Genomic DNA, 55,885 nt, shown 5'->3' on the forward strand with positions numbered 1-55,885 from the left:
GACCTTCGACGCGCCGGCGATCAGCCAGACGGCGGCGAGGCCGAGCCGGGCCGCGACGCCGAGCCAGGGGCGGACGACGGGCCAGCGGCCGGCCCGGGTTGGGGGTGCTGTCACGCTCATTTGTCGTCTCATCTCCGCCGGAAGTTCCGCGTTCAGCCGGCCAGGGCGTCGCCGACCGCCTCGACCAGCTCGTCGCGGGCCCGGGCGACCCGGGACCGGATGGTGCCCACCGGCACCCCCTCGATCGCGGCGGCCTCCGCGTACGACAGGCCGAGCAGCTGCGTGAGCACGAACGCGGCACGCCGTTCGGCGCTCAACCGACGGACCAGATCGGTGGCGCCGAACTGCCCGGCCGGGTCCGGATGCGGCCGGTCGGTGTACGCGTTCGCCGTCAACCGCTCGTCGAGCCGGCGACGGCGCACCACGGTCCGCAGATGGTCGGCGCAGGCCCGCCGGGCGATGCCGAGCAGCCAGGTGCGGGCCGTGGAGCGACCCTCGAACGCCGGCAGCGCCCGGAACGCCCGCAGGTAGGTCTCCTGGGTCAGATCGTCGGCGCTGTCGGTGTCGACCAGGGCCGCGGCGAAGCGCCAGACCTCGGCCTGGGTCAGCCGGACGAAGGCGGCCTGAGCGGCGGGATCACCGTCACGGGCGGTCAACGCCCACTCGGTCGCCGGATCCCGGACGGCGTCACCGGTCGGCTCGGCCGGACCGGAGGCGCCTGTGTCACGCGGGACAGGGATCACGACAACCCAGGTTACGCGGCGCCCGGCGGAGCGTCAGGGTCCTTCGGCCCTTGGATGGTCTGCGCCACGTCGGGAACTTTTCCCCGCGCCGCGCCGACTACCTGCTCATGACACGCGACCAGGTACGCGCGGCGCTGGCGGCTGGGCGCAGGTGAGCGGTTCACCCGCCTCGGGTCGCCGAGAGCCACGCCGGTCGGCGACCATGGCCGGCATGACTGTCGCCCCCCGCCGTTGGATCACCCGGCTGGCCGCAGCCGCCGGTCTCCTGGTCACCGTCGTCGCCCTGTTGATCGCGCCGGCCACCCCCGCCAGCGCCCACGCGGTGCTGTCGAGCAGCAGCCCGGCAGCCTCCGCGGTGGTGCCGAGCGGGCCGTCCGAGGTGGTCCTCACGTTCACCGAGTCGGTCCGCAAGGTCCCCGACAAGGTGAGGGTGATCGCGCCGGACGGCTCCCGGGCCGACCGGGGTGAGCCGTCGTTCGACGGGGCCGTGGTGACCATCCCGGTGGACCCGTCCGGCGAGCGCGGCACCTACCTGGTCACCTTCCGGGTGATCTCCGCCGACAGTCACCCGGTCTCCGGCGCCTTCACCTACTCGGTGGGCGCGCCCTCGACCCCGCCTGTCGACGCCGGCAACGACAGCCGCGCCAACCCGGTGGTCGTCAACGCGGTGAAGGTCGCCCGTTTCCTCGGCTACGCCGGCCTGGTGCTGCTGGTCGGGCCGGTGCTGGTGCTCGCCGCGCTGTGGCCGCGGCGGCTTCCCCGGCGGGGGCCGAGCCGGCTGGCCTGGACCGGCCTCGGATTGGTGGCCCTGGCCACCATCGCCGACCTGTGGTTGCAGGTGCCCTACACCGCCGGTGGTGGCATCTTCGCGGTGACCGGCGAGGGGTTCGGCAGCGTGTTCGGCAGTGCCTTCGGCGCCGCCCACCTGGTCCGGCTCGGCCTGCTGGCGGCCTCGGCGTTCCTGCTCCGGCCGATGCTGGCCCGCCCGGCCGGCCGCGCGGACGCGATCATCCTGGCCGTGCTGGGCGGGGCCGCGCTGCTGACCTGGCCGCTGGCCGGGCACCCGGCGGCGTCCCCGGCGCCTGCGGTGTCGGTGGTCGTCGACGCGGTCCACCTCGGCAGCATGGCGGTCTGGCTGGGCGGTCTGCTGATGCTCGGCGGTTTCCTGCTGCGCCAGGCCGACGAGCGGGAGCTGGGCGCGATCCTGCCGATCTGGTCCCGGTGGGCGGCGCTCGCCGTCTCGGCGCTGCTGCTGGCCGGCACCGTCCAGGCGTTGATCGAGGTGGCCACCCTCGACGCCCTGGTCAGCACCACCTACGGACGACTGCTGCTGGCCAAGATCGGCCTGTTCGCGATCGTCATCGCCGTGGCCGCGTACTCCCGGCAGATGGTGCGTCGACGCGTCGCCGCGCAGCGGCCGGTGCCGGTGCGCCGGGCGGTCTGGGTGGAGCTGGCCGTCACCGCGGTGGTGCTGGGCCTGTCCGCGACGTTGGTGCAGACCACACCCGCGCGGACCGCCGTTGCGGAGCCCGCCGGCACCCAGGCCGAGCTGTTCACCACCACCCTGTCCAGCCCGCTGTACTCCCTGCGGGTCGAACTGGACCCGCAGCAGCGGGGCAACAACTCGATCCACCTGTACGCGTACGCCCCGGACAACCAGTCGCAGCCGCTGCCGGTGGCGGAGTGGAAGGCCACCGCGGCGCTGCCATCGGCCGGGATCGAGCCGATCGACGTCCCGCTGCTGCCGCTTGTCGACAACCACGCGTACGGCGACGTCAGCCTGCCGGCCGCCGGCGACTGGCAGCTGAAGATCACTGTCCGGACTACCGACATCGACCAGGCCACGGTGACCGCCACCGTGCCCATCCGTTAGAGAGGCTCCCGAAACCCATGACCCGACTCCGGCGTACCGCAACCGCCGCTGCCGCCCTGGCGTTCACCGCCGTCGCTGTCCTCGGCTTCGCCGGGGCCGCCTCCGCCCACGTCACCGTGAACCCGAAGGAGGCCACCCAGGGCGGCTACGCCCGGCTGGCGTTCCGGGTGCCCAACGAGAGCGACACCGCGTCGACCACCAAGCTGGAGGTGGTGCTGCCGGAGAACGCCCCGGTCGGCTCGGTGTCGACGCAGCCGGTGCCCGGGTGGACGGTGGCCGTGGAGAAGCGCAAGGTGGATCCGCCCATCGAGGTGCACGGCAGCCAGATCACCGAGGCGGTCTCCAAGATCACCTGGACGGCTGCGGGGGACGCCGCGGTCAAGCCGGGCCAGTTCCAGGAGTTCGGGGTCTCGATGGGTCCGCTGCCCAAGGTCGAGTCGATGGTCTTCAAGACCCTCCAGACGTACTCCGACGGCAACGTGTCGCGGTGGATCGACGAGCCGCAGCCGGGCGGCGCGGAGCCGGAGAAGCCGGCGCCGGTGCTCACCCTGACGGCCGCCGCGCCGTCGGCGTCGGCCGCGCCGGCCGCCGCCGTGGCCTCCCGCGACGACGATGACGACGACGAGGGCGACGGCCTGACGGTCGGCCTCGCGATCGCCGGTCTCGTCGCCGGTCTGGCCGGTCTGGCGCTGGGTGGGCTGGCGTTCGCCCGGACCCGCCGGGATCCGGCCGCCAGGTCCTGACCCACCGCGCAACCGCTGGCCCGCCGGACATCCGGCGGGCCAGCCTGCTTTTCGTGGCCGGAACCGGTCGTGCCGTGGATATCCCCTGATCAGACGGTCGACGTCGGTAAGGTCGGCCGGGTATCTGGCTACGGAGGGGGACGGTGCGAATGCGTTTCGTGCGGGCGATCGCCGGAGTGCTGCTGTTGGTCGTCGGGATTCCGGCGCTGTTCGCCGGTGGGGCGCTCTGGCTGGTGACCCGGCACGCCGACCCTGGTGGGGCCTTCGCCGCCCGCTTCGAGACGGTCCGCACACCCGGGCACGCCGTCGTCGTCGGCGACCTCGACCGGCTGCTGCGGCAGGAGGCGCCCTTCGCGCGTACCGCCCAGACCCGGCTGCGGGTGGACGCCCGCACGCCCGACGGCCCGGCGTTCGTCGGCCTGGCGCCCACCGCCGAGGTGCGCCGCTGGCTGGAGTCGGTGCCGCACGCCACGGTCCGCCGCGTCGCGTTGGCGCGGGGTCCGCTGCCGGTCCGGCTGGACCCGGCCGGCCCGACCGTCGTACCGGCCGCCGGCGAGCCAGCCAGCCCGCTGGGCCGCCCCTTCTGGGTACGCGAGGGAATCGGCTCGCTGGAGTGGACGGCCGACGACCTGGCCGGCGAGCCGATGAGCCTGGTGGTGATGCGCCCGGACGGCGGCGCCGACCTCGCGCTGGATCTGCGGGCGGAGTTGCGGGCCACCTGGACCGGCCCGGCGACCTGGGGCCTGCTCGCCCTCGGGGTGCTGCTGGTGGTGGGCGCGGTGCTGCTCCTGCTGCGACCACAGCGTCCCCGCGAGGTGGTCTTCGTGGTCGAACCGGACCAGGTGCCGGTGCTCGCCGGCCGCCTCGGGGTCACCTCGCTGAGTGGCCTCGGCGTCCGGGAGCACGCTGCGGCCCCGCCGATTCCGGCGGTGCGGCAGCTCGCTCCGGTCGGCTCGGGGGAGCGACCCCGCTCGGCGATCGGTGCCGAGCCGGCCCGCCCGGCCACCCTCGCCGACCTGGAGGCGCCGGCGGAGCGGCCCCGCCCGCCCGAGGTGACGTTGAGTCTGGCCTGGCCGCCGTCGGGGGCCGAGCCGACGGCCCGGCCGGTGGCGGTGGACGAGACGGCGAGCGGCCCTCCGCGCTGCCGACGCGGAGGGCCGCCCTCACCGGGGGATCGGTGCTACCCGAGCGACGCTTGAGGTAGATGAGACCAGATTAAACCGTGATAGCGGCTACTGGGGATGTCTGTCCATTTGGTGCGATTTTTCCTCGGGCTGCGGTTGGTCCACTTGCCGGCGGCGCACCGAGCGCACCGGAAGGGCCGCCAGCAGCACCAGACTGAGGAGCACGTACGTGTTCTGCGTGACGAAGTCGACCGGGTCATGGGTGCGGACCGGTGCGGTGCCCCACTTCTGGAACGTCACCACGCCGTAGACGACCACGGCGGTGGCGACCAGCGCGAGCCCGGTCAACCACCGGCGTCGGCGGGCCTCGTCCGGCCGGTCCGCGCTCAACGCCGCGTCCGCGAGCAGCACCACCGCCGGCACGAACCAGTAGATGTGGTGGGTCCACGTGATCGGGCTGACCAGGGCGCCGACCAGGCCGGTCAACGTCAGGCCGGTCAGCAGGTCACCGGCCCGGGCCGCGCGGGCCGCCCGCCACAGTCCATAGGCGGCGACGACGGCGACCACCAGCAGCCAGAGCGGCCGGTCCGGCTTCTCCGGCGCGGTGAACCTGCTGAGCAGACCGAAGAGCGACTGGTTGCCGACGTAGTCGGTGCGGCCCACCCGGTCGTTGTCCCACAGCTCCCGGGTCCAGAAACGCCACGAGTCCTCCGGCGCGATCGCCGCCGCGAGCAGCGTCGCCGCCGCCGCGGTCGCGCTCGCCACCACCGCGGCCCGCCACCGTCGGGTGGCCAGCAGGTACACGATGAAGATGCCGGGGAAGAGCTTGAGCGCCGTCGCCAGCCCCACGCCGACCCCGGCCCACCGCCGCGCCTGCGGTACGGCGAACAGCAGGTCGGCCAGGATCAGCACCACCAGCAGCATGTTGATCTGCCCGAAGGTGATCGTCTCGCGGGTGCTCTCCACGGCCAGCACCAGCAGCACGGCGACGGTAAGCGTGAACGCCCGGGGCAGGTGGTGCCTGGCGATCACCGGCGTCACCAGCCAACGGGTCGTCACCACCACGGCCAGGATGGTGAGCACCGTGAAGATCGTCACGGTGGCACCGAGCCGCAGCAGCCCGAACGGCCACAGCAGAAGGGCGCTGAACGGCGGGTAGGTGAAGTACAACTCGCCCTGCACCCGGTCCGGCTGGACGTAGTCGTAGAGCGGGTTGCCGGCCGTCCACCAGTCCATGGCCGACATGTAGATCTTCAGGTCGAAGAAGTTGTGCACCAGCCCTGGCAGGTACAGCGCCGGCAGCACGGCGGCCAGGGCCACCACCGCCACCAGCCGACGGACCGTACGGCCGCCGGGATCGTCCTCGGTGATGGCGGGCGGAGCGACGGGTTCTGCTGGCACTTGAGAAACCCTAGCGGTCTGCCGCACCCGGAGCGCGCAGCCACGGGGTGTGGGCTGCGCGTAGGCTGTGCCGGTGGCTGAACTCCTCGTCTGGATCGACTGTGAGATGACCGGTTTGGACCTCGGCAGCGACAAGCTGATCGAGGTCGCGGCACTCGTCACCGATCCCAATCTCAACGTGCTGGGTGACGGGGTCGACGTGGTGATCCACGCCGACGAGGCCGCGCTGGAGGCGATGCCCGAGATCGTCCAGACGATGCACGCCAAGTCAGGCCTCACCGAGGAGGTCCGCCGCTCGACGGTCACCCTGGCCGAGGCCGAGGACCTGGTGCTGGAGTACGTCCGCACCTTCGTCAAGGATCCGCGTACGGCGCCGCTGTGCGGCAACTCGATCGCCACCGACCGGGGCTTCATCGCCCGGGACATGCCCCGCCTCGACGCGCACCTGCACTACCGCATGATCGACGTCTCCTCGATCAAGGAGCTGTGCCGCCGCTGGTACCCCCGCGTGTACTTCGGGCAGCCGCAGAAGGGCCTCGCGCACCGGGCGCTCGCCGACATCCGGGAGAGCATCCGGGAGCTGGAGTACTACCGGCGCACCATCTTCGTCCCGCTGCCCGGCCCCGACGTCGAGACCGCCAAGGGCATCGCCGCCGAACTCTGACCCCTCGGACGCCGAGCCGGGAACCCGCTGGACGTGCCCGGCCGCGGTGTGGCTATTATTGGTCCGCACCCCGCCCGGGGCGAACGACCGGGCGACGGCGGCATGGTGGCTGTAGCTCAGTTGGCAGAGCACCGGGTTGTGGTCCCGGTTGTCGTGGGTTCAATTCCCATCAGTCACCCCAACGGAAAGCCCCCTCCATTCGGAGGGGGCTTTCGTCGTTCCGGTCGCTCAGGCGGTCGGCGTGGGGGTGGGCGTGAGCGCCCCGTCCGGCGTCGGCGAGGTGTCCGGGTCGGCCGGCGGCTCGTACGGCAGGGCGCTGCCCTTGACGTACTCGTCCCAGCTCATGTTCCAGTCGGTCCAGCCGTTGCCGTTCTGGAGCTTGCGCTCGGTGCCCTTGACCGTGATCGGGTCACCGATCTGGGTGTTCTTGAACAGCCAGTCGCCGTTGGCCATCGACACGTTCACGCAGCCGTGCGAGACGTTCACGCTGCCCTGCTGGCCCTCGGACCAGGGCGCCGCGTGGATGAACTCGCCGCCCCAGGTGAGGCGTTGCGCGAAGTCAATCTTGGTGCGGTAGCCGTCCTCCGGGCCCAGCTCCTCGAACGTGTCGAAGACCGTCTTGCGCAGCTTCTCGATCACGACCATGGTCCCGCTCGACGACGGTGTGCTCTTCTTGCCGAGGCTGACCGGGATCGTCTTGATCACGGCGCCGTTGCGGGTCACCGTCATCCGCTTGGTCTTGTTGTCCACAGTCATGACGACCGCGGCGCCGATCTTGATGTCCACGGAGAGGTCGGCGCGGCCGTACCAGCCCGCACCCATCGGCAGACCGCCGGCCTGCACCCGGTACGAGACCTTGCTACCGGTCTTCCAGAACTCCTTCGGCCGGTACCGGACCTCGGTGGGGCTGACCCAGTGCCAGATGCCCTCCTGGGCCGGCGTGGAGGTCACAGTCATCCGGCGCTGCACGTCGTCGCGGTAGTCCTCCGGGATGGCCCGGTCGAACTTCACGATCAGCGGCATTCCGACGCCGACGACCTGGTTGTCGCCGAGGAAGCTGCTCACCCGGATCTGCTTGCCGGGCTTGGCCATGGTGGTGAAGGTGCTGGTCGCGGTGGCGGGGCGCCCGTCGTCTCCGGTGGCGGTCACGATGGCGGTGTAGCTGGTGCCGTACTCCAGCGCGCCGGCCGGGAGCCAGGTCTTGCCGTCCGCGGCGAGCTTGCCCTCGACGGCCTTGCCGGCCGCGTCCTTGAGTTCGACTGTCGTCTCCTCGGCGTCCTTCGTGGTGAAGGTGATGCCGGTGGACGCCGGTACGTCCTTGGCGTCGGCCGCCGGTTCGCTGATGGTCGCCGCGGCCTTGGGGGCCGGGCTCTCGCCGCCGCCCTGCCACGAGGACGGCTTGCCGCCGCCGTCGGTGCAGGCGGAGGTCAAGGCCAGCGCCACGGCGAGCAGCCCCGCCGCGAGCACGCGGCGTCGCCCCCGGGGCCGGATCAGCTGGTCCTGGCTAGCTCGCATGATGTCCTCACAGTCGTGGTCCCTGACCCATCGTCTCTTAAAGACGCGCCGGAACCGGCCCCGGTTGCCGAGGGTGAACCGGAACACGCCGACCATGATGCCGGAACTTTGCTACTATCCGGCGTTTCGTGATTCGGGCTCGTCTTCATGCCAGGTCTGAGGGGTCGCCGCCGCCGTCGTCGCGTCGCGGGCAGTGCAAGGGTACGCGCCGGCCCGTGCCGTCGGCAGGGCCGGCGCGTAGAGACCGGACAACTCAGAGCGCCGGGCCGGACCCGCCCTTGGGCACCGGCAGCGCGCTGCCCTTGATGAACTCCGACCAGCTCAGACTCCACGCCGTCCAGCCGTTGCCGGCGGCGATCCTGCGCTCGGTGCCCTTGATCGTGATCGGGTCACCGATCCGCGTCTTGTCGAACAGCCACTTGGCGTTCACCATCGACACGTTCACGCAGCCGTGCGAGACGTTCTGCCGCCCCTGCACGTGCTCGGACCAGGGCGCGGCGTGGATGTACTCGCCGCCCCAGGTGAGCCGCTGGGCGAACTGGATGTCGGTGACGTAGCGGTTGGCCGGGTCCGGATCGTCGCGGGTGTCGAAGACCGTGGCCTCCTTCTTCTCCATCACGACCATCGTGCCGCTCGACGACGGGGTGCTCTTCTTGCCCAGGCTCACCGGGATGGTGCGGATCAACGCGCCGTTCTCGTACACCGCCATCTTCTTGTTGGCGTTGTCGACCTTCATCTCGAACGACCGGCCGATCTTGGCCGTGGCCTTGCGGTCGATGTCGCCGTACTTGCCGTTGCTCAGCGGCATGCCGCCCAGCGCGATCCGCACAGTGATGGTGGTGCCGGGCTTCCAGTACTCCGGTGCCCGGTAGTAAGCCTGCGTGCCGTTGCTGACCCAGTGCCAGGCGCCCGGCTGCGGCGGGTCGGTCTTGACGAACATCCGCTTCTGCACCGCCGCGCGGTCCTTCTTCGGGATGCCCGGGTGGAACTCGGTGACCACCGGCATGGCCACCCCGTAGCTCTTGTCGTCGAACAGGTACAGGCCGGACCCGATTGTCGACTTCGGCTTGGCCATCGTGGTGAAGCTGCTGGTGCCCTGGCTGCTCGTGCCGTCGGGCGTGCTCGCCGTCACCGTGGCCGTGTACCGCGTGCCGTACTTCAGGGGAGTGGACGGCACCCACGAGGAGCCGTCGGCGCGGAGCTTGCCCTCCACCGCGCCCCCACCGTCGGCCGTCAGGGTGACCGCCGAGACCTTCGCGCCGTCCGGGAGCTTGGCGCTGATCTCCGTACTCGCGGGCCTGTTCTTCGCGCCGTCCGCCGGGCTCAGCGTGAGCGCCGGCCCGCTCGGCGTCGCCGGAGCCGAGGGCGCGGCCGAGCCGGACTCGGCGCCCACGCTCGCCTCGGACGACGTCCCGCCCACGAATTCCGGCTTCTTCTGCTCGTCGCCGCACCCGGTCAGTGCCAGCGACGCCGCCAGGGTCAGAGCGCCCACCACCGCCCCGGCTCGCGTGAACCGTGCCATCCCCACCTCTGTTCTCGCGTACCTGGCGGACATCGTGCCGTATCAGCGCCGCCACCCACGCCCCGGAGTTCCGTACGCTGGTGCCTTTGTAGCCATATGCCCGGTAAGCTCGACCGAAGGGGGGAGCCGGGCAACCGGATTGGAGCCCGGCTCGACCGGGTGCTAATCTTCTCTCCGTTGCCGATCGAGCGCCGCTAGCTCAACTGGCAGAGCAGCGGACTCTTAATCCGCGGGTTCGGGGTTCGAGTCCCTGGCGGCGCACCAACGAGCAAGGCCCTGACCTGGTGTTTAACACCGGATCGGGGCCTTTTTCGTGTCTGGTGGTGGTGGATGGTCGCTCGGTGGGTGCTCGGGAGCCGTTGGACCCGACCATCGTGTTCATGGACGCATGGGTCAGGGTCCCGGCTGTCTCTCCTGTCGTAGGCGATCGAGGTACCTGTTGGCGTGGCGTCGGTTGGTGAGAGTGATCAGCTGGACGTGTGACCCGTGATCACGCAGCAGGCTGCGGACGCGGGGTCGCATGGTGTGCCGGTAACCGAGGATGTAGCGAAGGAAGTTTCAGGTGATCCGGTCGTAGACGCCGTCGGCCCGGTGTTGGCCGCCGCGGTAGCGCCACCGTCGTTGGACGGTGCCCCACAGGCATGCGGCGGCGGGTAAATCGAGGAAGATCACGGTATCGGCGGCGGCGAGCCGGATGGGCAGGCTGCTGGCGTAGTTGCCCTCGATGATCCACCGCTCGCCGCTGACAAGCCTCTCCTGTTTGGCGGCGAACTCGTCCCTGGGGAGCGGCGTCCAGTGCTCGTCGTAGTAGATCGCGTCGAGGTGGACCAGCGGTACGTCGAGGATCCGAGCGAGCTCCCTGGCAACTGTGGATTTGCCGCTGCCGCCGCAGCCGATGATGGCGATCCGATCCACGTCTTCCACGGTAGGGCCGAGGAGGCGTACTCCGGCGGAAGGAGAGTCAGCGGCGCTCGGATCCTGTGCTTCATCACATGGGGACATGGTGAGTGCCCATCGTGGTGTTCCGGATGCCGCCGCATGGGTCAACTCTGAGGTGAGCGCCATCGACTCGACGTGTCGCTGACTTGATGTGACCGCACGGATGCGCTGTGCTTGCAACTGGTCGTCGTTCGATCGGGGTGATTCGTGGCTGCACAGGTGGATCCTGAGTGGTGGAGTTCGGGGCTTTGGAACGGTCGACCGATCAGTGAGTTTCTGCGGCGGCGCGACATCACCGCGGTCTTCCACTTCCTCCACGCCAGGGGCGTGTCATACGGCCGGATTGCGGCTCTTGTTGGCGTCTCGCCCAACCGCGCTGCTGAAATCGCCAAGGGCGTCCGCCAGGTCACGGCCTACGAGGTTCTGGAACGGATCGCAGCCGGTCTGAACATTCCGCGTCCGGCTTTGGGACTCGGGCGCGACGAGGACGTCGTTGTGCCTCGCGACCCCGACCGGCTGGCCGTTGAGGGTGGAGCGGACCGATCGCCGGCCGGTGCCGCCGCCGGCGTCGAGGTCAGCAATCTGGTCAGACTCCGACTGGGACTGGACGAGGCTCTGGCGGCGGCGAGTGTCGCTCCTCGGCAACTTGAGCTGATTGAACAAGCTGCGGGCGAGCATATGAGGGTTTACCCTTCGGCTTCGCCGCAGACCATGCTGTCGCTGCTGGCCGCCGACTGCCGAGAGGTCCAGGCGCTTTCGCTTCGGCGGCAGCCGGCGGCAGTCCAGTCCCGGCTGTCCGGGGTGGCGGCGTTGCTGGCGACGATGTGCGCTGATGAGGCTCGGAGACGTGTCCGAGGCTCGACGGTGGTACGGCACGGCGATCCACGCGGCGGATGACAGCGGGCAAGCCCGAATGAAGGTGCTGGTGCGGGCCCAAGCGGCGATGCTGCCGTACTACTTCGGGGATCCAACCCAAACGGTCGCCCTGGCAGATGCGGCTCTGGCGGTGACGTCGAACGCATCGTCGCCGGGTGCCCTGGCAGCGGCGGGCCGGGCGCGTGCTCTGGCCCGGATCGGCGCCATCGAGCAGGCGCGGTCGGCCATCGGTCAGGCACGGCGGCTGTTCGATCAGGCTGGCGACGAGGACACCGACGTGGCGTTCAGGTTTCCGGCGAAGCGGCTGCTGTTCTACCTCTCCGGGGCATACACCTGGCTCGGTGACACGGTGGAGGCGTACCGGGTCCAGGACGAGGCATTGCGGCTCTACGGCGCGGCTCCGGCCGTACCGATCGACGTGACGCTCATCGCCCTGGACCGGTCGATGTGCCTCGCGCAGGACCGGCGGGCGACCGAAGCGGCGCTGACCGCGCGTGATGCCGTCGCGGACCTGCCCGAGACGCAGCGTACGGAGATCATCCTGACCAGGGCCACCGACGTGGCCACGGCGATCCCCGAGAAAAGCGGGTGCGGCGAGGTCGCCAGCTTGACGGATTACCTACGGACGTGCCGCGAGCGCGCCCGTAGTCTTGGGACCACAGCCGCACTCGGTCCCTAGGAGCCCCATGTTCGTCGAGGCGCGCACCCGGCCGGTGCTCGCCGAGGTGTGTCGTCTCCTCGGCTACAGCGACTCGAACGCGATCCTGCTGCGGCACCACACCAACGCCGTCTACGCAGTCGATGACGTGGTCGTCAAGATCGCCCCGGGCGATCATGACCTGGAACGGGTGCGCGGGATGGTGGCCGTGGTCGACTGGCTGGTGGCCCGAGGGTTCCCCACGGTGGGCCTTCACCCGGGCCTGTCCCAGCCGATGCGGGTGGGCGGGTACGCCGTTACGGTCTGGCAGCGTCTGGACCCGGCACAAGACGACCCCATCACCGTCTCCGAGCTCGGAAGCCTTCTCCGGGACCTGCACGCCTTGCCCGCTCCGCCGGTGCCGCTGCCTTCACTGCGACCGATCCATGGCATAGAGCGGGCCGTCACCCGTTCGGAGATCCTGAACGGCAAGGAACAGGATCTGCTGATGGGCCGGCTCGAGGCGCTGGCCGCCGGCTGGGATGCGATGCGGTTTCCGCGCGGCACGAGCATGATCCAGTCAGATCCGCAGATCCGCAACGCCCTGCGGCGGTTCGACGGCACGCCCGTACTGGCCGACTGGGACGGCGCCGCCCTCGGGCCCCGGGAGTGGGACATCGCAACGGTCGCTGTCCACTGCCGCCGGTTCGACCCGCCCGGTCCCGATGCCTTCGCCGGCTTCACCGCCGCCTACGGCTGGGATGCCACATCCTGGCCGAGGTTCGAAGAACTGTGCCAGCTCCGTGAGCTGCAGATGATCGCCACCAACGCTCGCAAGTCCCGGCCCGGAACCGAGGCCGCCGACGAGGTGCGCCACCGGATCGCTGGCCTCGTCGACGATGCGGCGGAACTCCGCCGCTGGCACATCCTCTGAACCGAGTCTCGTGAGGCGGGCACCGCCCTGTCCTCTCCGCATTGGCCAAGGTGGGACACGGTGAGGCCCACCGTGCCCCACCACGCTGGGTCTGTCTCTGGCCAGTGCCGCCAGCGATTGTGGACGTCAGGAACACGTCGGCGGAACGGTCCAGGACCATCCTGACCCCCATGGCGCGCCGACGGGCCAGCGGCAATGTCATGCCAGGGAGACCCAGATGGATGTGCCGATCGGCGACAGGTCGGAATGCGACCCGACGCATCGGCAAGTGCTCGCGCCGGGCACTCCGTCGACCGCACGGGTGACTCGCCGTTCGCGTACCGCCAGCAGGGCTGCGTGGGCGGGTGACCGGCGGTCTGCTCCCAGCCGCTGGCCGTGTGCGGTGGGCTTGCCGGTATGCCGGCAAGCCCACCGCACAGACGCGCCAGCGCCGACCGCGAGTCGGCCATGACGGTGTACGTGTCGCGTTACGCGGCGACCGGCGAGCTGACGACAGACCGCGCAGCCGCGGCTGCGGCATCGGCGCGGCGGGGCTCGACCGATCCGCCACTGCTGACACACGTCTGGCGGATCGTGTTCGAGCGGCAGGCGCGGGAGAGCGACCGCCGATGAACGGCGACGGAGTGTCTGCCGCTGAGGTCGACCCGAAACTGCCGTCGGAGCATGTGCCGCTTCGTCCGCTCTGGCTGTGCCGGGCCTGCGGGCAGCCCTGGCCCTGTGGACGGGCCAAGCTCGCCCTGTTGACCAGCTACCAGGGCAACCGGGTCAACCTGTTGCTCTACCTGTCCGGCTGTCTGCACGAGGCCATCGACGACCTGCACCGACTCAACCCGAGCACCACCGGCGACGTCAGGAACCTGTTCGACCGCTTCCTCGGCTGGCCGGCCCGGCACCGAAGCCGCCGCCGCTGACGGTACTCCGACGAGCGACCGGTCTCCGACAGAGCACGGGGATCGGGGATGCCGCGCCCCTACAGTCCCGTGCATGACGACCTCACCAGCACCGGCACGTACACGCTGCGGGTCACCGCCGCCCCCGGCGACACCGGTCGCGCCGCCATCCGGGTGTACGAGGCCCACGACGTCGACGGCACGCTGCAACCGAACGGCCCGTCGGTGACCGTGGAGATCGCGCAGCCCGGCGCCCGGGCCCGCTACCGGTTCACCGGGCAGAAGGGGGACCGGGTCTTCGTGGAGGTGCCCGAAGCCAGCCTGACCGATCAGTGCTCTCCGCTGGAGTTGCGCGACGCCGAGGGCCGGTTGCTGCACAGCGGCTGCGTCATCAACGGCGTCGGTGAGGTCGACGGCACCCTCCTGCCCGCCGACGGCGCGTACACCGTGCTGGTCGATCCGGTGGAACGCGGCACCGGCACGATCACGCTGCGGTTGGTCAGCGGCCGGGACGGGGACGGGACCATCGCGGTCGGCGGACCGCCGGTCGTCACCACCGTCGACCGGCCCGGAGCGATCACGGCCTACCGGTTCACCGCTGCGGCCGGCACGTCGGTGACGGTGACCGCGACCGCCTCGAACCTGCCCGACCAGTGCGGGGTGCTGGTGCTGCGCGCCCCGGACGGCGGCACGCTCGCCACCGGCTGCGTGATCAACGGCGCCGGCGGCGTCGCGCCGACCCTGCTGCCGACGGCCGGGACCTACACGCTCCAGGTCGACCCTTCGGGGGCCGCGACCGGGCAGGTCACCGTGGCGGTGCGGTGAAGGTTCTCGTGGACCCACCCCCCGTTCGCGGAGACGGCACCGCGTCGTGGTCACCCGCCGCGGAAGCTACGCCGGTACGCCTGCGGGCTGGTGCCGGTGATCCGCCTGAAGCGGTCCCGGAAGGCGGTGGTGGAGCCGAAACCGACCTGCGTCGCCACCCGGTCGACGGGATGGGCGGTGGTCTCCAGGAGGTGCTGCGCCTGGTGGACGCGGACCCGGTGCAGCCACCGCAGCGGGGTGGTGCCGGTCTGGTCGCGGAAGCGCCGGTTCAGCGTCCGGGTGCTCATCCCGGCGTGGTGGGCGATGTCGGCGAGGGTCAGCTCATGCCGGGCGTTGTCGCGCATCCAGGCCAGCAGCGGCTCCAGGGTCGCCCCCTCGGGGGCCGGTGGTTCGTGCGTGATGAACTGCGCCTGCCCGCCCGCGCGTTCCAGCGGCATGACGGACAACCTCGCCGCGTCGGCGGCGACGGCGGCGCCATGGTCGCGGCGGACCAGGTGCAGGCACAGGTCGAGCCCGGCGGCGGCGCCGGCGGAGGTCAGGAACTGGCCGTTGTCCACGTAGAGCACATTGGGGTCGACCTGGACCCGCGGATGCTGGGCGGCGAGCCGGTCGGTGGCGAGCCAGTGCGTGGTGGCGCGGTGTCCGTCGAGCAGGCCGGTGGCGGCGAGGGTGAACGCGCCGCCGCAGATCGAGGCGATCCGGGCGCCGTTCGCGGCGGCGGCGCGCAGCGAGTCGAGGACCGCGCCGGGCGTCGCGGCGGCGGGGTCGGAGACACCCGGCACGACGACGGTGTCGGCGTCGACGAGGACGTCCAGGCCCCACGGCACCGCGATGCTGAACGCGCCCGTGGTGACCGTCGGCGTGGCGGCGCAGACGAGGACGCGGTAGCCGGCGCGGCCGTCGGGCAGGCGGGTGCGCTGGAAGACCTCCATCGGCGTGGCCAGGTCGAACGGGACGACGCTGTCGAGGGCGAGCACGGCCACTGTGTGCATGGTGCGAATTCAACCAGTCAGGACCGTGCGGTGACCGGCGGGCGCGTACCGGCCGCCCGCCGCGCGACCCGGTCGTACAGGTCTCTGACCGACAGACCGCCGGTGAGGCACCAGAGCGCGATGACCGGATCGCAGAGCGCGCAGCCGAACGACGAGTCGTGCAGCGACGGGATGATCGGGGTGCCGCGCCTGTGGTGCACGACGTCCCAGACCGTGTGCAGGAGCCATCCGACGCCGATGAAGGTGTACGAGGTGAGCCCGGCGTAGCCCACCACCAGCAGCAGCGCACAGAAGGCCAGCTCCCACAGCCCGAATCCGCCACCGCTGATGTAGGCGGCCCCGGCGCCGGTGACGACGAGCGCGTTCAGGCGCCGCCGGTGCGGCTCCGGCACGAGGGAGTTGAGCCCGACGTAGACCAGCCCGATCACCACCGGCATGACATAGCGAAGCACGATCCAGCCCCGTTCCCGTTCCTGTTGAAGCGTGTCGGGAAGGAGCCTAGGAAGGCCTGCGCCCGGGGACGAGAGGCGAAAATGCCACGGTCCGCCGGATTCTCGCCAACCATGTCCGGCGGTCGTGACCGGGCAGGTCACACGGGCGCTGCGGGGACGGTGTCCCTCCTTCTCGGGGCGGCGGCCGGGCGTGCTAACGTCTCGTCCCGTTGTCAGCGAGCGCCGCTAGCTCAACTGGCAGAGCAGCGGACTCTTAATCCGCGGGTTCGGGGTTCGAGTCCCTGGCGGCGCACCAACGATCAAGGCTCTGACCTGGTGGTTCACACCGGGCCGGGGCCTTTTCGCGTACGCCGGTGGTAGGTGGTCGCTCGGAAGGTGCTCGGGAGCCGTTGGACGCGGCGCCTGCCGGGACGTCGCGGCTGAGGTCGCCACCGGCCCGCGCGGCAGCTCACGATCGGGTTTCCGCCGGCACCTTCCAGATCACCTCGTCGAGGAAGCTCTCCACCGCCCGCCCGATCGTGCCCAGCACCAGGGCCGAGTCGGTGAGTGCACCCGGGACCCACATCCCGTGGTCCGCGTTCTCGACCTCGACCACGTGCGGCGTCAGTCGACGGGCGACGCTACCGTCCCACGCCGGATCGCCCGTCCCCCCGACCAGCATGAACGGTGCGTTGCTCTTGGCGAGCGCCGTCACCACCGGCTCCTGCTGCAGCAGGGGGGTGAGCCAGATCGCCGGAAGCCCGCGCTCCACGGCCACCGGAGCCGCGTGCGACCCCAACGACTTGCCGATGAGCAGTGGCACCGCCCCGGGTCGGGCTGCGGCCAGCTTGTCGAGGACCAGGTTCACCTGATCGACGACCCATGGAGCCAGGTCCAGACTGGACCGGCCCTTCGGTGGCTGCCACGACAGGGGAAGGACCTGCGCCGCCCGAACGGCGGCGGCGCGACTGGCGTAGGCGAGCACGGGGACGTGTGGGCCGAACTGCATGCCGGGAACGACAACGACGAACCGCTGTGACGATGATCGATGCATTGGACGAAGTGTACCGAGGTGTGCGTCGTCAGTGGAGCCCAATTTTCGACGGGGCGGCGCGGGTGGCGTCAGGGCTGTGTCCGATGCTGTGCCACTGGCAGACTACGTCGATGGCCGGATCCACGAACATCGAGATCGAACGCAAGTTCCTGTTGGCCTCCGAGGAGTGGCGCAGAGAGGTGACCGGAAGTAGGCCGATAACGCAGGTGTACCTCGCGTCGACCGCTGTCTCCCAGGTGCGGTTACGCCGTTACGGCGCAGCGGCGTTCATCACGGTGAAGGGGCGGCGGAAGGGTCTGGCGCGCCCGGAGATCGAAGCCGAAATCCCGCCAGAGTTCGTCGACGCGGTGCTCGCCGCGGGTCTTTCCCCGGTTCCGCCGCTGGTCAAGGTCCGGCACGTGGTCCCGGTCGGCGAATTCTGCTTCGAGATCGACGAGTACGGCGGGGACAACGAGGGGCTGGTCACCGCCGAGGTCGAGCTGCCGACGGAGGACGCCGATTTCCCCCGCCCCGGCTGGCTCGGCACAGACGTTTCCGGCGACGTTCGATACGGCAATGTCTATCTGGCCCAACACCCGTACAAGTCCTGGTAGCCGGTGTTCGATCGTCCTCATCCTACTGCTCAATAGATTGACGGTCGCGACTCGGTGCATGAGGCTCTGAGCAGGCGCGCGCCACAGGGACGTTCCGACACACCCGACGGAGGGGAGGTGCAGGATATGGAGCTTGAGCAGCTTGACGAGGTCATCGAGAACCTCCAGGAGTTGGACGCTACCGAGGACGGCCGGGAAGCACTGGCCGCGGTCCTCATGGAGTTCACCGACGGCTGATCCTTAGCCACGCACCATGACCATGGTCAGGTCGGGGCCGGGCCGACGCGGCATTGCGATGCCGGGTCGGCCCGGTCCCCCGCGAAGTGTGGAGAGTCGCCGATGCGGGAGAGCCGTCTCAACTCCCACCACGAGGTGTTCCAGCGGTACGAGGATCTCGCCCAGATGCTCGCGTTTCGCTACGGGTCGGGATCGCAGGGCATCATATTCGTCCTGTACGACCAACTCATCGCCCTGCGCCGGCTTCTGGTGCAGCAGCCTGGATCGATCGTGCTGCGGGCCTGGGTCGCGCACCTCGGAGACCGCCTCCGGCAGCGCTACGAGGACGAGTTCCCCGCTGCCGCAATGGGCCATCCGACGGCGGTTGTCCGCACCGATCCGGTCGTGGTGCAGTACTCCCGGGCGGCGTTCGAGGAGAAGTATCGGTCGGTGATGGACGTCGTCCAGCCGGAGACGATCGAACTGACCGGTCCGGTGCTGCCCGCTCCCGTCCGCGAGGGCCGACCGTACATGTATGTGATCGACGAAGATGGCCGATTCCTGTTGTGGACCCGGTCCTTCAGCTTCGAGGAACTGGTGTTCGGGCGCAACAAGGCGACCGTCAATGATGTGCCGGTCGGGCATCCGATGCTGGTTCCCGATCGGTTGAGAGCCAGCGCGGCGGGTGAGGTCGTCTTCATCGGCGGTCCCCAGGTGCGCGCCGTGGTGATCAATAACAAGTCAGGGCACTTCCGCTTTCCGCCCTCGTCTCGAGAGGTGATCGTGGATTGCTGCCGACGGATCTTCCGCCTTCCGGACGACGCCGTCGACGTCTTCATCGTCGGTGGATTCGAATCGCGTCTGGTCGAGCGGACCCTGGTTCTGGCTGACGAGCCGGAGCCCGTATCTGGAAGGGTCGAAGTATGACGAGCCCGACGGCGCTGGCGGACTTCGACCCGGGGGTCGACGACGTTCCACCCGGGATCGTCATCGGCGTGGAGCAGGAATTCAAATGGCGTCTCGGCGACGACGGGCTGTTCGGCAACCGGCAGCCGACGCTTGACGACCTGGCCGCCGCGGTGCCGCCGCCGGACGAAGCGGTGGAGGAGTCGCGGTTCCAGCACACCCAGTCCACCCTCTACTTCGACGACCGGTGGCAGTTGACTGACCGGCAGGTCGCACTGCGTGCCACGATCAACCCAGGGACGATCAAGCGGGTCTCCTGGCTGGGCGTCAAACAGACCCTCCGGTGGGAGAACGGGTGCCGTGACTCGCTCGAGCTGGGCGGGCGCCTGGCGGCGAAGGACATCGGCCGTGAGGTCCGCAACCCGCAGAGCCCGGCGCTGGCCTACGCGCACCGCCTGCTCGGTGTCGCCCTGGAACCAGACGTCTTCGCATCGGTCATCCAGCATCGCCACAAGGTCTTCTACCGCACCAGCGTCAACTCGCTGCTCCAGGTGACCTTCGACCGCGCCGAGTTCAAGGCGCTACCGGACGGGCAGCCGCAGGTCACGTACTGGCTGGAGATCGAGAACAACGGCCGCGAGATGCACGCACGAGCAGCCCTCGAACGATGGGCGACATCGGTGTCCGAACGCGTCGGCGCCCCACCAGCGACCAGGGCCAAGGCCGAAGTCGCCGCCGAGCTGGCTGGCTGGACTCGCCGCGGATGACGAATCTCGCGAAGACGCGCGGCCAGAGGCGGCTGCCCAGAGATTTCTACCTGGTGCTCAGCAGTCAGGGCGTCTCGTTGATCGGCAGCGAGATGCAGCAGATCGCGCTGCCCCTGTGGGTCTACCAGGCCACCGGGGGGTCGACCCTGTCGGCCGGTGTGGCCTTCGCCTTCCAGTTCGTGCCGATCGTGTTGCTCGCACCGTGGGCGGGATACATCGCGGACCGCTTCGACCGGCGGAAGCTCATGATCATCTGTGAGCTCTCTGCCACCGTGATGGTCGCGATCACGCTGCTCGGGCTCCACTACGGCATCGTGCCTCTGGTCATCGTCACGGCTTCGGTCACCCGGGTCTTCAACGCCGTAACGATGCCGGCCATGCAGGCGATCATCGTCAACACCGTGCCGGAGGAAGACCGTGCCCGCAGTGCCTCGCGCAGCACCGCACTGTTCGCGATAGTCCAGATCGCCGCCCCGCTCGCCGGAACCGCGATCGGCGGTACCCTCGGCTTCCAGGTCGTGCTGATCATCGACATCCTGTCGTTCCTGCTCTCGGCTCTCCTCCTGCTGCCGCTGGCACCCTGTCCGGGCGTGCCCGCCCTGCGTAACGCCGTCCGGTCCACCTGGCACGCGTTCCGCGACAACTCCAGCACCCTGTTCCGCTGGACACTCGGCACGGAGGCGGTCTTCTTCCTGCTCTGGGGCGCCGACGCGGCACTCGCGCTGCTGATTCTCGGAGACCGTTTCGGTACGGCGACCGCGGGCATCTTCTCCGCGGCCATGGGCGTCGGCTGGGTGCTCGCCTCGGCGCTGATCCCCGCCCGCTTCAAGCAGCAGCCGATCCGCATGATCGCCGCTGGGGCGGCGTGTGGCCCGATCGCGGCCGTCGCCTTCGTGGCCCTGGTCCCGTACGGCCTCGCGGCGGCCTTCCTGCCTGGCGTGCTGGTCGGCGTGGGCAATCTCGCGGTGGTCATCGGCGCCACCACGATCTTCCAGAAGGAAGCCGGGGCGGAGGTGGCCGGCCGGCTCTTCGCCGTCCGGCGGGCCGTGCTCAACTCCATGCTCACGGTCTCCTACCTGCTCCTGCCCGGAGTGGCGGCCGCCGGTTTCGGCAAGGGGCCGACCCTGATCCTGTTCTCGATCCTCATGTTCGTCGCCGTGCAGGTGATGGCGTGGTTGACGGTCCGCCGTACCGCCGACGTGACGACCAAGGAGGAACCGGAGGTGCTGGTTCGTGGTTAACGCCCGTACGACGCGCCGTCGCGAACTGGAACTGCCACATGCGCCGGCCCTCGGCTGGGATCTCCCGGAAGGCCACGCCGACGACCCGCCGGAGGCTGTGGGTCGGGCCGCGCTCGTGGCCCGCTACCTCGCCCACGCGCTGGCACGAGACCCTGCCACGGCGGGCTGGATGCGCCGCCACCGGTTGACCGAGCACGCCTCCCAGTTCTCGTTCTGGTCTCCGGATGCGCGTGGGGAGCGACTGGCGGAGGCGGTGTCCCGGATTGACCCGGAACCCGCGTCGGCGCTGCTCCAGTCCCTGGCCGCGGCGCAGCTCGCCCAGGCCCGGAACCAGCGCGCCAACCCGGTCGTCACCATGTTCCGGGCGGTGGAGACCGCCGCCTGGGGCGGCTCGCCGGAGGAGGCCCTCGGCGATCAGGAAACGCTGGCCAACGCCCGGGGCGCCGAGCTGGGCAACTGCCTGCGGCGCTGCCTGGCCCGAGCCCGACAGATAGACCCGTCGACCGGCACGGCGCCGCCCGCTCCGGCGCCCGACCCGGGCTCCTGGCGGGGCGAGATGGTCCTGGTCGACCGGCCGGGGGAGCAGTGCCGGGTGGTCCTGCAGTTCCGGCTCACCGAGGTCATCGAGGACGCGGCCTCCGCAGCGGTGCTGGCGCAGCTTCTCGACGGTTCCGACGGCCTGCTGTACCGGCGACTGCGGACCGAGGCGGGCCTGGTCTACGGCACCGTCGCCGTCGCGCGGGACGACGGGCGACCGCAGACGCTGACCATCGGCGCCTCTCTCCTGCGGGAACGGCTTCCGGCGACGATCGATGCCATCCGGCGTTGCGTCGACGAGATCGACGATGGTGAGTTGCCCGCCGAGGCGCTCGGTGTCGCGGTCGGCCGCGTCGTGGATCGGGTGCTCACGAAGCTTGACGAACCGTTCGGCGCGTTGGACGACCACCGGCGCCGGCTCAACGGGCAGCACTCCGTGGCTGTTGTCGCTGAGAAGGCCTCGGCGGCTCCGGACCAGTTGGCCCGCGTGCCGCGCCTGTCGTCCAGGCATCGGCCAGCGGTCGCCTACATCGGTCCGGTGGACGAGACCGTCCCCGAACTGATCGGAAGAATGCGATGAGCCGAAGCACCGTGCTGGAGACCGTGGTCGGTGGCCTGACAGTCGTCGCGGTGCAGGTGCCGCACTTCCGCTCCTGTGTCGGCGTACTCAGTGTGCCGGTCGGCTACGGTGCCGATCCGGCCGGTCAGGAGGGCACGGCCCACCTGACGGAGCACATCTGCGTGGCGACCGCGGCCAGCCGCGAGCGGGTGCAGATGGCGGCCCGTACGGAGGTCTCCGCCACCCGCTACTCGGCGCGAGCGACACCGGGCTCGTCGGCGGCGCTGATCGCCGCGCTGACCTCGACCCTCGGCGCCCGGCCGTACCCTGCCGAGCTGCACGAGACCGAACGGCGCGCGGTGCTTACCGAGAACGCGCGGGTGCGCGACCAGCCCCAGTTGCAGATCGCGCCGGCCGTCGCGGCCAGGGTGGCTCCGACGCTCGACCTGGGTCTTCGGGACACCACCACCGAGACCTCGATCGGCGCGGTGACTCCGTCGGACATCGTGGACTTTCGACAGCGTTGGTACCGGCCGGAGGGGTCGGTGCTCTGCCTGGTGAGCCCCAACGATCCGGACAAGCTGATCGCCGAGGTCGAGGCCGAACTGGCCGCGGTGCCGCCGCCGACCGACCCGGAGCGGGCACCCGGGTCGCGGGCCCCGGCGGAGCCGTTCGATGTCCCCGGCTGGTCCGACTGCTTCATCTGGGCGGCCACGACCCCTGCGGTCACCACCCCGGCCGATCTGCTCGCCCGGCAACTCGCCACCGAGTTGCTGACCGGTCGCGCCGGGCTGCTGGACGAGGAGAGTTCCGCGGTGGGCACCCGGTCGACCGGGTTTGCCACACTTCCCGGCCGGCACGCGGACCTGCTCGTCACCGCGTGGCCCTCGGGGCCGCACTGCGAGAGTCTGGCCGACGGGCTGCGCGACAGACTTCCGGACGTGCTGTCGAACGGAGGCGGTGCCGCCGCTGTCGGCAGGGCCCGGGCCAGACTGCGAACCAGGATCGCCTTCGAACAGCAGTCACCCGGCGGCCTCGCGTCGATGCTGGTGCGGTACGCCCTCGGACAGGGGGCATGGCCGGACATCCGCGAGATCGACGCGGCGGCGGACGATCGTGTGGTCGAACTGGCGGTGCGGATGCTTCGCGAGGCCAGCTTCTGGCGGATAGCGGATAGCCGACTCGGAGAGGTGGCGGTATAACCATGACCCTGCTCAGCGTCGTGCACGACGAGTGGTCGGCAGCGGTGACGGACCGACTCGTCACGCGTGGTCTCGTCGACGTGGTCACCGTCGGGAACACCGCGGCGCAGAAGGCCTGGGCCGGATACCCGACCGCCAAGACGGTCCGGCTGGTCACCGAGGCCAGCGTCACCGGCGGGGAGCGAGAGCTCGCCGACGTGGGTGAGGTGCTGGTGTGGGGCCTGCTCTCCGTGCCGCGATGGCTTTCCCGCGCCGCGCCCGCCGCGGCCTGGTACCAGGTGACCGCCACCTGTCAGGGCGGGATCGTGGTCGCCGACCCGCTGCAGTGGTGCGTGCGGCACGGCCAGACGGACTTCCGGCTGACCCTGCGTCGCCCGGGCACAGACCTGGCGGCGGAACCGGCTGCCGTCGAGGTGCCGGTCCGGCTCGGCGGACTGGACTACCTGGGCGGCCTCGACGTGGTCGCCGACGACGTGGTGCGGGCCTTGACGGCCACCCGGTCGTCCGAGCCGCCGGTGGCGGACCGGACGGCGGCACCGGACGGTGCCGAGCCGGCGGAGTCGCTGCCGTTGGACCGGCTCGTGCTGCGCATCGACTGGTCGGAGCCCGCTGATCGGGTGACCCGGCTGATCCGTTCCGGAATCGGTCGGACGACGCCCGCGTGGACGTACCTGAAGCGGTTTCCCGTCTCGGTGGGGGCGGCCGAGGTGGTCGAGGCGCCCCCCTGCGAGTTGGCCGCCGGGACGATCGTCCGCCGCGACTCCACGGGCGTGGTGGTGCAGACAGGTGACGGGATGGTGCGCGTCTCCCAGGTACGCGATGCCGTCGGCGTGCTGCCCAGCAAGTCGCTTCGGCCGGGAACGCGGTTCGGCATCGACCCCGAGGAGGAGCTTCGGTCGCTGTGGCGCCGGGTCGCCGATCTCGAGCGTACGGTGCAGTGGATCAGCGAGCAGGTGCTGCCCCCGCCCCAGGAGACCGGTCCCGCGCACGCCGCGCATCTGCCGCCAGACCTGACGTGAGCCTCCTGTGTGATCTCACCGGACCGGGCCACCTGTGGGAGCGGCCGGAGCTGACGGTGTGGCACCGCGCCACCGTCAAGGCGCTCGGGCAGGTCGATCCGTCCCTCGGCGCACCCCTGGAGGGTGATCCGCTGCTCCGGGAGTGCCTCGCGGACCTGCTGCGGGTGCGCTACGAGCGGATCGTCGTCACCGCCGGAATCCGGGCTGCCGTGGGACCGCTGCTGCGGGAGATGGACGAGGTGCTGGTGGAGCGTCCGACGTTCCGCGGGGTGCTCACGGCGATGCGGCGGGAACGGCTACGCGTCCGCACCGACTCCTGGGAACGGATGATCGATGCGGGCGCCGACACCGATGGCGGGGCCCTGTGGTTCACCGCTCCCTGCCGGAACCCCGATGGGCGTCGGGTCGACGCGCGTTTCGTGGCCGCCGTCGGTGCGGCGGCCGAACAGGGCCGTCGGGTGGTGTGCAACACCGCTTACCGGTGGTTCGCCCCGGTGCCGGACCTGTCGGAGGCCGTGCTTACGGCCGGTACGCTGCACAAGCTCGCGGGACGCGGGGCCCGTCTCGGCTGGGTGATCGCCGTTTCGCGCGACGGTGAGATGCTTCCCGCCCTGGCGGCGTCCGCTCCGTCTCTGCACTGGCAGCGCGCCTGGGCGCACTTCCTGATCGATGGAGGCGCGGACCTGCTCCTGCGGCGCCACCAACAGCTGGACGCGGCCCGGGCTGCCTTCTTCGCCGCCCTCGACATGCCGAACGTGGCCACCGGCCAGGAAGGGCCGAACATCCTGATCCCGGTGGCGATGCCCGAACCCGAGGCTGTGGCGAGGCTCGCCGCAGCCGGAGTTCGGGCATCGCCGGGAATCGCGTTCAACGCCTGGCAGCCGTCCGTCCGGGTGTGCCTGACGCAGATCAGCCCTGCGGTCGCGGCGCAGGCCGGCGCGCGAGTCGCCGAGGTGCTTGCGGAGGCGCGATCGGCTGACGAGCCCCGCCCTCCAGCATCCGCAGGTGCTGACGCCGGACCAGGTTGAACCGCAGCGCCAGCTGCACCAGGGCGTTCCGTCGGCTGTGCGCGACGACGGGTGCCGGCGCTCCCACGATCGAGGAGTAGGCGTCGACGAAGCCCCGTAGCTTCCGGGTGCACAGGTAGTTGAGGTGGAAGTCCACGGCCGCGCTGGTGATCGATCGGTACGCCGGCAACCGGCGTAGCCGCTGCGCGATCTCGGCCGAGGTGGGTAACGTGCTCATTGGACCGTAGCGAAGAGCCGGCTCGCAGAGGGCCACCAGCACCCCGAAGTACTTCGCCCCATGGTTGAGTGGCGACGTCCCGCCGTCCGCCGTCGGCCGGGCCGGTACGCGTGGGGGGTGGCCGGCCGCCTGGACGGAGAACGCGAGGATGCCGGTGCTGCCGAAGACGAGCACCCGTGCCGACGTGAACGGCACCGGCATCTCCATCCCGGCCGGAACGGACACGAAGTCGTTGCCCGCGACGTTCTCGACCAGCATCGGGGTTTGCGCGGTGGCGTTCTGGATGGTCCAGTGACCGTCGGCGGCGATCACCCGGCCGACCACCCCGGCGGCATGTTCGTCAGGGATCACCAGGTCGGCGACGTTCTCGTCGCTGCCGAACACGATGTTCCCGTTCGGAGGCAGCGCCGACCAGCGCTCGTCGGTACCGGTCCAACCAGCGCTCACGCTCACGGCCGTCATGCGCTGGCCTCGTGCGCGCCGGCTTCCGGCTCGGCCACGACCAGCTTGCTGCAGAAGAGGTAGTCGACCGTGGGCAGGAAGACATCGTCGCGGAAGCGCAGCAGGTCACCGTCCTCCACCTCGATCAGTTCGAGGTTCTCGGCCAGTCTCGTGTGTCGTCCCCGCACCGGCACCCGTTCGTGTCGGTTGGCGATCCGCCGGATGAGGGGCTGGGGGGCGAGCCGCACGCAGGTCCAGGGATTCATGTCCGGCAGGCGGTGCGGCTGACCACCGGAGGTGCGCAGGCGGAACGAACGCGGGCTTCCGTACGCGTGCTCGGCGTTGCGGGCGATGCGTTCGGCCGCCGCGGCGTCGCCCGTCATGCTCTCCGCCACACGCCGGGTGTGTGCCGTGACCAGGTCGGTCCGGCGGATGTCGTCATCGGTGGCGGCCAGCGGCACGTCCTCCGGGGCATCGTCCGTACGGAGCTGGCGCAGCGTCGCCCGCTGGTCGTCGCGCAGGTCACAGACCTCCTGGACGCGGTCGACGACGGTGTTGAGGAAGCCCGTCAGACCGGCCTGGCGGAGCGTCGCGACGACGTACCCGAAATCGAGTGGACGGCTGGCCGCCAGGACGACATCGTTGATGGCTTTCGCCTCGATGAAGCAGTCACCTGCGGCATTTCCGATCACCGCGCAGAAGTTGTCCTCGTCGGCGAGTGGCGTCCAGACTTCATTTTCGCGGGAACGGTCGAATTCGATGAGACCGCAATAACGGACCGAGTACGGGCCGATATGGATATCGACATCCACCTGATCAGGAGCGGGGTGTTGCATGCGGAACTGCCCGAGCAGCGTGCCATTCATGTCTCGTTTCAACCACGGCATCTCGCCGGGTTCGTACGTGAAGCCGAGATCCCGCAGCATCGAGGCTACTTGCAGGCCGCTGTCCATGTCCGGCACCCACAGGTCGGCATCACCGATGTCCCGGCGCTGCCCGGCCGGGTACCACGAGCGCACACCGAGACCCTTCATGAGGCGCACGGGGAGGTCGGAGGTGCGGGACCGAAACTCGGCGACCTGCGCGTCCAGGTCGGTTCCCCGGGTCTCCCGGGGTGCGCCGAGGCGGTCTATCTCGGCATCGAAGCGCTGCAGCAGAGCGGCGTCGTCCCCGGACGCGCTCGCGAGAGCCGCTCCCACGCGTCGACGCGTGATGCGCCGGACCTTGTGGCGGGTGATCACTTCGGCGGCCGCGGTCGGACCGATCTCTCGCACCGCTTCGAGGCCTTCGTGGAAAGTCGCGCTCGGTTGGAGAAGGCCCAGTCCGAGAACGCCACGTAGCACTTTTTCGGATGTCAATGTAGTCCCCCGTAGGCAGTTCGCTTGCCATGGACTTCGACAGAAGCTGGAATCGGCGCGCCTTTGGACTGTTGCTCTGGCGTCGCTGGCGGTTCCCTCTTCGACGTCGAAGACCAAGATAACCGCGCTGAAGAAATCTATCAACCCATGGATCACGGTGGATTCGTCTTCCGGTCATTGCGATGTGGAGGCGGCGCCGGTCACGACGTGCGTCCGGGCCTTCTGCGCCGTGGCCTCCGGCGCCGTGGGCGGGGCCCACCGCCGGTGGTGCCTTCGATCGTCGTACGTCTATAGTTGCGTCAATCACTAGATCATGGCCGTGGTCAACGCGGCCGGATCGTCGAAGCGCTTCGACGATCCGTCGTTCAGGCCCGTCAGTCGGGTGTCGAGCCTGGCCACGCCGGTCTCGGCGCCCTTGCGCGTCGGTCGTACGACACGAGGAGAATCCGCATGCGGAAATGGCGCCTTCGGCGCGGAACAGCCGCGCTTGCGCTCGCCCTGCTTGCCCTGCCGGCTGTCCCCGGCACGGCGCTCGCCGAACCCACCTACCCCTTCAGAGATCCACGCATGCCCGTGAACGCCCGGGTCGACGACCTGCTTGGCCGGCTCACCCTGGACGAGAAGATCTCGTGGCTGCACCAGTACCAGCCGGCCGTCCCGCGGCTGGGCATCGGCCTGTTCAAGACCGGCACCGAGGCCCTGCACGGGGTCGCCTGGTCGACCGACATCGACAACAACGGCGCCGTCGTGAAGGCTCGCGGCACGTCGTTCCCTCAGCCGGTGGGCATGGCCAGCACCTGGAACACCGACCTGATCGAGCGGGTCGGCTCGGCCGTCGGCGACGAGGCGCGCGGCTACCACGCACAGAACCCCCGGGTCTGGGGTCTCAACCTCTGGGCGCCGGTGGTCAACCTGCTCCGCGACCCCCGTTGGGGCCGCAACGAGGAGGGCTACTCCGAGGACCCGCTGCTCACCGGTGCGATCTCCACCGCGTACGGCTCGGGGATGACCGGCGGCGACCCGGACCACCTCAAGAGCGCACCGACCCTCAAGCACTACCTGGCCTACAACAACGAGGTCCGGCGTGACGTGACCTCGTCGAACGTGCCCCCACGGGTGCTCAACGAGTACGACCGCGCCGCCTTTAAGCCGGCCCTCGCCACCGACGCGGCGACCGGGGTGATGGCCGCGTACAACCTGGTCAACGGCCGTCCGGCCACGGTGGACCCGGACCTCGCCACGGTGGTACGCGGCTGGACCGACCAGCCGCTGATGAACGTCACCGACGCCTGGGCGCCGAACAACCTCGTCGCCTCCCAGGGGTACTACGCCACCCAGGCCGAGGCGAACGCGGCGATCATCAAGGCCGGCCTGAACAGCTTCATCACCGACGACACGAACGCCCAGCCGACCGTGACGGCCATCAAGCAGGCGCTGGCCGCCGGGCTGCTCACCGAGGGCGACATCGACGCGCGGATCCGGGAGATCCTCAGCGTCCGGTTCCGGCTGGGGGAGTTCGACCCGGGCGGCGGCCGGTACGGCGGGATCACCCCGGACGTCATCAACAGCCCGGAACACCAGCGGCTGGCCCGGCAGGCCGCCGGCGAGGCGATGGTCCTGCTGAAGAACTCCCGCCAGGCCCTGCCCCTGGACCCGGCCCGCACCCGCAAGGTGGCCGTGCTCGGTCCGCTGGCCGACACCCTCTACTCCGACTGGTACGGCGGTGACCTGCCGTACGAGGTGACCGCGCTCGACGGCATCCGCGAGCGGCTGGGCGGCTCGGCCTCCGTCAGCGGGCTCGACGGGGCGGACCGGATCGCGCTGAAGGATCCGGCGACCGGCAGGTACGTCACGGCCACCGGCACCACCGACGCCGACCCGGTCGCCGCGACCGGTGCCACCGCCGACCTCGCCGCCCAGTTCGACGTGGTGGACTGGGGCCAGGACGTGGTGACGCTGCGCAGTGCCGCCAACGGCCGCTACCTCGGCTACAACTGGGGGCCGTTCGTCACCCGGGACGCGCAGCCCAACGGCTGGTACGTCCAGCAGCAGTTCAGGCTGGAGGCGCAGGCCGACGGCACTGTCGCGCTGCGCTACGCCGGTTACGAGACCAAGGAGAGCTGGTTCGGCCCCGACCGGTACGTGACGGTCGGTGCCGACGGCGCCCTCACGCTCGGCGCGGCGACGGCGGCCGACGCGACCCACTTCAGTCGCGAGGTGCTCAGCAGCGGGATCGACCGGGCCGTCGCGGCGGCGAAGGCGGCCGACACCGCAGTCCTGGTCGTCGGCAGCAACCCGTTCATCAACGGACGCGAGGCGCACGACCGTACCTCGACCGCGTTGAGCGCCGGCCAGGAGGCGCTGGTCAAGGCTGTGACCACTGCCAATCCGCGTACGGTGCTGGTGCTCCAGACCAGCTACCCGGTCAGCCTGAAATGGGAGCAGGAGCACGTTCCGGCCATCGTCTGGACCACCCACGCGGGCGCCGAGACCGGGCACGCCGTCGCCGACGTCCTGTTCGGCGACCGCAACCCGTCGGGCAGGCTCACCCAGACCTGGTACCGCTCGGACGGGCAACTGCCACCGGACCTGCTGGAGTACGACATCATCTCGTCCGGGCAGACCTACCTGTACAGCACCGCGAAGCCGCTGTACCCGTTCGGCCACGGGCTGTCGTACACCCGGTTCCGCTACGGCCAGCCGCGCCCCGGCGCCACCTCGGTCGGAGCCGACGGCACCATCTCGGTCAGTGTGGACGTCACAAACACCGGCAGCCGGGCCGGGGCCGAGGTGGTCCAGCTCTACACCCACCAGCGCACCTCTCGGGTGAAGACCCCGATCCGAGCGCTCAAGGCGTTCCAGCGGGTCGAACTCGCACCCGGGCAGACCCGGGCCGTGACGCTGCGGGTGCCCGCCGCGGACCTGGCGCACTGGGACGTCACCCGCAGCCGGTGGGTTGTCGAGTCGTCGGTCCACGACCTGATGGTGGGTGCTTCCGCCGAGGACATCCGGGCGCGGACGGCCATTCGGGTACGCGGTGAGACGGTCCCGGACCGGGACCTGTCCCGGCTGACCCGGGCGGAGAACTTCGACAGGTACTCCGGGGTCCGGCTGCTCGATGAGACCAGGGCCAGCGGCACTGTCGTCGGCGCGACCGAGGCCGGCCAGTGGATCGCCTTCGCCGGTTCCGCGTTGCGGCCCGGCGCCCACACCCTCACCGCGAGGGTCGCCAGGGCCGACGCGGGCACCGGCACGGTCCAGGTCCGGTTGGGCTCGCCCACCGGCCGGCTGCTGGGTACGGTCACCGTGCCCAGCACCGGCGACGACTACCGGTACGTCAGCGTCGACGCGGACCTGGCGCGGGCCGCCGGCACCCACGACGTGTACCTGGTGTTCGACTCCGCGCTGCGGCTGGCGGACTTCACCATCAGGTGACCGGACCGGGGCCGGGTCGATCGTCGACCCGGCCCCGGAACCGCGCTCTCGTCAGCTGGCCGTGCAGGTCAACGTGGGTGTGCCGGGCGTTCCGGTGGACGAGCCGAGGAACCCGAACGTGGTGCTGGCTCCCGCGCCGAGGGCGCCGTTGTAGGCGACGTTGCGGGCGGTCACCGTGGACCCCTGACTCGTGACTGTGGCGTTCCATGCCTGAGTGACGCTCTGCCCGTTGGCCAGGGTCCACGTCACGGTCCAACCGCCGATCGGCGAGGTGCCCGCGGTGACGCGTACCTCGCCCTGGAACCCGCCGGTCCACTGACTGGTCACCGTGTACGTGGCGCTGCAGCCGGCCGCCGGTGGCGGCGTGGTGGGCGGCGGCGTCGTGGGCGGCGGGGTGGTGACGGCCCCGCCCCAGCCGGCGGTGGAGTCCAGCCAGGCGGCGCGGCGCAGCATCCAGTCCCGCATGACCTGGACCTGGCCCTGCCAGGTGGGCGAGGTCGGGGTACGGAAGAAGCTGACCGTCGGCGACGTCAGGTTCGGCCAGCGTTGGAAGTTGCGCTGGGCCGCGTTTGTCAGCGGGGTGGCGAGGGCGTTGATCCGGGTCGTCAGCGCGGTGTCGGAGAGCAGGCCGCGGCGCAGCGTCTGCCAGCGTGCCCGGGCCTGGTTGACGAACGCGGGATCCCGCTGCAACTGGGCGAACCAGTCGTTGGCAGACGGCTGCCTGGTCTGCTGGTACTGCCAGCCCGACACCTGGTCGTTGGCGAAGAACCCACCGACGCCGAAGCTCAGGTCGAAGTCCCACAGCGGACCGGCGAAGATCTTGCTGTCCCGGTCCTTGTAGAAGTGCGAGCTGCGGACGTACGCGTCCATCTCCCGGCTCAGCTCGTTGACGATCATGAGGTCGATGAAGGAGCCGACGTCGATGTACTTCCGGTAGCCGGTGGTGGGGTCGGCGGCGTTCGACGAGTGCAGCACGTCGTTGAACTCCTGGATATGACCGCGCAGCCAGTCCCGTTGCTGCGGTTGCAGCGGCGACGGGTCGACCACCTCAAGGTAGTTCCAGCAGGTGGCGGCCGGGCCGGTGCACGGCAACGTGGGTTCCTCGGCCGCCATCCACTCGAACTTCCAGATGTACCCGCCCTGGATCTTCGGCAGGGTCACGTCGTCGGAGTCCAACTGCTTGAGGTCGAGGCGGTCCTTGGAGTTCTTGATCGTCTCGACGAGCATGTAGACGCCCATGTAGTCGCTGGCGGCCACCGGGGACGCGTCGGTGTTGAGGTAGAACTCGGCGAACGCGTAGCGCGGGGCGGGCAGCCCCATCTCGCGCCCGAGGTCGTAGACGAACGCCTCCCGGATCAGCGCCTTGTCGGTGAACGGACCGCGCAACACCCAGTCGGAGTCGGCGGGCATGCCCAGCACCGGATAGTCGGCGTCGTCGTTCTCGTTGTCCCAGAACTCGAGCCGGTACGGCGTCTTCTCGAACGTCGCCGACGAGTTGCCGCGCAGTCGGAACCCCGCCCGGGTGGCGACCGTCGGCGCGGCGGCAAGCGTCGGCGAGCCGCCGGCGCTCGGCGGAAAGATCATCGTGGTGGCGTCGAGGTACTCCCGGTCGGGCCGGCCGGCGCCGTACGAGTCGACCACCACCACCGGCAGGTCGTGGGCGGTGGTGACGTTCTGGGCCACGTACATGGCGGTGCCGGGGGCGCCGGTCGCGGTCTGACCGACGAATGCCTGAGCCCGCAGCTGGGTGGTACGGGTGAACCGCAGCGCCGAGCCCGCGTACAGCGACGACTGGGCGGTGGGCACCTGGCCGTTCGTGGTGTAACGGATCTGCGCGCCGCTGACCGTGCTGCTCAGCGCGACCGCCACCTCCCCCTGGAAGGTGCCGCTGGGCACCGAGAAGGTGATGTCGCCGGTCAGTTCGTCGGCGGCGGCCGCGGCTGCGGCGCTCTGGTGGGGCGTGTCGGCCACCGGGTCGGCCCCGGCGCCGGGCTCGGCGCCGGCCTGCGGCGCGTACACCGCGAGGAGGCCCGCCACGAGCACGGATGCGGCGGCGATCCCGGCGGCACGAAGGGCCGCTGTCGGGACGCCTGTGTTGCGATCGGTCAAGCGCACGATGCCTCCTGTTCTGATCGGGTGGGAACGGTCCACGCCGGGCCCGGCAGCGGGGGGTCGGCGCGGAAGTGGCGGCGCAGCGTCCGTCGCCACGGCACGTCGGGCAAATCCAGGCGCAGCGCCGCGAGGCCGGTGGCGTACTTCGAGATGCGTACGGGTCGGGTGCCGCGCTGCCACAACATGCGGTCGACAAGCGAGGCAGCCGAGCTGGTCTTGGTCTCGACCACGGCGATGCCGGGCAGTCGCAGTCTGCGGTCGCCGTCCTGCCAGGTGAGCTCGGTGTCGATGGTGACCCGACTCGCGGTGGTCGGCAGCAGCAGAGTGCTGCGGCGGTAGCTGGTGACCAGCACCGGCTCGAGCGGGGTGGCGGCGGGGCCGGGCCAGATCGACTCCCGGACGAGGGCCTCGTCCACGAAGGCGCGCCCGGACCGGACGGTGTGGCGGTCCTCGGCGAGGTACGGGAGTCGGTGCTTGGTGACCAGCCCCCGCGCCCCGTTGATCTTGACCTCCAGCCAGCACTGCGCCGAGTCGAGGTAGGTGCGGGTCCGTACCTTGAAACGCCTCCGCCGCCGGTAGGCCGCGCAGTGGTAGCTGGCCAGGCAGGGCGTGTCGAAGTACACCGACTCGTACGGGAAGTTGCGCTCGCCGTCGATCTCCAGCACCTGGGCGTACGGAGTGAGCTGGTCCAGCAGGCGCGGCACCTCGTCCACCGCGACGACGTACTTGCGGTCCACCCTGCTCTGCAGTGCCGCCCGCTCGATCAGCTCGGCGAGGTCGATCGGAGCCAGTCCCACCAGGGGGTTCATCGGACCGCTCCGGCCCGTGCCGGCTTGGCGGCGCCGGCCGCCCCGCTGCGCCCGGCGACCGAGTATCGGACGTCGACGACGGTCGTCTCGTTGACCATGTCCAGCCGTTGGACGGTGGCGGTGTGCACCCGCGCGTTGAGCAGCTGCTCCAGGTGGGCGACGAGAGCGACCTGATCGGTGACGGCGGAGTCGAGCACCATGATCTGGTGCCGGTAGTGCCGGAGCATCCGCCGGTGGTCGCCGACGAACATCACCGCGACGATGAGCGCCATCAGTCCACCGCTGAGCCAGACCGAGGTGGTGCTGAGGGCGCCGAGGATGCCCAGCGCGAGAGCCGAGAAGTAGTACGCGACCTCGTGCTGGTCGAGCTCGGTCGATCGGAGCCGGATGATGGAGAGCACCCCGAACAGCGCCAGCCCCAGCCCCAGCCCGGCGCCGACGTCGCTGGCGCTCAGGGCGCTCGCCACCGCGAGGACGCCGACGTTGACCCCCAGGTAGGCGACGACCAGGTCACGCCGGCGGTGCCGCGGGAAGTAGAGCCCGAAGACGAGCAGCGCCACCGCGCAGATGTCGATCGCGAACAGGACGAGCTGCGACATCTCTTGGGTTCCTCCTGATCACCAGATAGTTTCGGTAAATTTTCGGAATATGTTGGGTGACTGTAAGCAGGCCATCGGAACATGTCAATGTCGTCCGGACGTCAGGCAGGGAGATTGCTTTTGGTGCGAAAGGATCAGGCCGAGCCTGCCGCCGAAACTTTCGGAACTTCTCGTGCATTGGTCGGAGGTTGTGGTGCCGCAGGAACCCGCGCTGTCGGGGCGCTGGAAGCGGCACCGGAGGTGGCGCCAGCCCGCTGACGCGTCGACTCACCCGGTCCGCGCGAATTCATCGGACGATGCCAGCGGTGCCGGGATGCCGTACCGGAGACTCTGCCCTTTATCGGTGGCTTTGCTCATAGACGGGCACCGATTGCTCGTTGCATTCATCACACGTGTGACCTACGCTCCGAAGGGGACTGTCGTAGTGACTGCGGCCGGGCGACAGGAGCCCTCGCCGGCCCGCTGTTCCGTACTCGTCGCTCGATAGACAACTCGGTCCATGCCGACGGCAAGTGAGAGGAACAGCGCGTGAAGTCATTCGTGTCCACCGCTCGAGCGTCATTGTTGGCGGCCGCGGTGGTCGTCTCCGCCGCGCTGCCGGCCGTGCTGGCGAGCCAGACGCCGGCAGCGGCCGCGGCCCAGCAGACCTTCTACGTCGCCCCCGACGGCAGCGACGCCAACCCGGGCACGATCCAGGCCCCATTCAGGACTCTGCAGCGCGCGCGGGACGTCGTGCGTACGGTGAATGCCACGATGACCGGCGACATCAACGTCTATCTGCGCGGCGGAAGCTATCCGGTCAGCAGCACTATCGAGTTCGGCGCCGCCGATTCCGGCACCAACGGGTTCCGGGTCAGCTATTCCGCGTACTCCAACGAGAAGCCGGTCCTCGACGGCGGCGTTCAGGTGACGGGGTGGACCCAGCACAGCGGCAACATCTGGAAGGCGCCGCTCGATCGCGCCAACAAGCTGCGGGCGCTGTACGTCAATGACAAGCGCGCGTACCTGGCGTCGAAGACGGTCAGTTCGGCGGGGTGCTACGGCACGTACACGATCACGGCAGGTCAGGCCGACTGGGCCTGGGAATCAGGGTCCCAGTGCGATGGTGCCAGATACAACCTGGCCGATTTCCCCGCCATCGCCCGCAACCACGACGACATCGAGATCGAGACGGGGACGACCTGGACCACGGCGATCGTGGGCGTCCGCCAGGTGACCACGAGTTCCGACGGCGCGAGCCGGGTCGCCCTGTTCCAACAACCGGGTGCGGCCATCGCCCAGGGTGCGTTCAACGGCAACGCCCAGGTGGGCGGCACCCACAAGCTCATGAACGCCTACGAGTTCCTGGACGCCCCCGGCGAGTTCTACTTCGACAAGAGCAGCCGGACGGTCTACTACTACAAGTCCAGCACCGAGAACATGGCGACCGCGACGGTCTACGCACCGAACAACGTGTCCACCCTGCTGCGGGTCGCCGGCACCTCGACGAGCAGCCACGCGCGCAACATCACGTTCTCCGGTCTGACGGTGCAGCACTCCGACTGGAACCTGGTCAACGTCGCCGGCTCGGCCTTCAAGCAGGCCCAGCAGGGCAACCTGAGCGCCAACGTGTACGTAAAGGGCAACTTCCACGTCTACTACTACCGCAACGTCGACGTCACTCCCGGCATCGTCCAGCTGCAGAACGCCGACGGGATCCTCCTGCACCGCAACCGGATCCAGCACACCGGCGCCGACGGGATCAACATGGTCAACGACGTGCAGAGCACGCAGTTGACCGGGAACCACACGAACGACGTCGCCGGGTCCGCCATCACCGTCGGCCATCCCCAGCACGTCTACATCGGAGACGGCACGTCGACCAACCGGGAGAAGTACTCCCCGCAGGTCGAGGGGTTGCCGAAGAACATCGACATCAGGAACAACTACCTGTACGACAGCGCGGTCCTGTTCAACGGGCACAGCCCCATCTCGGCGTACTTCGCCGACACCCTCACGATCTCCCGCAACCGGATCGAGAAGGCCCCCTGGTCGGGCATCACGATGGGCTGGGGCTGGTGGAACTTCGACGGGTCGTCGGGATCGATTGTGCCCAACCGGCCGACCACGACGGCGCGGAACAACACCATCAGCTACAACCACATCATCGACACGGTGCAGCGCCTCAGCGACACGGCGCCCATCTACACGCTCGGCAGCCAGCCGGGGGCCACGATCACCAACAACTACCTCCAGGGCGTGCCCTCGGGCCACAAGTACGGCCTGCACCCGGACGAGGGCTCGGCGTTCATCACGTTCCGCGACAACGTCCTGAGCATCGACAAGAACGTCACCTGGATGATCAATTCCGACGACTTCGGTCGGAAGCACGATCTGAGCATCACGCAGATCTACGGCCCGATAAACAAGGTCTCGAACAAGAACCTGCCGAACAGCACGGTCGCCGACATCCTCGTCTCCTCCGACTACGTCTGGCCTGCGGCGGCGTACGCGATCGCCGCGAACTCCGGCCTCGAGGACGCGTACCGGGACATCCTCCCGGCGAGCACCTTCTCGGCGCCGAACTACGTGCTGCCGGCCAGCACCTTCGTCGCCAGCGCGACGGCGTCGATCCCGATCCGGAGCACCGGCGACGCCACGAGGTCGGTCTGGCTGGCCCCCTCCGGCACGACCGCCTTCGTCGCCGGGCCGACGATGACCAGGGCGGCCGGCACCGCCACCTCCATCGCCGTGCCGAGGTCCCAGGGGGAGTACCGGCTCTACGTCCTCGACGCCCAGGGCAACCGGTCGGCGGAGTCGACCTCGATCGTGCGGCAGCAGGGCGGCGGCGGCAGTCAGCAGGGCGGGCAGCTCGTGGGCGGCCAGTCCGGCCGCTGCGTCGAGGTCCCCAACTCCTCCACCACCAACGGCACCCAGGTGCAGCTGTGGGACTGCGGCGGCGGCACGAACCAGCGGTGGACCTCCACCGCCAGCAAGCAACTGATGGTGTACGGCAACAAGTGCCTGGACGCCTCCGGGGCCGGTACGGCCAACGGCACCCAGGTCATCATCTGGGACTGCCACGGCGGGCTCAACCAGCAGTGGAACGTCAACGCCAACGGCACCATCACGAACGGCCAGTCCGGGCTCTGCCTCGATGCCAACGGCGCCGCCAGCGCCAACGGCACGAAGATCATCCTCTGGTCGTGCAACGGTGGCGCGAACCAGCAGTGGAGCCTGCGCAACTGACGAACCCGGCCGGGCCGATCCGGCGACAAGGGCTCCGGCCTGGTGGTTTCTCCACCCGGCCGGAGCCCTGTCGCACCGCCCCAGCTTCGCGGACGCCGTGTCGGAGGCCTGCGCTAAGGCGGTGTTCGACGCCCTGGCGGTGCCCGGACAGGACAGCGACGGGCACCGGGCGGCCCGCCGGAGCGTCACACCTCCGTCCGGCCGCCGGCGCTAACGCGGGGGCGAGATGTAGAGCCCGGTCCCGCACCCCGTCTCGCCCGGCTCCAACCAGACGGGGTCGTACCCGGGCGACTCGATGGCCCCGCCGGCGGTGCGGACCATCAGGAGACAGTCCCGCTCGGCGGGTACGCCCACCGCGGCGACGAGGGCGCCCTCGTGGGTGGCCGTGTCGACGGTGACGTGCCGCTCGGGGAACGCGGCGCGCACCGCACCGGCGAGCGTGCTCGGTGTGGCGGTGCGCAGGGCCGCCGTGAGCCGGGCGCGCGCGTCGTCGGGCAGCGCCGGGACCGGTGCGGCGGTGGGCATCGGCGGTGTGGCCACGGCCGGGCAGTCGATCTCCTGGTGGGACGTGGCACGGTGGAGTTCGAGCCGGTAGCGGTAGCACCGCGTGGCCTGGCCGGCGGAGTGGCCGAGGTCGCCGAAGGTGGACCCGTGGTCCTCGGTCACCGTCACGGCGATCCGCACGTCGATGACGGCCTGCTCGCCGGGCGCGGTCCGGCCCGACCAGGCCAGCGCCTCGATCCGGACGGGGGAGCTGTCGCCGCCCGCAGCCCGGGGGATACCTGTCGCGGCGATGTACTCGGCATCCCGGATCCGGTCGCGATGCTCGAGGTCGACATCGAGGCGTTGGGCTTCGGCGGCCGCCCAGTCCCGCGCCATCGAGTGGCCGTCGCGGTAGTCCGCGCACCCGCTCAGCAGCAGGCAGGTCGCCACCGTCAGCGCGCCGATCCGGGGAAGGACAGCCATGGCGTCGAGCATGCCGGCCAGCGTAGGCAGCGGGATGAGTGTTCGTACTCATCCCGCTGCTTCTGTGGCAGCATCGACCTGCGGGGGCGGACCGTTCTACGGGAGTGGGCATGGCACTGGGACCTGTGCTGGTGGTCGGTCTCGATCCCCTGAGGATCCCGGGTTGGGACCCTGAGCCGGTCGTGGCGGCGATAGCCCGCGGCCAGGCCCGCTTCGGAGAGCACGGCATCGAGGCCGACCTGTGCCTGGTGGTGCCGGACGAGAGCGCTGAGGCGGCGATCGTCGAGGCGCTGACCCGCAGGGAGTACGCCTGCGTGGTGGTCGGCGGCGGTATCCGCAAGCACGAGCCGCTGCTCCCGCTCTTCGAGAAGGTGGTCAACCTGGTCCGGCAGCACGCTCCCGGCGCGGCGATCGCCTTCAACAGCAGCCCCGAGGACACCGCCGAGGCCGCACTGCGGTGGCTGCCCGGCGATGTGCGGGAGCGCGGTGGCCACTGACGCCGCCCCGACCGGCAACCCGGACACGATCCTGATCTGCGTGCGGGGCAACTCGGGCTCGGGCAAGAGCACGCGTCAGCGCCGTCGAAGGGCCGGGTCGAGCAGGGCGGGCGGGGTGTCGAACTTCTCCTGCGGGGCGAGGTCGACGCCCGGAGCGACGATCGCGTCGATCGCGTCGAGCACGTCGGCGGAGAGGACGGTGTCCGCGGCGTCGAGCTGCGAACGCAGATGCTCCATGGTGCGGGGGCCGATGATCGCGCTGGTCACGGCCGGGTGGGCGGTGACGAAACCGAGCGCGAGCTGGATCATGGTCAGACCTGCCTCGTCGGCGACCGCGGCCAGCTGCTCGACGGCGTCGAGCCGGGCCTGGTTGGCGGGGAGGGTGGTGTCGAAGCGTTGCGGCAGCACCGCCGAGCGGTGGGTGGTGACCTCCCGGCCCGACCGGATCGCGCCCGACAGCCAGCCAGAGGCCAGCGGGCTCCAGGCCAGAACGCCGAGCCCGTACTCCTCGGTGACGGGCAGGACGTGCGTCTCGACCCCGCGTTGCAGGATCGAGTAGCTGGGCTGCTCGGTGACGTACCGGCCCAGGTGGCGGTCCCGGGCGGTCCACTCGGCCTGCACGATGCGGTACGCGGGGAACGTCGACGAGCCGAAGTAGCGGATCTTCCCGGCGCGCTGGAGGTCGGTCAGGGCGGACAGCGTCTCCTCGTCGCTGGTGCGCGGGTCCCAGCGGTGGATCTGGTAGAGGTCGACGTGGTCGACGCCGAGGCGGCGCAGGCTGTTGTCCAGCTCGGTCACCAACCAGCGTCGCGAGCTGCCCTGGTGGTTACGCTCGTCGCCCATCGGCATGCCGGCCTTGGTGGCCAGCACGATGTCGTCGCGGCGGCCCACGATGGCCTTGCCCACCATCTCCTCCGACTCGCCCTGGCTGTACATGTCGGCGGTGTCGACGAGGTTGACGCCGGCGTCCAGGGCCGCGCCGACCAGGGCGGTGGCCTCGTCCTGGGTGACGCGTCCCAGGCTGCCGAAGTTCATCGCGCCGAGCGCGAGGGTGCTGACCTGTACGCCGGTGCGGCCCAGGGTGCGGTACTGCATGACTGTCCTCCACGAAGGGTTGGCTGTCGGCTAAGCGGATCGCCGTTCCGGTAGCCACTGTACGGAACATTGTTCCGGTTGCCAACCCGGCCTCTCTGATGTGGCACGATTTGGGCCGTGACCAGCACACCCGCCGAGGAGCAGCGCCTGCGCGATCTCGCGCGGCTGCGCCGCGTCCGTGACCGGATCGACCGGGAGTACGCCCAGCCACTGGACGTCGAGGCGCTCGCCCGGGGCGAGCACATGTCGTCGGGGCACCTCAGCCGGGAGTTCCGGCAGGCGTACGGGGAGTCCCCGTACAGCTATCTCATGACGCGGCGCATCGAGCGGGCGATGGCCCTGCTGCGCCGGGGTGACCTGAGCGTCACCGATGTCTGCTTCGCGGTCGGTTGTTCCTCACTGGGCACCTTCAGCACCCGCTTCACGGAGCTGGTGGGTGTCCCGCCAAGCGTCTACCGACGCGAGGCGGTACGCGCGACGGACGGGATGCCGTCCTGCGTGGCGAAGCAGGTGACCAGACCGATCAGGAATCGAGAAGCCGCGCACCTGCAGCCGCACCTAGCCTGACTGGCATGGACATCAGCATCCACTCAAGCTTCCTTCCGCACACCGACCCGGACGCCTCCCTGGCCTTCTACCGCGACATCCTCGGCTTCGAGGTGCGCAACGACGTCGGATACCAGGGCATGCGCTGGATCACCGTCGGCCCCGTCGGGCAGCCCGACACGGCGATCGTTCTGCACCCGCCGGCCGCCACGCCCGGCCTCACCGACGACGAGCGCCGCACCATCGCCGAGATGATGGCCAAGGGCAGCTACTTCGGTGTGAACCTGGCCGCCACCGACCTGGACGAGACGTTCGGGACGCTGGAGCGCAGCGGCGCCGAGGTGGTCCAGGAGCCGACCGACCAGCCGTACGGCGTGCGGGACTGCGCCTTCCGCGATCCCGCTGGCAACATGGTCCGCATTCAGGAGAAGCGCTGAGCGGTCGACGGGGCCGGGCGGCAGATGGAGACAGGATGAAGAAGGCGTCCGGGCCGCACGCGGCCGACAGTCACGACCTGATCCGCGTGCAGGGCGCGCGTGTCAACAACCTCCGGGACGTCAGTGTCGAGATCCCGAAGCGCCGCCTCACGGTGTTCACCGGCGTCTCCGGCTCGGGCAAGAGTTCCCTGGTGTTCGGCACCATCGCCGCCGAGTCGCAGCGGATGATCAACGAGACGTACAGCTCGTTCGTGCAGGGCTTCATGCCGACCCTGGCCCGCCCGGACGTCGACCTGCTGGACGGCCTGACGACGGCGATCATCGTTGACCAGGAACGGATGGGCGCGAACTCCCGCTCGACGGTCGGCACCGCCACCGACGCGAACGCGATGCTGCGGATCCTCTTCAGTCGGCTCGGGAAGCCGCACATCGGCTCACCCAACGCGTACTCCTTCAATGTTCCTTCGGTGAAGGCCAGCGGCGCGATCACCGTCGAGCGTGGCGCCGGCCGGACGAAGACCGAGAAGGCGACCTTCACCCGCCTGGGCGGGATGTGTCCGCGCTGTGAGGGCATGGGCTCGGTCACCGACATCGACAGGTCCGCGCTGTACGACGACACCCTGTCGCTCAACGAGGGCGCGATCACGATCCCCGGTTACAGCATGGAGGGCTGGTACGGCCGCATCTTCCGCGGCTGCGGCTACTTCGACCCGGACAGGCCGATCGCGAAGTACACCAAGCGCGAGCTGGACGACCTGCTGTACCGGGAACCAACCAAGATCAAGATCGACGGCATCAACCTGACGTACGCCGGCCTGATCCCGTCGATCCAGAAGTCCTTTCTGTCCAAGGACGTCGACGCGTTGCAGCCGCACATCCGCGCCTTCGTGGAGCGGGCGGTGACGTTCACGACCTGCCCCGACTGCGGCGGGACCCGACTCAGTCAGACCGCCCTGTCCTCGAAGATCAAGGGCAAGAACATCGCCGACGTCTGCGCGATGCAGATCAGCGACCTGGCCGCCTGGGTGCGGGGCCTCGACGAGCCGTCGGTCGCGCCGCTCATCAAAGGGCTGCAACACCTCCTCGACTCGTTCGAGGAGATCGGGTTGGGCTACCTCTCGCTCGACCGCCCGTCCGGCACGCTCTCCGGTGGTGAGGCGCAGCGCACCAAGATGATCCGCCACCTCGGGTCGTCGCTCACCGACGTCACCTACGTCTTCGACGAGCCGACGATCGGGCTGCACCCGCATGACATCGCGCGGATGAACGAGCTGTTGTTGCAGTTGCGCGACAAGGGCAACACCGTGCTGGTCGTGGAGCACAAGCCGGAGGCGATCGCCATCGCCGACCACATCGTCGACCTCGGTCCCGGCGCCGGCACGGGGGGCGGCACCGTCTGCTACGAGGGCAGTGTCGAGGGGCTGCGGAGCAGCGGCACCATCACCGGCCGCCACCTCGACGACCGGGCGTCGCTCAAGCCGACGGTGCGTAGGCCCACCGGGGCGTTGGAGATCCGCGGTGCCAATGCCCACAACCTCCGCGACGTCGACGTCGACGTTCCACTGGGGGTGCTCTGTGTCGTCACCGGCGTCGCCGGGTCGGGCAAGAGCTCACTGATCCACGGCTCGATCCCGGCCGGCGCGGGCGTGGTGTCGATCGACCAGGGCGCGATCCGCGGCTCGCGGCGGAGCAACCCGGCCACGTACACCGGCCTGCTCGACCCGATCCGTAAGGCGTTCGCGAAGGCCAACGGCGTGAAACCGGCGCTGTTCAGCGCCAACTCCGAGGGCGCCTGCCCGACCTGCAACGGAGCCGGAGTCATCTACACCGACCTGGCGATGATGGCCGGCGTCGCCACCACCTGCGAGGACTGCGAGGGCAAGCGGTTCCAGGCCTCGGTGCTGGAATACCACCTCGGCGGCCGTGACATCAGCGAGGTGCTCGCGATGTCCGTGTCGGAGGCCGAGAAGTTCTTCGGCGCGGGCGATGCGCGTACACCCGCCGCCCACGCCGTCCTCGACCGGCTCGCGGACGTCGGGCTCGGCTACCTCAGCCTCGGCCAGCCGCTCACGACGCTGTCCGGCGGCGAGCGCCAGCGGCTCAAGCTGGCCACCCACATGGCCGAGAAGGGCGGCGTCTACGTCCTCGACGAGCCGACCACCGGCCTGCACCTGGCCGACGTCGAGCAACTGCTCGGTCTGCTGGACCGGCTCGTCGACTCGGGCAAGTCGGTCATCGTCGTCGAGCACCACCAGGCGGTCATGGCGCACGCGGACTGGATCATCGACCTCGGTCCGGGCGCCGGGCACGACGGCGGCCGGATCGTCTTCGAGGGCACCCCCGCCGACCTCGTGGCCGCCCGCTCCACCCTCACCGGCGAACACCTGGCGGCGTACGTCAGCTCCTGAGCCTCACGCACCCGGCCGCGTCGGGGCGGGGGACACAGCGCCCCTGCCCCGGCACCGCGTGTGAGACGCCGGTTCCCGGGTAGTCGCCGCCGTCGGATCTAGCGGCGGGAGACAGGGTGGAGACCTACCCGGCACTGGAGGAGCACGGCTTGATCGGCGATCTGCAAACCGCGGCCCTCATCACCGCCGACGGTACGATCGACTGGTTCTGCGCGCCCCGTTTCGACTCCCCGAGCATCTTCGGCGCCCTGCTGGATCGCCGCAGGGGCGGGCATTTCCAGCTCGCACCCGACGGCGTCGAGTACACGAGCAAACAGCTCTACCTACCCGGCACGCCGATCCTGATCACCCGTTTCCACAGCGCGGACGGTGTCGGCGAGATGCTGGACTTCATGCCTGTCACAGGTACGCAGGCCACCGACCAGCACCGGTTGATCCGGCTGATCCGGATGGTGCGGGGGACCATGCGTTTCCGCTTCGACTGCCAGCCCCGGTTCAACTACGCGCGCGATCCGTGCGAGATTGAGGTGCACCCCGAGGGCGACGTGTTCCGCAGCCCGGCCATGAGCCTCACCCTCACCCCGTTCAAGAACGTGGAACGGCTGATCGGCGCCGAGGACATCCGCCGGGACGCGGAGGGCGTCTCCGCGCGGTTCACCCTCAACACGGGTGACATCGGCGGGGTCGTCCTGGAGACGGCCTGCCCGCACGCACCCAGGGCGCTCAGCATCGAGGAGGCATGCGATCTGCTCGCCCAGACCCGCGACTACTGGCGTCGGTGGCTGGACCGTTCCCGGTACACCGGCCGGTGGAGGGAGATGGTCGAGCGGTCCGCGATGACGCTCAAGCTGATGACGTACGCCCCGACCGGCGCCCTGGTGGCCGCGCCCACCGCGGGCCTGCCGGAGCAGGTCGGCGGGCAGCGGAACTGGGACTACCGCCACACCTGGATCCGGGACGCCCGGGACGGCGACATTCCCCTACAGATCATGTACCGGATCGACGGCTCACCGGACCTCCCCGAGGAGGTGCTGGGCCAGCTGGAGGGCTACCGCGGCTCGGCACCCGTTCGCATCGGCAACGGCGCGGCAGGCCAGCTGCAACTCGACATCTACGGCGAGGCGCTCAATTCGTTGGACCTCGCCGATCGGAACGGGCTGATCGCCCCGCACGAGGGGTGGCGGAAGACGGCAGGGCTGATGGACTGGCTCTGCGACCACTGGGATCAGCCCGAGGACGGCATCTGGGAGACCCGGTCCGGCCGGCAGGACTTCACGTACGGGCGGGTGATGTCCTGGGTGGCGCTGGACCGCGCGATCCGCCTCGCGCAGCGCCGCGGTCGCCCCGGCGACACGACCCGCTGGACGACCCAACGCAATGCCATCTACGAGCAGGTCATGGCTCGTGCCTTCCATCCGGAGCGTCAGGCGTTCGTGCAGCACTACCAGACCCACATCCTGGGCGCCTCGCTCCTCGCGATGCCCGGGGTCGGCTTCATCTCACCGAACGATCCGATGTGGAAGTCGACCCTGTGGGCGATGGACGCCGATCTGGTCTCCGACAGCCTCGTCTACCGCTACGACCCGAGAGCATCCCCGGACGGGCTGGCTGGCACCGAGGGCACCTTCAGCATGTGCACCTTCTGGTACGTGCAGGCCCTCGCCCAGGCGGGCCGGATCGACGACGCCCGACTGACCTTCGAGAAGATGCTCACCTACAGCAGCCCGCTGGGCCTCTACTCCGAGGAGATCGCCGCCACCGGCGAGCAGATCGGCAACTTCCCCCAGGCGTTCAGCCATCTCTCGCTGATCAGCACCGCGTCCCACCTCGACGAACTGCTCGACGAGCGCCGCCGCCCCTAGAAGAGGGTCAGCGGCCCGACCGGTATCGGCTCGGGCAGCGCGTCGAGGCCGGGCACGCGTGCCCGCACCTCGTCGTGGAAGCGCCGGGCGAGCACCGGCGCATCGGTGTTGTCCGGGGTGTGGACGAACACCGTCGGCGAGCGCCCCTCGCGCAGCCAGTCGACGGTGACGTCGACCCAGCGCTGCCAGCCCTCGACGGTCCGGTCGGTGTCGTCGCGACCGAGGTAGCGGACGATCGGCCGGTCGGTCAGCGCCACCGACCGCAGCGGCACGCGCGGTTTCTTGGTCCAGGCATCCCGCTCCGCGTCGCTGGTCGGAGGCGTGGCGAAGAACGCGGTGGTGTCGAACGGCACCCACTCGGCGTCCGCGCCGCCGAGGGCCTGTTCGAGGAGCCGGATCGCGCGTGCGTCGGTGAAGAACGCGGGGTGGCGGACCTCCACGGCGTACCGGTGGGAACGGGGGAGGTGACCCAGGAAGCGGCTCAGGGTGGGGACGTCGGCGGGAGAGAACGAGCCCGGCAACTGGATCCAGAGGGCATGGGTACGCGGGCCGAGCGGCTCGATCGCGTCCAGGAAGGCGCGCAGCGGCTCGTCGGTGTCGGTGAGCCGTCGCTCGTGCGTGACGACCTTGGGAAGTTTGAGGACGAAGCGGAAACCCGGATCGGTCTGCGCGGCCCACGAGGCCACGGTCTCCCGGGTCGGCGTCGCGTAGAACGTCGTGTTTCCCTCCACGGCGTCGCACCAGCTCGCGTAGTGCCGCAGACGATCCTGCGGCGCGAGCGGATGCGCCAGCAGCCGGCCCTGCCACGCCCGGTGGGTCCACATCGCGCATCCCACGGATAGCCGCACGACCGCCCTCCCTCCGCCGCACCGCGCCTGGCCGGAGCCCACGGTATACGCGCGCCGGGCCCGACAGGTCCGGCGGTGCGGCCGGTAGGGACGCCGAGGATCTGGAACCGGACCTGTGCCAAGTGATCATCGCTGGCGACCGTCAACTTAAGGTTGACGGAACCCGTGCGTCAACTTATGGTTGACGCATGACGGAACCCATCCAGATCGGCAAAACGATCAAGCTCGACGACCTCATCCAGGCCATCAAGAAGGCACACACCGACGCGCTCGACCAGCTCACCGACGCGGTCATCGCCGCCGATCACCTCGGCGAGGTCGCCGACCACCTGATCGGGCACTTCGTCGACCAGGCGCGGCGCTCGGGCGCCTCCTGGACCGACATCGGCCGCAGCATGGGGGTCACCAAGCAGGCCGCCCAGAAACGCTTCGTGCCGAAGGCGACCGACGCGGCGGCGCTCGACCCGAACGCCGGCTTCGGCCGCTTCACCCCCCGGGCCCGCAACGTGGTGGTGGCCTCGCAGGAGGAGGCCCGCGCCAGCGGTCACGTCGAGATCCGGCCGGAGCACCTGGTGCTGGGCCTGCTGGCCGAGCCGGAAGGGCTGGCCGCCAGGGTGATGGCCGGTCGCGGGGCCACCCCGGAGGCGGTACGGGAGGCGGTGGGCGCGGCCCTCCCGCCGCCGGCCGACCAGGTCCCGGACCTCATCCCGTACGACGCGCGCGGCAAGAAGGCGCTGGAGCTGACCTTCCGGGAGGCGCTGCGCCTCGGGCACAACTACATCGGCACCGAGCACCTGCTGCTCGCCCTGTTGGAGCAGGAGGACGGCAGCGGCGTCCTCACCGGCCTCGGGCTGGACAAGGCGGCGGTCGAGGCCGACCTCTCCGCCGCGCTCGCCGCCGCCGTCGTCGCGCAGAAGTGATCCGCCCGGGTCAGGAGACCTCGGGGAAGCCGTAGCGCAGGGCGTGCTCCGGATCGGCAGGGTCGATCTGGCGTACGCCCGCGTCGGCGAGCCGCTTGTTGACCTCGTCGAGCCGCTCGCGCACCAGTCGGGCCTCCTCCTCGGTGACCCGTCCCCGGTGCGGCTTGCCGGCGTGCTCCAGCGTGCCGTAGTCGATCTTCTCGGCGCTCTTGCGGGCCTTGGGTGGGCGGACCCGTTCGGCGGTCTTCAGCAACTGCGCCATCGGCACGTCGGTGGCCATCGCGTCGAACTCGCTGGCGGTCAGCACCACCCGGCGGGGCTCGCCGCCACCGTGCCGGTCGTGGATCTCGACCACGGCGACGTCCAGGGCGGCGTCGTCGATGTTCTCCACCTCGGCGGGGGTGGCGTCCAACTGCACGGGCCCGGCGACCAGGTCCGGGTGCTCCAGGACGACGACGCGCACCGCCTCGTCGTCCTGCTGCAGAACGGTGCCGGTGAAGTCGGAGACGTGGATCGTCTTCTTGCCCATGCGCGGAGCTTCTCCTGTCGTAGGCCGGATGCCGGACCACAAGAAATTACCCGACAGGTGTGCGAAAGCCGCCGCTGGACCTCCGCCGGTGTGTCGTCCGGCGCCAACTCGCCGTGCCGCGGCCGACACCAGATCGCGCACGAGCGTGGTGCGTCAGTGCGTGTTCAGACCGTGCCTACTGGAGCTGCCGACGCGCAGTCTGTTCAGCTCGCCCCACGACATGCCGCCCGTCGCACGCCGCCCGTGATGACGTGGTTGGACCGGAAGGTGTTCGAGCACCTCCGCTGGCCACCAGAGTCGCTCGGGGTCCTGGTGGTGGCGGTCGTTCGGCTGATTCGGCATGGCCATACCGTCCCAAACAAAGGTGTCCATGTATGGAAATACCTATGACGGTCGATAGGTTCGCCGGGTTCCCGGATCTCCGACCCGGGTGGTCCCGGTCACTGGCATCATACCCTTGGGGGGTATAGCGTGCTGGGGCATGGAGAACGCGAACCCCACCCGACTGGCCATCGCCGCGACCCTGCACTGCCTGACCGGCTGCGCCATTGGCGAGGTGCTCGGCATGGTCATCGGCACCGCGCTCGGCTGGTCCGACCTGGCCACCATCGCCCTCGCCGTCGTCCTGGCCTTCGCCTTCGGCTACGCGCTGACGATCCGCCCCGTGCTCCGCTCGGGCCTGCCGCTCGCCCGGGCGATCCGGGTGGCCCTCGTCGCCGACACGGTCAGCATCGCGGTCATGGAGTTGGTCGACAACGGCGTCATGCTCGCCGTGCCGGGTGCCATGCGAGCCGGCCTCGCCGACCCGCTGTTCTGGGGCAGCCTGGCCGGCGCGCTGGCGGTGGCCTTCGCGGTGACCGTGCCGGTGAACCGCGCCCTGATCGTGCGGGGAAGGGGACACGCGGTGGTGCACCAGCACCACCACGGCGGCCATCACCCCACCGCCCCGACGGCTTGGTGACCTCGGCCCGGCGGCCGGGGGGATCGCCCGCCCGAGCGTCCCGCCCGGCGTACGGTGATCCACGACGGGCCGGGTGACGGGGAGGTGCTTCATGCTCGACCGGCGGCTCCACCTGCACCTGGCCACCTGGCTCGGACAGTGGCCGGCGGGGCCGGGCCTGCACGTGGTCGGTTCGTACCGGCGGGCCAGGCCGGCCTGGGACGGTCGACTGCGTCCGGCGCTCGCCGTCGACACCGGGCGCAGCGCCGTGCTCTCGGTGGCGCCGGACCGGGTGGACGCGGTCCGCGCGCTGGCCCACGGCAGGCCGGGCCGGCTGCTGGGCGCCCTGCCGGAGGCGGTCGGGCTGCCCGAGTGGTGCGTGCACGACGGCCCGTTCCGGTGGAGTCTGTCTCCCGCGCCGTTGCCCGACGTGGGGGAGTGGACCGCACCCACCGCCCCCGGGCTGCCGCCCTGGCTGCGGCTGTTCGACCGGCCGGTGCTGGTGGTCCGCGACGCGGACGGCGCCTACCTGGCCGGCGCCGGGATCAAGCGGCACGACGCGTACGGGCGGGAGTTGGCCGTCGGCACCGTGCCCGCCGCCCGGGGTCACGGCCTCGCCCGTCGGCTGGTCGCCCAGGCCGCGCGGCGGGTGCTCGACGAGGGTGCGGTGCCCACCTACCTGCACGAGCGGGACAATCTCGCCTCCGCCCGGGTCGCCGACGCCGCGGGTTTCCCGGACCGGGGCTGGCGTGCGTACGGGGTCTATCCGCGCTGACGCCGCGTCGGGCGCGGACCGTGGATCCCGGGCCGGATCCACGGTCCGCGACCTCCCCCCAGGTCCCGGTTCCGGGCGACCGCCCACGCGCGCGGGGCGGCCCGGTCCGTGCCGATCACGCTACGTATCGAGCACACTCGGTGCAAGGCGTGAGCTGTCGGTTCGGAGTGTCGAATAGTGGACTTGACCTGCGGCTCGACTGGGCCGAGGGTGCAGGTCGGGTCAGTGACGTAGCGTGCGGATCAGGTCGAGCACCTGCCGGGTCACGGGGCGCAGGACCCGGAGCCGGGACAGCGCCGTGAGCCGGTCGATCAGCGGGACGACACCGTCGATCAACTGCCGGGTCTTGGTCTGCCCGGGCGACCGGTCGTGCACCCAGTAGAGGACCACACCCATGTACGCCAGCCAGAGCAGCTCGGGCAACTGCGGACGTAGGTCCGCGTCGACCTTGGCGGTCGAACCGTCCAGCACCTCGGCGAAGAGAGCGATCGCCGCCTCCCGAGGCCCGGAGGACTCCGCGGAGAAGGGGCTGAGCGGGGAGGTCGGCTCCGCCGCCGTCTTGAAGAAGGTCGCCGCGAACTCGTGCGACGGCGTCAGCACGTCGATCCCGGCGTGCAGCACCCCGGCCAGCCGGGCGCCGAACGACTCCTCCCGATCGAGCACGGGCTGCGCGGCGGCCCGGTGCTCGACCTGGGACTGGGCGTAGAACTCCTGGATCAGGTGGTCCTTGGAGCCGAAGTAGTAGTAGGCGTTGCCGACCGCCACGCCGGCCTCCTGCGCGATGGCCCGCATGGTGGTCTGGGCGTAACCGCGCTCGCGGAACAGCCGCATCGCGGTGTCCCGGATCAGCTGCCGGGTCTGCTCGCCCCGGGCGGTGGCAGGATCACCCGCAGTGGTCGTCGGCGCAGGCTGCTCGGTCATCGGGGCCACCGTATCCCGCCAGCTCGTCGGTCGGCTCGATCCCTGGGTCGCGGATCCGCTCCCGGATCGCCGAGGCGGCCGCCACCACCTGCCGGGCGAGCGGCATCAGGTGTGGTCGGGCCAACCGTTCGGCGGTGGACCGGTGGTCGGCCAGCGCCCAGAGGCAGGCGAACCAGGCGCCGTCGCCCGCGTACACCTCGCCGGTGTCGGCGATCACGGTGAGGTCGCGCAGCGTGGCGTCGTGGTCCAGGCCGGGGAAGCGCCGCCGGGCCTCGACCGACCCGGCCGCAACGAACTCCAGGGGTACGAGGTGGTCGCGCGACGCGAGCCACCGGCGGGCGGCGCGGCAGAGTGGGCAGGACGCGTCGAACAGGACCGTGAACCCCCGGATTCCACCGCCCCCGTGTGCGGTGGGATCCGGGAGCCGGCCGACGCCGTCGGTCGGTGGTCCGGTCATCGGGTCGGCGGGTTGGTCGGTGGGTGTGCCCCGGCCGGCTGCGGGGCGTACGGGGTGGCCGGCATGGGGAGCCGACCGATCGGGGCGACGGGCGGGTGGGTGGCGAGCTGGCGGAGCCGGTTGCGGCGGTAGCGGCCCAGCGCGAAGACGTTGAAGAAGTGCAGCGCGCCGAGCACCAGCAGCACCAGCCCGATCTTGAGGGACAACTCCTCCATCGCCTGGCTGGTCGAGAGCACCGGGTCGTCGTGCTTCATCGCCACCGTGACGTAGCCGAGGTTGAGCAGGTAGAAGCCGACCACCAGGAGGCTGTTGACCGCTCGGGCCAGTCGTTCGTCGGAGAAGACCTCCTCCAGGAAGACCTGCCCGTTGCGCGACAGCGCTCGGGCCACCCAGATCGTCAGGCCGACGCTGACCGCGAGGTAGACCACGTACATCCAGACCTTGATGTCCATGTAGGACGCCCTTCTTGAACGCGTTCAACTACCGACACCGTCAGCGTAGGGGAGTTCTTGAACATGTTCAAGAGTGCCGGAGTGGCGGGCGGCTCAGCCGGCGAGACCCAACGCCTCGGCCGCCGCCCGCCCGTTGGCGTGGCTCGCGCCGTACGTGGTGACGAACGCGCGGACGCCGTCCGGACGCCACTGTGCCGGCCAGCCCATCTCCACCACGGTCACCGGATGCCCGGCGGCCAGGCCGGAGATCAGCTCCGGCCCGCCGGGCAGGCGGTGCAGGTGACGACCGACCAGCACGATCGGACGGTCACCGGCCAGCCCGCGCAGGGTCGCCGGATCGGTCTCGGCCGCCACCACCCGGATCTCCTCGAACCCGTCCAGGTGTGGGCCGAGGCCCCACGGCACCCGCCCCTCCGCGATGGTGGACTCGGTGTGCAGGTGCACCACGAGGGGACGGTCCAGGCCGGTGAGGACTCCGTCCACCCGGACCGCGCGGCGCGCCGCCGCGTACCCCAGATCGGTGTCGACGGTGACCGGCGCGGCGCCGGCGGTCCGGGTCCAGGCGGCGAGCGCGGCGGCGCGACCGGCCGCCTCCTCGACCCGGGCGGTCGCCAACCGGCCGTCGCCGAGCGCGTCGACGATCTCGGCGGCAACCCGCTCGACGAGTTCCGCGTCGACCTTCGCGCCGATGCAGAGCAGGTCGGCGCCGGCGGCCAGGGCCCGCACCGCGGCCGGCCCGGTGCCACCGGCCGCCACCGCGGCGCCCTTCATCTCCAGTGCGTCGGTGATGACGGTGCCGGTGAAGCCATACTCGGTGCGGAGCAGGTCGACAAGCACCGCCCGGCTGAAGGTGGCCGGACCGTCGCCGGTCAGCGCCGGCACCCGGATGTGCGCGGTCATCACGGCCTGCGTGCCGGCGGCGACGACCGCGGCGAACGGCGGCAGGTCGCGCTGGCGGAGCAGCTCCAGCGGAACGTCCAGCGTGGGCAGTTCGTGGTGGGAGTCGGTGACGGTCGCGCCGTGGCCGGGGAAGTGCTTGGCGCAGGCGGCCACCCCGGCGGCCTGGAGGCCGGCCACGGCGGCGGCCGAGTGGGCGGCCACCCGCACCGGGTCGGCGCCGAACGAGCGGGTGCCGATCACCGGGTTGTCGTCGGCGGTGTTCACGTCCACCGTGGGGGCGAGGTTGACGGTGATGCCGAGCGCGGCCAGTTCCGTGCCGATGGCCTGATAGACGCGGCGGGTGAGCGCCACGTCGCCGACCGCGCCGAGGGCGGCGTTGCCGGGGTACGGGCTACCGGTGGCGTGCGCCAGCCGGGTCACGTCGCCGCCCTCCTCGTCGATGGCGATCAGCGCGTCCGGCCGGCCGGCGCGCAGCGCTGCCGTGCTGGCCGCCACCTGGGCCGGGTCGTGCACGTTGGTGCCGAACAGGGTGTGCCCGGCCAGCCCGTCGGCCAGCAGGTCGACGGCCCAGTCCGGCGGGACCGGCCCCGGGTACGCGGCGAGCAGGGTGCCCAGCGCGAGCCGACGTAGTCCTGGATCCAGCCCCACGTGATCGTCCTCCTTCGGCGCCGGCGGGTCGAACCTCGTACCGGCGGTGGTCTGCGCCCTGCCGGGTCGGCCGAGCGCTCCGCCCGCGGGTGGCCGTTACGCTACGGCTACCCGTTCGCAGGTCGGTTTACAGTTAGCAAAGTTTACTAAAACTAGAGGACGTGGCATGAGTGCGACCCGGCTGCCCGGTACCCCCCGCCTGTTGCGGGCGCTCAACGACCGAGCGGCACTGGAACTGCTCCTGGAGCGGGGGCCGCTGACCCGCGCCCGGCTCGGGGAGCTGACCGGGCTGTCCAAGGTCACCGCCTCCCAGCTGGTCGAGCGCTTGGAGGAGCGCGGCCTGGTCAGCCGGGTCGGCGAGCAGGCCGGCGGGCGGGGGCCGAACGCCCAGCTCTACGCCGTCCGCCCGTCCAGCGCCCACGTGGTCGGGGTGGACGTCGGCCCGGACCGGGTGGTGGCCGCGTGCGCCGACATCACCGGCGCCGTGATCGGCCGGGTGGAGCAGTCCACCCGGGACACCGACGACCCGGTGGGCGTGGTGCACAACGCCGTGGTGCAGGCCGCGAGCAGCGCCCAGGCGCAGCTGAGCAGCGTACGGCGGATCGTGCTCGGCACGCCGGGCCTGGTCGACCCCGGCACCGGCGACATCACCTTCGCCTTCAACCTGCCGCGCTGGCACAGCGGTCTGCTCGCCGCGCTGCGCGACGACCTGCACACCCCCGTGGTCTTCGAGAACGACGTCAACCTGGCCGCGGTGGCCGAGGCGCAGTCCGGTGCCGCGCAGGGTCTGTCGGACTTCGTGCTGGTCTGGGTGGGCGCCGGCGTCGGTCTGGCGATCATGCTGGGCGGGCGGCTGCACCACGGCAGCAGCGGCGCGGCCGGAGAGATCGGCTACCTGCCGGTGCCCGGCGCGCCCATTCCCCGCGACGTCTCCCGCCGCGCCAAGCCGGCCTTCCAGCAGCTGGTCGGTGGGGACTCGGTGCGGGCGGTGGCCCGCGAGCACGGGTACCCGGACGCCGACGCCGCCGATGCCGTCCGCGCCGCCGTCGCCGACGGCGCCAACGGTGGCGCGATGCTCGACGAGCTGGCCCGCCGGCTCGCGCTCGGCGTGGCCAGCACCTGCGTGGTGCTCGATCCGCCGCTTGTGGTGCTCGCGGGTGAGGTCGGCCAGGCCGGCGGCGCGGCGCTCGCCGAGCGGGTCCAGCAGGAGGTCGCGGCGATCACCCTGGTCCGGCCGCGGGTGGTGCCCACCGGGCTGACCGAGGAACCGATCCTGCACGGCGCGCTGCGCACCGCGCTGGACGCCGTCCGCGACGAGGTGTTCGGCTCCACCGTCGGCTGAGCCCGCTGGGGCGGTCATGTGAAGGAATATTTCACCGCCCGCCGGTGGGTTGCAACCTCTTGCCGTGCCGGGTCCCGACCCGCCGGGCAGCCGGAGCCGCCCGACGGGCCCGCACTTCAGACCAGATCGCGGCGACGGAACACAGCGAACGCCGCCGCCGTCAACCCACCGGTGATCAGGAGCAGGACCAGCAGCGCCGGCCCCCAGGTCAGGCTGTAGAAGCCCTCGCAGGTGACCCCCGGCCGGCTGCCGGCGCAGAGCTGGGAGTCCCAGAACCGGGCCTCACCGGTGAGCCACGCCCCGATGTGACTGGAGAGCATCAGCAGATCCGGCCGCCGGGCGTCGACGATCTCCAACACCAGACGGCCGCCCAGCTCCCACACCACCGCGTACGCGGCGACCGCGCCGAGCGCCGCCGAGGTGTGCCGACCCAGCGCCGCGATGGCGAAACCCACGGCGGTGGCCAGCAGCACCAGCACCAGACCCCGCCCGTGCACCGCGCCCAGGGAACGCCAGAAGTCACCGCTCAACCGGCCCGCCAACCCGGCGGTCTGCCCGATCACCCAGAACGTCGCGAGATAGAACAACGACGCCAGCACCGACACCACCAGCACCCCGCCGAGCAGGGTGCCCAGCTTCGCGCCGAGCACCGTCAACCGACGCGGACGCCACAGCAGCAGGTTCACCACACCGCCGGAATTCAGATCCGCGCCGATGTAGGAGGCGCCGACCAGGAACCCGAACAACACGAGGAACGCGATGAGGAAGTACAGCAGTGGCCGGGCCTCCTTGGCGAAGCTGAACACACCCGGCAGGAAGTCGGCCGCGACCGGCAGCCGCTCGGCCCGCAACGGGTCCAACTCCGAGCAGTCCGCGGGGTACCAGTCACCTCTCTCGTCCGGCTGGGTCAGGCCGTTCTGCCGGTCCAGGCACGCCTGGTGGGTGCTCTCCATGCCCCGGCGAGCCTCCACCGCCTTCGCCCGCGCCGAGGCCACCTCGTCGGCGTTGGGCTTGTGCGAGCCGGCCAGCGTGGTCGCCGCGGTGACACCGAACGCCAACACCAGCAGCACGACCATCAACTGCACGAAACGGCGCGCGGACAGCCGCTCCACCTCGGCCCGGACCAGGTTCACGCGTCCACTCCCCGTACGTCGAGATCGATCAGGTCGCCCTCGGCGCCCGGCAGCGGTGTCGCATGGTCGACCTGGCGGGGCAGCGACGGATGCTCGCCGGCCCCGGTCAGCTCCAGGAAGACGCTCTCCAGATCCGGCCGCAACGGCGTCAACTCACCCACCCACAGCCCCTGCTCGCCGAGCACCCGACTGATGACCGTCGAGTCGGTCACCCCGCCCACCACCAGCGCCTCCGCGTCGACGACCACCATCAGCCCGGCCGCCCGCAGCAGCTCGACGGCGCGCTCCGGCTCGGCCACCCGGACCAGGAACTCGTGCCGGTCATGGCCGGCCAGCACCTCGTCCACCCGGCCGGTCGCCACCCGCCGCCCCCGCGAGATGATCGTCACGTGGTCGCAGATCAGCTGGATCTCGCCCAGGATGTGGCTGGACACCAGCACGGTCACCCCGGACGCCGCCAGCGACCGCATCAGGTCCCGCATCTCCCGGATGCCGGCCGGGTCCAGCCCGTTCGCCGGCTCGTCCAGGATGAGCAGCCGCGGATCCTTCAACAGCGCCGACGCCACCGCCAGGCGCTGCTTCATGCCCAGCGAATAACCCTTCACCCGCTCGTCGCCCCGGTCGCGCAGACCCACCAGATCCAGCGCCTCATCCACCCGCGACACCGGCACCCCACCGGCGCGGGCGAGCAGCCGCAACGTGCGGTACCCGGTGAAGTTGCCGAAGAACTGCGGGCTCTCCACGATGGCGCCGACCTGGCCGGCCACCCGGGGCAGCAA

52 protein-coding genes, 3 tRNA genes and 2 pseudogenes (2 of these 57 only partly in view) are annotated in these 55,885 nt (G+C 70.6%); 32 read left to right on the forward strand and 25 right to left on the reverse strand.

Annotated elements, in window-relative coordinates:
- Together FHG89_RS06730 and FHG89_RS06735 are read right to left on the reverse strand one after the other, a co-directional pair.
- Positions 1–120: the start of a MauE/DoxX family redox-associated membrane protein gene (locus tag FHG89_RS06730; protein WP_139583490.1), read on the reverse strand. The gene continues 405 nt to the left of window position 1, outside the view; 120 of the gene's 525 nt are visible here — the first part of the coding sequence; its start codon is at positions 118–120; the stop codon falls past the left edge of the window.
- A gap of 32 nt (positions 121–152) precedes the next feature.
- Complete coding sequence (locus FHG89_RS06735; RefSeq protein ID WP_139583491.1) at positions 153–743, reverse strand: sigma-70 family RNA polymerase sigma factor; 591 nt, start codon at positions 741–743, stop codon at positions 153–155.
- A gap of 202 nt (positions 744–945) precedes the next feature.
- Here FHG89_RS06735 and FHG89_RS06740 point away from each other — a divergent pair, with 202 nt between their 5' ends.
- From FHG89_RS06740 to FHG89_RS34410, 3 genes are all read left to right on the forward strand, one after another.
- Positions 946–2,616 carry a copper resistance CopC/CopD family protein gene (locus FHG89_RS06740; RefSeq protein WP_139583492.1) on the forward strand — a complete coding sequence of 557 codons (1,671 nt, stop codon included), beginning with the start codon at positions 946–948 and terminating at the stop codon, positions 2,614–2,616.
- A gap of 17 nt (positions 2,617–2,633) precedes the next feature.
- Positions 2,634–3,359, forward strand: a complete 726-nt coding sequence (locus FHG89_RS06745) for a YcnI family copper-binding membrane protein (protein WP_139583493.1) — start codon at positions 2,634–2,636, stop codon at positions 3,357–3,359.
- A 149-nt stretch (positions 3,360–3,508) separates the two neighbouring features.
- Positions 3,509–4,558, forward strand: a complete 1,050-nt coding sequence (locus FHG89_RS34410; protein WP_425280157.1) for a hypothetical protein — start codon at positions 3,509–3,511, stop codon at positions 4,556–4,558.
- A gap of 33 nt (positions 4,559–4,591) precedes the next feature.
- On the opposite strand, the gene FHG89_RS06755 is transcribed toward FHG89_RS34410, so the two are convergent.
- The gene (locus FHG89_RS06755; RefSeq protein ID WP_139583494.1) at positions 4,592–5,884 is read right to left on the reverse strand and encodes a glycosyltransferase family 87 protein; all 1,293 of its coding nucleotides are present in this window, start codon (positions 5,882–5,884) and stop codon (positions 4,592–4,594) included.
- Positions 5,885–5,951: 67 nt separating this feature from the next.
- Here FHG89_RS06755 and orn point away from each other — a divergent pair, with 67 nt between their 5' ends.
- Positions 5,952–6,548 (forward strand): oligoribonuclease, encoded by a 597-nt coding sequence (gene orn, locus FHG89_RS06760; protein WP_139583495.1) that lies wholly within the window; start codon positions 5,952–5,954, stop codon positions 6,546–6,548.
- A gap of 105 nt (positions 6,549–6,653) precedes the next feature.
- Positions 6,654–6,729, forward strand: a tRNA-His gene (locus FHG89_RS06765).
- A 47-nt stretch (positions 6,730–6,776) separates the two neighbouring features.
- Here the strand turns inward: FHG89_RS06765 and FHG89_RS06770 are convergent.
- Both FHG89_RS06770 and FHG89_RS06775 read right to left on the reverse strand, forming a co-directional pair.
- Positions 6,777–8,063, reverse strand: a complete 1,287-nt coding sequence (locus FHG89_RS06770) for a L,D-transpeptidase (RefSeq protein ID WP_139583496.1) — start codon at positions 8,061–8,063, stop codon at positions 6,777–6,779.
- 253 nt (positions 8,064–8,316) lie between these two features.
- Complete coding sequence (locus FHG89_RS06775; protein ID WP_139583497.1) at positions 8,317–9,585, reverse strand: L,D-transpeptidase; 1,269 nt, start codon at positions 9,583–9,585, stop codon at positions 8,317–8,319.
- A gap of 188 nt (positions 9,586–9,773) precedes the next feature.
- Here FHG89_RS06775 and FHG89_RS06780 point away from each other — a divergent pair.
- A tRNA-Lys gene (locus tag FHG89_RS06780) sits at positions 9,774–9,849 on the forward strand.
- Between the two features lie 294 nt (positions 9,850–10,143).
- Here FHG89_RS06780 and FHG89_RS06785 read toward each other — a convergent pair.
- Positions 10,144–10,500, reverse strand: coding sequence for a P-loop NTPase family protein (locus tag FHG89_RS06785; protein WP_244295211.1), 357 nt, complete (start codon positions 10,498–10,500; stop codon positions 10,144–10,146).
- A gap of 231 nt (positions 10,501–10,731) precedes the next feature.
- On the opposite strand from FHG89_RS06785, the gene FHG89_RS33600 reads away from it, so the two are divergent.
- The 6 genes from FHG89_RS33600 (at position 10,732) to FHG89_RS06805 (ending at position 14,686) form a co-directional block, all read left to right on the forward strand.
- Positions 10,732–11,421, forward strand: coding sequence for a hypothetical protein (locus FHG89_RS33600; RefSeq protein ID WP_244295213.1), 690 nt, complete (start codon positions 10,732–10,734; stop codon positions 11,419–11,421).
- On the forward strand, positions 11,357–12,079 hold the full coding sequence (locus FHG89_RS33605; protein ID WP_482809818.1) for an NsdA family TPR-like regulatory protein: 723 nt from the start codon (positions 11,357–11,359) through the stop codon (positions 12,077–12,079). Before FHG89_RS33600 ends, FHG89_RS33605 begins: the two co-directional genes overlap by 65 nt.
- A 7-nt stretch (positions 12,080–12,086) precedes the next feature.
- Positions 12,087–12,971, forward strand: a complete 885-nt coding sequence (locus FHG89_RS06795) for a phosphotransferase (protein WP_139583498.1) — start codon at positions 12,087–12,089, stop codon at positions 12,969–12,971.
- Positions 12,972–13,418: 447 nt separating this feature from the next.
- A complete protein-coding gene (gene amcA / locus FHG89_RS32820; RefSeq protein WP_167517353.1) occupies positions 13,419–13,583 on the forward strand; it encodes a multiple cyclophane-containing RiPP AmcA in 165 nt (54 codons plus the stop codon).
- On the forward strand, positions 13,580–13,882 hold the full coding sequence (locus FHG89_RS06800; protein WP_139583499.1) for a hypothetical protein: 303 nt from the start codon (positions 13,580–13,582) through the stop codon (positions 13,880–13,882). The genes amcA and FHG89_RS06800 overlap by 4 nt, the downstream gene beginning before the upstream one ends.
- 69 nt (positions 13,883–13,951) lie before the next feature.
- Entirely contained in the window at positions 13,952–14,686 is a 735-nt protein-coding gene (locus FHG89_RS06805) for a hypothetical protein (protein ID WP_244295218.1), read from the forward strand.
- Positions 14,687–14,736: 50 nt separating this feature from the next.
- Here the strand turns inward: FHG89_RS06805 and FHG89_RS06810 are convergent, their stop codons facing one another.
- Positions 14,737–15,678: a GlxA family transcriptional regulator gene (locus tag FHG89_RS06810; protein ID WP_139583500.1), complete on the reverse strand. Its 942-nt coding sequence runs from the start codon at positions 15,676–15,678 to the stop codon at positions 14,737–14,739.
- A gap of 17 nt (positions 15,679–15,695) precedes the next feature.
- On the reverse strand, positions 15,696–16,130 hold the full coding sequence (locus FHG89_RS06815) for a DUF6010 family protein (RefSeq protein ID WP_244295220.1): 435 nt from the start codon (positions 16,128–16,130) through the stop codon (positions 15,696–15,698).
- 219 nt (positions 16,131–16,349) lie between these two features.
- On the opposite strand from FHG89_RS06815, the gene FHG89_RS06820 reads away from it, so the two are divergent.
- Positions 16,350–16,425: transfer RNA gene (locus tag FHG89_RS06820), tRNA-Lys, on the forward strand.
- 153 nt (positions 16,426–16,578) lie between these two features.
- Here the strand turns inward: FHG89_RS06820 and FHG89_RS06825 are convergent.
- Positions 16,579–17,163 carry an alpha/beta hydrolase family protein gene (locus tag FHG89_RS06825; protein ID WP_139583501.1) on the reverse strand — a complete coding sequence of 195 codons (585 nt, stop codon included), beginning with the start codon at positions 17,161–17,163 and terminating at the stop codon, positions 16,579–16,581.
- 110 nt (positions 17,164–17,273) lie between these two features.
- On the opposite strand from FHG89_RS06825, the gene FHG89_RS06830 reads away from it, so the two are divergent.
- The 8 genes from FHG89_RS06830 to FHG89_RS06865 all read left to right on the forward strand — a co-directional run bounded on the left by FHG89_RS06830 (position 17,274) and on the right by FHG89_RS06865 (position 25,231).
- Entirely contained in the window at positions 17,274–17,756 is a 483-nt protein-coding gene (locus FHG89_RS06830; RefSeq protein ID WP_139583502.1) for a CYTH domain-containing protein, read from the forward strand.
- Positions 17,757–18,095: 339 nt separating this feature from the next.
- Entirely contained in the window at positions 18,096–18,899 is an 804-nt protein-coding gene (locus FHG89_RS06835) for a hypothetical protein (protein ID WP_139583503.1), read from the forward strand.
- Positions 18,896–19,645 carry a hypothetical protein gene (locus tag FHG89_RS06840; RefSeq protein WP_139583504.1) on the forward strand — a complete coding sequence of 250 codons (750 nt, stop codon included), beginning with the start codon at positions 18,896–18,898 and terminating at the stop codon, positions 19,643–19,645. Before FHG89_RS06835 ends, FHG89_RS06840 begins: the two co-directional genes overlap by 4 nt.
- Positions 19,642–20,886, forward strand: a complete 1,245-nt coding sequence (locus FHG89_RS06845) for an MFS transporter (RefSeq protein ID WP_167517354.1) — start codon at positions 19,642–19,644, stop codon at positions 20,884–20,886. Before FHG89_RS06840 ends, FHG89_RS06845 begins: the two co-directional genes overlap by 4 nt.
- Positions 20,879–22,003 carry an insulinase family protein gene (locus FHG89_RS06850; RefSeq protein ID WP_139583506.1) on the forward strand — a complete coding sequence of 375 codons (1,125 nt, stop codon included), beginning with the start codon at positions 20,879–20,881 and terminating at the stop codon, positions 22,001–22,003. Before FHG89_RS06845 ends, FHG89_RS06850 begins: the two co-directional genes overlap by 8 nt.
- Complete coding sequence (locus FHG89_RS06855) at positions 22,000–23,184, forward strand: M16 family metallopeptidase (RefSeq protein WP_139583507.1); 1,185 nt, start codon at positions 22,000–22,002, stop codon at positions 23,182–23,184. Before FHG89_RS06850 ends, FHG89_RS06855 begins: the two co-directional genes overlap by 4 nt.
- Before the next feature lie 2 nt (positions 23,185–23,186).
- A complete protein-coding gene (locus tag FHG89_RS06860; protein WP_139583508.1) occupies positions 23,187–24,203 on the forward strand; it encodes a DNA-3-methyladenine glycosylase in 1,017 nt (338 codons plus the stop codon).
- Positions 24,200–25,231 carry an aminotransferase-like domain-containing protein gene (locus FHG89_RS06865; protein ID WP_139583509.1) on the forward strand — a complete coding sequence of 344 codons (1,032 nt, stop codon included), beginning with the start codon at positions 24,200–24,202 and terminating at the stop codon, positions 25,229–25,231. Before FHG89_RS06860 ends, FHG89_RS06865 begins: the two co-directional genes overlap by 4 nt.
- Here FHG89_RS06865 and FHG89_RS06870 read toward each other — a convergent pair.
- Together FHG89_RS06870 and FHG89_RS06875 are read right to left on the reverse strand one after the other, a co-directional pair.
- Positions 25,113–25,910: a serine/threonine protein kinase gene (locus FHG89_RS06870; RefSeq protein ID WP_139583510.1), complete on the reverse strand. Its 798-nt coding sequence runs from the start codon at positions 25,908–25,910 to the stop codon at positions 25,113–25,115. The genes FHG89_RS06865 and FHG89_RS06870 overlap by 119 nt on opposite strands.
- A complete protein-coding gene (locus FHG89_RS06875; protein WP_139583511.1) occupies positions 25,907–27,163 on the reverse strand; it encodes a nucleotidyltransferase family protein in 1,257 nt (418 codons plus the stop codon). The genes FHG89_RS06870 and FHG89_RS06875 overlap by 4 nt, the downstream gene beginning before the upstream one ends.
- A gap of 534 nt (positions 27,164–27,697) precedes the next feature.
- Here FHG89_RS06875 and FHG89_RS06880 point away from each other — a divergent pair.
- Positions 27,698–30,682, forward strand: coding sequence for a glycoside hydrolase family 3 protein (locus tag FHG89_RS06880; RefSeq protein WP_139583512.1), 2,985 nt, complete (start codon positions 27,698–27,700; stop codon positions 30,680–30,682).
- Between the two features lie 51 nt (positions 30,683–30,733).
- Here the strand turns inward: FHG89_RS06880 and FHG89_RS33610 are convergent.
- From FHG89_RS33610 to FHG89_RS06895, 4 genes and pseudogenes are all read right to left on the reverse strand, one after another.
- Positions 30,734–31,081: pseudogene (locus tag FHG89_RS33610) on the reverse strand (cellulose binding domain-containing protein); the annotation flags it as partial.
- A gap of 90 nt (positions 31,082–31,171) precedes the next feature.
- Positions 31,172–32,890 (reverse strand): annotated as a pseudogene (locus tag FHG89_RS06885) (CotH kinase family protein); the annotation flags it as partial.
- A complete protein-coding gene (locus FHG89_RS06890; protein WP_139583514.1) occupies positions 32,788–33,603 on the reverse strand; it encodes a polyphosphate polymerase domain-containing protein in 816 nt (271 codons plus the stop codon). The pseudogene FHG89_RS06885 and the gene FHG89_RS06890, both read right to left, overlap by 103 nt.
- Positions 33,600–34,202 (reverse strand): DUF4956 domain-containing protein, encoded by a 603-nt coding sequence (locus tag FHG89_RS06895; protein WP_139583515.1) that lies wholly within the window; start codon positions 34,200–34,202, stop codon positions 33,600–33,602. Before FHG89_RS06895 ends, FHG89_RS06890 begins: the two co-directional genes overlap by 4 nt.
- Positions 34,203–34,730: 528 nt before the next feature.
- Here FHG89_RS06895 and FHG89_RS06900 point away from each other — a divergent pair.
- Positions 34,731–37,430: an RICIN domain-containing protein gene (locus FHG89_RS06900; RefSeq protein WP_139583516.1), complete on the forward strand. Its 2,700-nt coding sequence runs from the start codon at positions 34,731–34,733 to the stop codon at positions 37,428–37,430.
- Between the two features lie 210 nt (positions 37,431–37,640).
- Here FHG89_RS06900 and FHG89_RS06905 read toward each other — a convergent pair whose 3' ends face one another.
- The gene (locus FHG89_RS06905; RefSeq protein ID WP_244295222.1) at positions 37,641–38,408 is read right to left on the reverse strand and encodes a hypothetical protein; all 768 of its coding nucleotides are present in this window, start codon (positions 38,406–38,408) and stop codon (positions 37,641–37,643) included.
- A 98-nt stretch (positions 38,409–38,506) separates the two neighbouring features.
- On the opposite strand from FHG89_RS06905, the gene FHG89_RS06910 reads away from it, so the two are divergent.
- Entirely contained in the window at positions 38,507–38,893 is a 387-nt protein-coding gene (locus tag FHG89_RS06910; protein ID WP_139583517.1) for a hypothetical protein, read from the forward strand.
- 75 nt (positions 38,894–38,968) lie between these two features.
- Here FHG89_RS06910 and FHG89_RS06915 read toward each other — a convergent pair whose 3' ends face one another.
- The gene (locus FHG89_RS06915; RefSeq protein WP_139583518.1) at positions 38,969–39,988 is read right to left on the reverse strand and encodes an aldo/keto reductase; all 1,020 of its coding nucleotides are present in this window, start codon (positions 39,986–39,988) and stop codon (positions 38,969–38,971) included.
- Between the two features lie 117 nt (positions 39,989–40,105).
- Between FHG89_RS06915 and FHG89_RS06920 the strand changes: the two genes are divergently transcribed.
- The 4 genes from FHG89_RS06920 to FHG89_RS06935 all read left to right on the forward strand — a co-directional run bounded on the left by FHG89_RS06920 (position 40,106) and on the right by FHG89_RS06935 (position 45,241).
- The gene (locus FHG89_RS06920; RefSeq protein ID WP_139583519.1) at positions 40,106–40,555 is read left to right on the forward strand and encodes a helix-turn-helix transcriptional regulator; all 450 of its coding nucleotides are present in this window, start codon (positions 40,106–40,108) and stop codon (positions 40,553–40,555) included.
- Positions 40,556–40,560: 5 nt separating this feature from the next.
- Complete coding sequence (locus FHG89_RS06925; RefSeq protein WP_208760881.1) at positions 40,561–40,971, forward strand: VOC family protein; 411 nt, start codon at positions 40,561–40,563, stop codon at positions 40,969–40,971.
- A 35-nt stretch (positions 40,972–41,006) separates the two neighbouring features.
- The gene (locus FHG89_RS06930; protein ID WP_139583520.1) at positions 41,007–43,379 is read left to right on the forward strand and encodes an ATP-binding cassette domain-containing protein; all 2,373 of its coding nucleotides are present in this window, start codon (positions 41,007–41,009) and stop codon (positions 43,377–43,379) included.
- 116 nt (positions 43,380–43,495) lie between these two features.
- A complete protein-coding gene (locus tag FHG89_RS06935; protein ID WP_139583521.1) occupies positions 43,496–45,241 on the forward strand; it encodes a glycoside hydrolase family 15 protein in 1,746 nt (581 codons plus the stop codon).
- Here the strand turns inward: FHG89_RS06935 and FHG89_RS06940 are convergent.
- Positions 45,238–46,065, reverse strand: coding sequence for a DUF72 domain-containing protein (locus FHG89_RS06940; protein WP_208760884.1), 828 nt, complete (start codon positions 46,063–46,065; stop codon positions 45,238–45,240). The genes FHG89_RS06935 and FHG89_RS06940 overlap by 4 nt on opposite strands.
- Positions 46,066–46,277: 212 nt before the next feature.
- Here FHG89_RS06940 and FHG89_RS06945 point away from each other — a divergent pair, with 212 nt between their 5' ends.
- Entirely contained in the window at positions 46,278–47,009 is a 732-nt protein-coding gene (locus tag FHG89_RS06945) for a Clp protease N-terminal domain-containing protein (RefSeq protein WP_139583523.1), read from the forward strand.
- Between the two features lie 10 nt (positions 47,010–47,019).
- Here the strand turns inward: FHG89_RS06945 and FHG89_RS06950 are convergent, their stop codons facing one another.
- The gene (locus FHG89_RS06950) at positions 47,020–47,538 is read right to left on the reverse strand and encodes a hypothetical protein (protein ID WP_139583524.1); all 519 of its coding nucleotides are present in this window, start codon (positions 47,536–47,538) and stop codon (positions 47,020–47,022) included.
- A gap of 481 nt (positions 47,539–48,019) precedes the next feature.
- Between FHG89_RS06950 and FHG89_RS06960 the strand changes: the two genes are divergently transcribed.
- The gene (locus FHG89_RS06960; protein WP_139583525.1) at positions 48,020–48,499 is read left to right on the forward strand and encodes a DUF4396 domain-containing protein; all 480 of its coding nucleotides are present in this window, start codon (positions 48,020–48,022) and stop codon (positions 48,497–48,499) included.
- A 91-nt stretch (positions 48,500–48,590) separates the two neighbouring features.
- Positions 48,591–49,253 carry a GNAT family N-acetyltransferase gene (locus FHG89_RS06965; RefSeq protein WP_139583526.1) on the forward strand — a complete coding sequence of 221 codons (663 nt, stop codon included), beginning with the start codon at positions 48,591–48,593 and terminating at the stop codon, positions 49,251–49,253.
- Positions 49,254–49,475: 222 nt separating this feature from the next.
- Here FHG89_RS06965 and FHG89_RS06970 read toward each other — a convergent pair whose 3' ends face one another.
- The 4 genes from FHG89_RS06970 to FHG89_RS06985 form a co-directional block, all read right to left on the reverse strand.
- A complete protein-coding gene (locus FHG89_RS06970) occupies positions 49,476–50,174 on the reverse strand; it encodes a TetR family transcriptional regulator (RefSeq protein WP_139583527.1) in 699 nt (232 codons plus the stop codon).
- Positions 50,137–50,631 (reverse strand): thiol-disulfide oxidoreductase DCC family protein, encoded by a 495-nt coding sequence (locus tag FHG89_RS06975; RefSeq protein WP_139583528.1) that lies wholly within the window; start codon positions 50,629–50,631, stop codon positions 50,137–50,139. The genes FHG89_RS06970 and FHG89_RS06975 overlap by 38 nt, the downstream gene beginning before the upstream one ends.
- Entirely contained in the window at positions 50,628–51,083 is a 456-nt protein-coding gene (locus tag FHG89_RS06980; RefSeq protein WP_139583529.1) for a hypothetical protein, read from the reverse strand. Before FHG89_RS06980 ends, FHG89_RS06975 begins: the two co-directional genes overlap by 4 nt.
- A gap of 93 nt (positions 51,084–51,176) precedes the next feature.
- Positions 51,177–52,631: a glycoside hydrolase family 3 N-terminal domain-containing protein gene (locus FHG89_RS06985; protein WP_139583530.1), complete on the reverse strand. Its 1,455-nt coding sequence runs from the start codon at positions 52,629–52,631 to the stop codon at positions 51,177–51,179.
- Between the two features lie 166 nt (positions 52,632–52,797).
- Here FHG89_RS06985 and FHG89_RS06990 point away from each other — a divergent pair, with 166 nt between their 5' ends.
- Positions 52,798–53,973, forward strand: a complete 1,176-nt coding sequence (locus FHG89_RS06990) for an ROK family transcriptional regulator (protein ID WP_139583531.1) — start codon at positions 52,798–52,800, stop codon at positions 53,971–53,973.
- Positions 53,974–54,089: 116 nt separating this feature from the next.
- Here FHG89_RS06990 and FHG89_RS06995 read toward each other — a convergent pair whose 3' ends face one another.
- Both FHG89_RS06995 and FHG89_RS07000 read right to left on the reverse strand, forming a co-directional pair.
- Positions 54,090–55,106 (reverse strand): ABC transporter permease subunit, encoded by a 1,017-nt coding sequence (locus FHG89_RS06995; RefSeq protein WP_139583532.1) that lies wholly within the window; start codon positions 55,104–55,106, stop codon positions 54,090–54,092.
- A protein-coding gene (locus tag FHG89_RS07000; protein ID WP_139583533.1) for an ABC transporter ATP-binding protein crosses the window boundary here: on the reverse strand, positions 55,103–55,885 show its 3' portion. The gene runs 225 nt beyond the window's last position; 783 of the gene's 1,008 nt are visible here — the last part of the coding sequence; its start codon lies off the right edge, out of view; it ends in the stop codon at positions 55,103–55,105. The genes FHG89_RS06995 and FHG89_RS07000 overlap by 4 nt, the downstream gene beginning before the upstream one ends.

Origin of the sequence: Micromonospora orduensis (assembly GCF_006228125.1) — a bacterium.
GTDB lineage: Bacteria > Actinomycetota > Actinomycetes > Mycobacteriales > Micromonosporaceae > Micromonospora > Micromonospora orduensis.

What these genes read in the sequence shown, in the direction of transcription:
- FHG89_RS33605 (WP_482809818.1), top strand. Translation starts at nt 11,357, where the DNA reads ATGAGGCTCGGAGACGTGTCCGAGGCTCGACGGTGGTACGGCACGGCG.
- FHG89_RS06915 (WP_139583518.1), bottom strand. Translation starts at nt 39,988, where the DNA reads ATGCAGTACCGCACCCTGGGCCGCACCGGCGTACAGGTCAGCACCCTC.
- FHG89_RS06950 (WP_139583524.1), bottom strand. Translation starts at nt 47,538, where the DNA reads ATGGGCAAGAAGACGATCCACGTCTCCGACTTCACCGGCACCGTTCTG.
- FHG89_RS06905 (WP_244295222.1), bottom strand. Translation starts at nt 38,408, where the DNA reads ATGCTCGACGCCATGGCTGTCCTTCCCCGGATCGGCGCGCTGACGGTG.
- FHG89_RS06845 (WP_167517354.1), top strand. Translation starts at nt 19,642, where the DNA reads ATGACGAATCTCGCGAAGACGCGCGGCCAGAGGCGGCTGCCCAGAGAT.
- FHG89_RS06830 (WP_139583502.1), top strand. Translation starts at nt 17,274, where the DNA reads ATGGCCGGATCCACGAACATCGAGATCGAACGCAAGTTCCTGTTGGCC.
- FHG89_RS06890 (WP_139583514.1), bottom strand. Translation starts at nt 33,603, where the DNA reads ATGAACCCCCTGGTGGGACTGGCTCCGATCGACCTCGCCGAGCTGATC.
- FHG89_RS06870 (WP_139583510.1), bottom strand. Translation starts at nt 25,910, where the DNA reads ATGACGGCCGTGAGCGTGAGCGCTGGTTGGACCGGTACCGACGAGCGC.
- FHG89_RS06825 (WP_139583501.1), bottom strand. Translation starts at nt 17,163, where the DNA reads ATGCATCGATCATCGTCACAGCGGTTCGTCGTTGTCGTTCCCGGCATG.
- FHG89_RS34410 (WP_425280157.1), top strand. Translation starts at nt 3,509, where the DNA reads ATGCGTTTCGTGCGGGCGATCGCCGGAGTGCTGCTGTTGGTCGTCGGG.
- FHG89_RS06835 (WP_139583503.1), top strand. Translation starts at nt 18,096, where the DNA reads ATGCGGGAGAGCCGTCTCAACTCCCACCACGAGGTGTTCCAGCGGTAC.
- FHG89_RS06740 (WP_139583492.1), top strand. Translation starts at nt 946, where the DNA reads ATGGCCGGCATGACTGTCGCCCCCCGCCGTTGGATCACCCGGCTGGCC.
- FHG89_RS06810 (WP_139583500.1), bottom strand. Translation starts at nt 15,678, where the DNA reads ATGCACACAGTGGCCGTGCTCGCCCTCGACAGCGTCGTCCCGTTCGAC.
- FHG89_RS06860 (WP_139583508.1), top strand. Translation starts at nt 23,187, where the DNA reads ATGACCCTGCTCAGCGTCGTGCACGACGAGTGGTCGGCAGCGGTGACG.
- FHG89_RS06910 (WP_139583517.1), top strand. Translation starts at nt 38,507, where the DNA reads ATGGCACTGGGACCTGTGCTGGTGGTCGGTCTCGATCCCCTGAGGATC.
- FHG89_RS06795 (WP_139583498.1), top strand. Translation starts at nt 12,087, where the DNA reads ATGTTCGTCGAGGCGCGCACCCGGCCGGTGCTCGCCGAGGTGTGTCGT.
- FHG89_RS06745 (WP_139583493.1), top strand. Translation starts at nt 2,634, where the DNA reads ATGACCCGACTCCGGCGTACCGCAACCGCCGCTGCCGCCCTGGCGTTC.
- FHG89_RS06930 (WP_139583520.1), top strand. Translation starts at nt 41,007, where the DNA reads ATGAAGAAGGCGTCCGGGCCGCACGCGGCCGACAGTCACGACCTGATC.
- FHG89_RS06960 (WP_139583525.1), top strand. Translation starts at nt 48,020, where the DNA reads ATGGAGAACGCGAACCCCACCCGACTGGCCATCGCCGCGACCCTGCAC.
- FHG89_RS06895 (WP_139583515.1), bottom strand. Translation starts at nt 34,202, where the DNA reads ATGTCGCAGCTCGTCCTGTTCGCGATCGACATCTGCGCGGTGGCGCTG.
- amcA (WP_167517353.1), top strand. Translation starts at nt 13,419, where the DNA reads ATGACGGTGTACGTGTCGCGTTACGCGGCGACCGGCGAGCTGACGACA.
- FHG89_RS06940 (WP_208760884.1), bottom strand. Translation starts at nt 46,065, where the DNA reads ATGTGGACCCACCGGGCGTGGCAGGGCCGGCTGCTGGCGCATCCGCTC.
- FHG89_RS06965 (WP_139583526.1), top strand. Translation starts at nt 48,591, where the DNA reads ATGCTCGACCGGCGGCTCCACCTGCACCTGGCCACCTGGCTCGGACAG.
- FHG89_RS06945 (WP_139583523.1), top strand. Translation starts at nt 46,278, where the DNA reads ATGACGGAACCCATCCAGATCGGCAAAACGATCAAGCTCGACGACCTC.
- FHG89_RS06840 (WP_139583504.1), top strand. Translation starts at nt 18,896, where the DNA reads ATGACGAGCCCGACGGCGCTGGCGGACTTCGACCCGGGGGTCGACGAC.
- FHG89_RS06775 (WP_139583497.1), bottom strand. Translation starts at nt 9,585, where the DNA reads ATGGCACGGTTCACGCGAGCCGGGGCGGTGGTGGGCGCTCTGACCCTG.
- FHG89_RS06925 (WP_208760881.1), top strand. Translation starts at nt 40,561, where the DNA reads ATGGACATCAGCATCCACTCAAGCTTCCTTCCGCACACCGACCCGGAC.
- FHG89_RS06880 (WP_139583512.1), top strand. Translation starts at nt 27,698, where the DNA reads ATGCGGAAATGGCGCCTTCGGCGCGGAACAGCCGCGCTTGCGCTCGCC.
- FHG89_RS06800 (WP_139583499.1), top strand. Translation starts at nt 13,580, where the DNA reads ATGAACGGCGACGGAGTGTCTGCCGCTGAGGTCGACCCGAAACTGCCG.
- FHG89_RS06855 (WP_139583507.1), top strand. Translation starts at nt 22,000, where the DNA reads ATGAGCCGAAGCACCGTGCTGGAGACCGTGGTCGGTGGCCTGACAGTC.
- FHG89_RS06980 (WP_139583529.1), bottom strand. Translation starts at nt 51,083, where the DNA reads ATGGACATCAAGGTCTGGATGTACGTGGTCTACCTCGCGGTCAGCGTC.
- FHG89_RS06990 (WP_139583531.1), top strand. Translation starts at nt 52,798, where the DNA reads ATGAGTGCGACCCGGCTGCCCGGTACCCCCCGCCTGTTGCGGGCGCTC.
- FHG89_RS06770 (WP_139583496.1), bottom strand. Translation starts at nt 8,063, where the DNA reads ATGCGAGCTAGCCAGGACCAGCTGATCCGGCCCCGGGGGCGACGCCGC.
- FHG89_RS06975 (WP_139583528.1), bottom strand. Translation starts at nt 50,631, where the DNA reads ATGACCGGACCACCGACCGACGGCGTCGGCCGGCTCCCGGATCCCACC.
- FHG89_RS06970 (WP_139583527.1), bottom strand. Translation starts at nt 50,174, where the DNA reads ATGACCGAGCAGCCTGCGCCGACGACCACTGCGGGTGATCCTGCCACC.